At 71.6% G+C, this 56,049-nt stretch carries 49 protein-coding genes, 1 pseudogene and 1 riboswitch; of the genes and pseudogenes, 21 read left to right on the plus strand and 29 right to left on the minus strand.

The window, feature by feature from the left end:
- Positions 1 to 170 precede the first annotated feature (170 nt).
- The 3 genes from ACIA8D_RS36595 to phnA form a co-directional block, all read right to left on the minus strand.
- Positions 171 to 1,310 (minus strand): TIGR03364 family FAD-dependent oxidoreductase, encoded by a 1,140-nt coding sequence (locus ACIA8D_RS36595; RefSeq protein WP_399238857.1) that lies wholly within the window; start codon positions 1,308 to 1,310, stop codon positions 171 to 173.
- A 73-nt stretch (positions 1,311 to 1,383) separates the two neighbouring features.
- Complete coding sequence (locus ACIA8D_RS36600) at positions 1,384 to 2,685, minus strand: MFS transporter (protein ID WP_399238859.1); 1,302 nt, start codon at positions 2,683 to 2,685, stop codon at positions 1,384 to 1,386.
- A gap of 102 nt (positions 2,686 to 2,787) precedes the next feature.
- Positions 2,788 to 4,068 carry a phosphonoacetate hydrolase gene (gene phnA / locus ACIA8D_RS36605; RefSeq protein WP_399238861.1) on the minus strand — a complete coding sequence of 427 codons (1,281 nt, stop codon included), beginning with the start codon at positions 4,066 to 4,068 and terminating at the stop codon, positions 2,788 to 2,790.
- 186 nt (positions 4,069 to 4,254) lie between these two features.
- On the opposite strand from phnA, the gene ACIA8D_RS36610 reads away from it, so the two are divergent.
- Positions 4,255 to 5,190: a LysR substrate-binding domain-containing protein gene (locus tag ACIA8D_RS36610; protein WP_399238863.1), complete on the plus strand. Its 936-nt coding sequence runs from the start codon at positions 4,255 to 4,257 to the stop codon at positions 5,188 to 5,190.
- Between the two features lie 22 nt (positions 5,191 to 5,212).
- On the opposite strand, the gene ACIA8D_RS36615 is transcribed toward ACIA8D_RS36610, so the two are convergent.
- The 5 genes from ACIA8D_RS36615 to ACIA8D_RS36635 are packed head-to-tail and all read right to left on the minus strand — an operon-like array spanning position 5,213 to position 10,875.
- Positions 5,213 to 6,187 (minus strand): 2-hydroxyacid dehydrogenase, encoded by a 975-nt coding sequence (locus tag ACIA8D_RS36615; protein ID WP_399238865.1) that lies wholly within the window; start codon positions 6,185 to 6,187, stop codon positions 5,213 to 5,215.
- Positions 6,184 to 7,596 carry an enolase C-terminal domain-like protein gene (locus ACIA8D_RS36620; RefSeq protein ID WP_399238867.1) on the minus strand — a complete coding sequence of 471 codons (1,413 nt, stop codon included), beginning with the start codon at positions 7,594 to 7,596 and terminating at the stop codon, positions 6,184 to 6,186. The genes ACIA8D_RS36615 and ACIA8D_RS36620 overlap by 4 nt, the downstream gene beginning before the upstream one ends.
- A complete protein-coding gene (locus ACIA8D_RS36625; RefSeq protein WP_399238869.1) occupies positions 7,593 to 8,642 on the minus strand; it encodes a phosphotransferase family protein in 1,050 nt (349 codons plus the stop codon). The genes ACIA8D_RS36620 and ACIA8D_RS36625 overlap by 4 nt, the downstream gene beginning before the upstream one ends.
- Complete coding sequence (locus tag ACIA8D_RS36630) at positions 8,639 to 9,760, minus strand: MBL fold metallo-hydrolase (protein WP_399238871.1); 1,122 nt, start codon at positions 9,758 to 9,760, stop codon at positions 8,639 to 8,641. The genes ACIA8D_RS36625 and ACIA8D_RS36630 overlap by 4 nt, the downstream gene beginning before the upstream one ends.
- Positions 9,761 to 9,816: 56 nt before the next feature.
- Positions 9,817 to 10,875 (minus strand): LacI family DNA-binding transcriptional regulator, encoded by a 1,059-nt coding sequence (locus ACIA8D_RS36635; protein ID WP_399238873.1) that lies wholly within the window; start codon positions 10,873 to 10,875, stop codon positions 9,817 to 9,819.
- Positions 10,876 to 11,059: 184 nt separating this feature from the next.
- Here ACIA8D_RS36635 and ACIA8D_RS36640 point away from each other — a divergent pair, with 184 nt between their 5' ends.
- Both ACIA8D_RS36640 and ACIA8D_RS36645 read left to right on the plus strand, forming a co-directional pair.
- Positions 11,060 to 11,758, plus strand: a complete 699-nt coding sequence (locus ACIA8D_RS36640) for a ThuA domain-containing protein (RefSeq protein ID WP_399238875.1) — start codon at positions 11,060 to 11,062, stop codon at positions 11,756 to 11,758.
- A complete protein-coding gene (locus ACIA8D_RS36645; protein WP_399238877.1) occupies positions 11,743 to 12,846 on the plus strand; it encodes a Gfo/Idh/MocA family protein in 1,104 nt (367 codons plus the stop codon). The genes ACIA8D_RS36640 and ACIA8D_RS36645 overlap by 16 nt, the downstream gene beginning before the upstream one ends.
- Here the strand turns inward: ACIA8D_RS36645 and ACIA8D_RS36650 are convergent.
- Positions 12,818 to 13,893, minus strand: a pseudogene (locus tag ACIA8D_RS36650) (LLM class flavin-dependent oxidoreductase). The gene ACIA8D_RS36645 and the pseudogene ACIA8D_RS36650 sit on opposite strands and share 29 nt — an antisense overlap.
- Before the next feature lie 348 nt (positions 13,894 to 14,241).
- On the opposite strand from ACIA8D_RS36650, the gene ACIA8D_RS36655 reads away from it, so the two are divergent.
- Positions 14,242 to 15,465: an FAD-dependent monooxygenase gene (locus ACIA8D_RS36655; RefSeq protein ID WP_399238879.1), complete on the plus strand. Its 1,224-nt coding sequence runs from the start codon at positions 14,242 to 14,244 to the stop codon at positions 15,463 to 15,465.
- A 54-nt stretch (positions 15,466 to 15,519) separates the two neighbouring features.
- Here the strand turns inward: ACIA8D_RS36655 and ACIA8D_RS36660 are convergent, their stop codons facing one another.
- Entirely contained in the window at positions 15,520 to 16,089 is a 570-nt protein-coding gene (locus tag ACIA8D_RS36660; RefSeq protein ID WP_399238881.1) for a TetR/AcrR family transcriptional regulator, read from the minus strand.
- A 105-nt stretch (positions 16,090 to 16,194) separates the two neighbouring features.
- Here ACIA8D_RS36660 and ACIA8D_RS36665 point away from each other — a divergent pair, with 105 nt between their 5' ends.
- Entirely contained in the window at positions 16,195 to 17,589 is a 1,395-nt protein-coding gene (locus ACIA8D_RS36665) for an MFS transporter (RefSeq protein ID WP_399238883.1), read from the plus strand.
- A gap of 418 nt (positions 17,590 to 18,007) precedes the next feature.
- Here the strand turns inward: ACIA8D_RS36665 and ACIA8D_RS36670 are convergent, their stop codons facing one another.
- The gene (locus ACIA8D_RS36670; protein ID WP_399238885.1) at positions 18,008 to 19,993 is read right to left on the minus strand and encodes a glycoside hydrolase family 3 protein; all 1,986 of its coding nucleotides are present in this window, start codon (positions 19,991 to 19,993) and stop codon (positions 18,008 to 18,010) included.
- A gap of 278 nt (positions 19,994 to 20,271) precedes the next feature.
- Between ACIA8D_RS36670 and ACIA8D_RS36675 the strand changes: the two genes are divergently transcribed.
- A complete protein-coding gene (locus ACIA8D_RS36675) occupies positions 20,272 to 20,790 on the plus strand; it encodes a DUF4232 domain-containing protein (protein WP_399238887.1) in 519 nt (172 codons plus the stop codon).
- An 89-nt stretch (positions 20,791 to 20,879) separates the two neighbouring features.
- Here the strand turns inward: ACIA8D_RS36675 and ACIA8D_RS36680 are convergent, their stop codons facing one another.
- Both ACIA8D_RS36680 and ACIA8D_RS36685 read right to left on the minus strand, forming a co-directional pair.
- Complete coding sequence (locus ACIA8D_RS36680) at positions 20,880 to 21,560, minus strand: hypothetical protein (RefSeq protein ID WP_399238889.1); 681 nt, start codon at positions 21,558 to 21,560, stop codon at positions 20,880 to 20,882.
- Positions 21,561 to 21,628: 68 nt separating this feature from the next.
- Positions 21,629 to 21,859 carry a hypothetical protein gene (locus ACIA8D_RS36685; protein ID WP_399238891.1) on the minus strand — a complete coding sequence of 77 codons (231 nt, stop codon included), beginning with the start codon at positions 21,857 to 21,859 and terminating at the stop codon, positions 21,629 to 21,631.
- Positions 21,860 to 22,389: 530 nt separating this feature from the next.
- On the opposite strand from ACIA8D_RS36685, the gene ACIA8D_RS36690 reads away from it, so the two are divergent.
- The gene (locus ACIA8D_RS36690; RefSeq protein ID WP_399238893.1) at positions 22,390 to 23,934 is read left to right on the plus strand and encodes an FMN-binding glutamate synthase family protein; all 1,545 of its coding nucleotides are present in this window, start codon (positions 22,390 to 22,392) and stop codon (positions 23,932 to 23,934) included.
- Positions 23,935 to 23,995: 61 nt separating this feature from the next.
- Here the strand turns inward: ACIA8D_RS36690 and ACIA8D_RS36695 are convergent, their stop codons facing one another.
- From ACIA8D_RS36695 to ACIA8D_RS36705, 3 genes are all read right to left on the minus strand, one after another.
- Positions 23,996 to 25,213, minus strand: a complete 1,218-nt coding sequence (locus ACIA8D_RS36695; protein WP_399238895.1) for an alpha-hydroxy-acid oxidizing protein — start codon at positions 25,211 to 25,213, stop codon at positions 23,996 to 23,998.
- Between the two features lie 101 nt (positions 25,214 to 25,314).
- Complete coding sequence (locus ACIA8D_RS36700; protein WP_399238897.1) at positions 25,315 to 26,010, minus strand: GAF and ANTAR domain-containing protein; 696 nt, start codon at positions 26,008 to 26,010, stop codon at positions 25,315 to 25,317.
- Between the two features lie 76 nt (positions 26,011 to 26,086).
- Positions 26,087 to 26,845 (minus strand): GAF and ANTAR domain-containing protein, encoded by a 759-nt coding sequence (locus ACIA8D_RS36705; protein ID WP_399238899.1) that lies wholly within the window; start codon positions 26,843 to 26,845, stop codon positions 26,087 to 26,089.
- A gap of 247 nt (positions 26,846 to 27,092) precedes the next feature.
- On the opposite strand from ACIA8D_RS36705, the gene ACIA8D_RS36710 reads away from it, so the two are divergent.
- The 5 genes from ACIA8D_RS36710 to ACIA8D_RS36730 all read left to right on the plus strand — a co-directional run bounded on the left by ACIA8D_RS36710 (position 27,093) and on the right by ACIA8D_RS36730 (position 32,081).
- The gene (locus ACIA8D_RS36710) at positions 27,093 to 28,427 is read left to right on the plus strand and encodes an NAD-dependent succinate-semialdehyde dehydrogenase (protein WP_399238901.1); all 1,335 of its coding nucleotides are present in this window, start codon (positions 27,093 to 27,095) and stop codon (positions 28,425 to 28,427) included.
- A gap of 164 nt (positions 28,428 to 28,591) precedes the next feature.
- The gene (locus ACIA8D_RS36715; protein ID WP_399238903.1) at positions 28,592 to 29,209 is read left to right on the plus strand and encodes a TetR/AcrR family transcriptional regulator; all 618 of its coding nucleotides are present in this window, start codon (positions 28,592 to 28,594) and stop codon (positions 29,207 to 29,209) included.
- 146 nt (positions 29,210 to 29,355) lie between these two features.
- Positions 29,356 to 30,588, plus strand: a complete 1,233-nt coding sequence (locus ACIA8D_RS36720; RefSeq protein WP_399238905.1) for a cytochrome P450 — start codon at positions 29,356 to 29,358, stop codon at positions 30,586 to 30,588.
- Between the two features lie 60 nt (positions 30,589 to 30,648).
- On the plus strand, positions 30,649 to 30,843 hold the full coding sequence (locus ACIA8D_RS36725) for a ferredoxin (RefSeq protein WP_399238907.1): 195 nt from the start codon (positions 30,649 to 30,651) through the stop codon (positions 30,841 to 30,843).
- A complete protein-coding gene (locus tag ACIA8D_RS36730) occupies positions 30,840 to 32,081 on the plus strand; it encodes an NAD(P)/FAD-dependent oxidoreductase (protein WP_399238909.1) in 1,242 nt (413 codons plus the stop codon). The genes ACIA8D_RS36725 and ACIA8D_RS36730 overlap by 4 nt, the downstream gene beginning before the upstream one ends.
- Positions 32,082 to 32,091: 10 nt before the next feature.
- On the opposite strand, the gene ACIA8D_RS36735 is transcribed toward ACIA8D_RS36730, so the two are convergent.
- From ACIA8D_RS36735 to ACIA8D_RS36750, 4 genes are all read right to left on the minus strand, one after another.
- Positions 32,092 to 33,273: a putative T7SS-secreted protein gene (locus ACIA8D_RS36735; protein ID WP_399238911.1), complete on the minus strand. Its 1,182-nt coding sequence runs from the start codon at positions 33,271 to 33,273 to the stop codon at positions 32,092 to 32,094.
- Between the two features lie 9 nt (positions 33,274 to 33,282).
- Complete coding sequence (locus ACIA8D_RS36740) at positions 33,283 to 33,996, minus strand: hypothetical protein (RefSeq protein ID WP_399238913.1); 714 nt, start codon at positions 33,994 to 33,996, stop codon at positions 33,283 to 33,285.
- Entirely contained in the window at positions 33,983 to 34,273 is a 291-nt protein-coding gene (locus tag ACIA8D_RS36745) for a hypothetical protein (protein ID WP_399238915.1), read from the minus strand. Before ACIA8D_RS36745 ends, ACIA8D_RS36740 begins: the two co-directional genes overlap by 14 nt.
- 75 nt (positions 34,274 to 34,348) lie before the next feature.
- Positions 34,349 to 35,356: an asparaginase gene (locus ACIA8D_RS36750; protein ID WP_399238917.1), complete on the minus strand. Its 1,008-nt coding sequence runs from the start codon at positions 35,354 to 35,356 to the stop codon at positions 34,349 to 34,351.
- 232 nt (positions 35,357 to 35,588) lie between these two features.
- On the opposite strand from ACIA8D_RS36750, the gene ACIA8D_RS36755 reads away from it, so the two are divergent.
- From ACIA8D_RS36755 to nhaC, 3 genes are all read left to right on the plus strand, one after another.
- A complete protein-coding gene (locus ACIA8D_RS36755; RefSeq protein WP_399238919.1) occupies positions 35,589 to 36,305 on the plus strand; it encodes a GntR family transcriptional regulator in 717 nt (238 codons plus the stop codon).
- Complete coding sequence (locus ACIA8D_RS36760; RefSeq protein WP_399238921.1) at positions 36,302 to 37,426, plus strand: P1 family peptidase; 1,125 nt, start codon at positions 36,302 to 36,304, stop codon at positions 37,424 to 37,426. Before ACIA8D_RS36755 ends, ACIA8D_RS36760 begins: the two co-directional genes overlap by 4 nt.
- A 123-nt stretch (positions 37,427 to 37,549) precedes the next feature.
- The gene (nhaC, locus tag ACIA8D_RS36765) at positions 37,550 to 39,043 is read left to right on the plus strand and encodes a Na+/H+ antiporter NhaC (RefSeq protein WP_399238923.1); all 1,494 of its coding nucleotides are present in this window, start codon (positions 37,550 to 37,552) and stop codon (positions 39,041 to 39,043) included.
- Between the two features lie 73 nt (positions 39,044 to 39,116).
- Here the strand turns inward: nhaC and ACIA8D_RS36770 are convergent, their stop codons facing one another.
- On the minus strand, positions 39,117 to 39,560 hold the full coding sequence (locus ACIA8D_RS36770; RefSeq protein ID WP_399238925.1) for an anthrone oxygenase family protein: 444 nt from the start codon (positions 39,558 to 39,560) through the stop codon (positions 39,117 to 39,119).
- Positions 39,561 to 39,655: 95 nt separating this feature from the next.
- Between ACIA8D_RS36770 and ACIA8D_RS36775 the strand changes: the two genes are divergently transcribed.
- Positions 39,656 to 40,234 carry a TetR/AcrR family transcriptional regulator gene (locus ACIA8D_RS36775; RefSeq protein ID WP_399238927.1) on the plus strand — a complete coding sequence of 193 codons (579 nt, stop codon included), beginning with the start codon at positions 39,656 to 39,658 and terminating at the stop codon, positions 40,232 to 40,234.
- A gap of 138 nt (positions 40,235 to 40,372) precedes the next feature.
- On the plus strand, positions 40,373 to 41,176 hold the full coding sequence (locus ACIA8D_RS36780; RefSeq protein WP_399238929.1) for an IclR family transcriptional regulator: 804 nt from the start codon (positions 40,373 to 40,375) through the stop codon (positions 41,174 to 41,176).
- A gap of 4 nt (positions 41,177 to 41,180) precedes the next feature.
- On the opposite strand, the gene ACIA8D_RS36785 is transcribed toward ACIA8D_RS36780, so the two are convergent.
- Positions 41,181 to 42,386: a cytochrome P450 gene (locus ACIA8D_RS36785; protein WP_399238931.1), complete on the minus strand. Its 1,206-nt coding sequence runs from the start codon at positions 42,384 to 42,386 to the stop codon at positions 41,181 to 41,183.
- Between the two features lie 162 nt (positions 42,387 to 42,548).
- On the opposite strand from ACIA8D_RS36785, the gene ACIA8D_RS36790 reads away from it, so the two are divergent.
- Positions 42,549 to 43,502, plus strand: a complete 954-nt coding sequence (locus ACIA8D_RS36790; protein ID WP_399238933.1) for a PDR/VanB family oxidoreductase — start codon at positions 42,549 to 42,551, stop codon at positions 43,500 to 43,502.
- Between the two features lie 51 nt (positions 43,503 to 43,553).
- Here ACIA8D_RS36790 and hutH read toward each other — a convergent pair whose 3' ends face one another.
- The 4 genes from hutH to ACIA8D_RS36810 form a co-directional block, all read right to left on the minus strand.
- A complete protein-coding gene (gene hutH, locus ACIA8D_RS36795; protein WP_399238935.1) occupies positions 43,554 to 45,209 on the minus strand; it encodes a histidine ammonia-lyase in 1,656 nt (551 codons plus the stop codon).
- Complete coding sequence (locus ACIA8D_RS36800; protein WP_399238937.1) at positions 45,206 to 46,699, minus strand: sodium:solute symporter; 1,494 nt, start codon at positions 46,697 to 46,699, stop codon at positions 45,206 to 45,208. The genes hutH and ACIA8D_RS36800 overlap by 4 nt, the downstream gene beginning before the upstream one ends.
- Positions 46,696 to 46,950: a DUF3311 domain-containing protein gene (locus tag ACIA8D_RS36805; RefSeq protein ID WP_399238939.1), complete on the minus strand. Its 255-nt coding sequence runs from the start codon at positions 46,948 to 46,950 to the stop codon at positions 46,696 to 46,698. The genes ACIA8D_RS36800 and ACIA8D_RS36805 overlap by 4 nt, the downstream gene beginning before the upstream one ends.
- 616 nt (positions 46,951 to 47,566) lie before the next feature.
- Complete coding sequence (locus ACIA8D_RS36810; RefSeq protein WP_399238941.1) at positions 47,567 to 51,226, minus strand: S8 family serine peptidase; 3,660 nt, start codon at positions 51,224 to 51,226, stop codon at positions 47,567 to 47,569.
- A gap of 288 nt (positions 51,227 to 51,514) precedes the next feature.
- Here ACIA8D_RS36810 and ACIA8D_RS36815 point away from each other — a divergent pair, with 288 nt between their 5' ends.
- From ACIA8D_RS36815 to ACIA8D_RS36825, 3 genes are all read left to right on the plus strand, one after another.
- Positions 51,515 to 51,913, plus strand: coding sequence for a PPOX class F420-dependent oxidoreductase (locus tag ACIA8D_RS36815; protein ID WP_399238943.1), 399 nt, complete (start codon positions 51,515 to 51,517; stop codon positions 51,911 to 51,913).
- Between the two features lie 170 nt (positions 51,914 to 52,083).
- Positions 52,084 to 52,761, plus strand: a complete 678-nt coding sequence (locus ACIA8D_RS36820; RefSeq protein WP_399238945.1) for a TIGR00266 family protein — start codon at positions 52,084 to 52,086, stop codon at positions 52,759 to 52,761.
- Positions 52,762 to 52,849: 88 nt separating this feature from the next.
- A riboswitch (SAM riboswitch) is annotated at positions 52,850 to 52,936 on the plus strand.
- A 10-nt stretch (positions 52,937 to 52,946) separates the two neighbouring features.
- A complete protein-coding gene (locus ACIA8D_RS36825) occupies positions 52,947 to 53,645 on the plus strand; it encodes a GNAT family N-acetyltransferase (RefSeq protein WP_399238947.1) in 699 nt (232 codons plus the stop codon).
- Between the two features lie 8 nt (positions 53,646 to 53,653).
- Here the strand turns inward: ACIA8D_RS36825 and ACIA8D_RS36830 are convergent, their stop codons facing one another.
- From ACIA8D_RS36830 to ACIA8D_RS36840, 3 genes are all read right to left on the minus strand, one after another.
- The gene (locus ACIA8D_RS36830) at positions 53,654 to 54,472 is read right to left on the minus strand and encodes an alpha/beta fold hydrolase (protein WP_399238949.1); all 819 of its coding nucleotides are present in this window, start codon (positions 54,470 to 54,472) and stop codon (positions 53,654 to 53,656) included.
- A gap of 91 nt (positions 54,473 to 54,563) precedes the next feature.
- On the minus strand, positions 54,564 to 55,463 hold the full coding sequence (locus ACIA8D_RS36835) for an NADP-dependent oxidoreductase (protein ID WP_399238951.1): 900 nt from the start codon (positions 55,461 to 55,463) through the stop codon (positions 54,564 to 54,566).
- Positions 55,460 to 55,927: a hypothetical protein gene (locus ACIA8D_RS36840; protein ID WP_399238953.1), complete on the minus strand. Its 468-nt coding sequence runs from the start codon at positions 55,925 to 55,927 to the stop codon at positions 55,460 to 55,462. Before ACIA8D_RS36840 ends, ACIA8D_RS36835 begins: the two co-directional genes overlap by 4 nt.
- Between the last annotated feature and the right edge of the window lie 122 nt (positions 55,928 to 56,049).

Raw genomic sequence — 56,049 nt, forward strand, 5'->3', positions numbered from 1 at the left:
GAGGCGACGCGGAGCGTCGTCGACCGACGACAACGCCGCGAGCGTGCGTGCCAGGCCCCGCGAGCCCGGCCTGATCCAAACGACAAGCCCTAGCACCCCGCCCATGCACTGTCGAAAGGGCCGGCCCCTCCGGGTGGAGGGACCGGCCCATTCGGCGGGTGCGGGCGGCCTCAGCGCGTGGCCAGGGTCTCCTCGGCCAGGCCGAAGGAGAGTGTCATGCCGGCTCCGCTGACCCCGTTGACCACGGTGACACCGGGCTCGGGGTCGACCACCAGCTCGGTGCGGCCGTCGCGCAGCGAGGGGTAGTGGCCGACCCAGCGCTCGGTGACCTCGGCCTCCGGCGGCAGGGCGGCGAACGTGTCCAGGTACTCCAGGACCGCGTCGTCCACCGCGCCGTCCGCGAACGGGCCGAGCGTGGAGCCGTAGGCGTGCGAGTCGCCGAGCGTGATGCGCCCGTCGGCGGTCTGCGAGACGAGCACGTGGATGCCGTGCTCGCGGTGGAACGCCCGTTCCGTGCCCATCCGTTGGGCGAGCGCGGCCTGCGAGGCGCAGCCGTCGAACGCCGCGTAGTGGAGCAGGGTGAGTCCGCCGCAGAGCATCGGGCCGAGCGTCCGGCCACCGGCGAGCGGCGCGGTGCGCATCATCTGGAGCTTGCAGCGCGTCAGACCGCTGTCGGCGAACACCTCCGGGTACAGCGAGGCGAAGTCGTTGCCGGAACAGACGAAGACCTGATCGCAGTCCCAGTCCCCCGAGGTAGTGGAGACGGTGGGCATCGATATGCCCTGGACGTGGGTGCCCCAGCGGAACTCGACGCCGTACTCGGCGGCCAGGTACTCGGCGACGGCGGGGATCGCCCGGCGCGGGTCGACATTGACCTCCGTAGGACTCCACATGGCGGCGCGCAGGCCGTCGCGGCGCACGAACCCGGAGCGCTCCGCCGCCTCGTCGGCGGTGATCATCCGGGTGCCCCGTTCCCGGGCCGCATCGCTGAGGTGCAGGAACTCCTCCAGGACCGCGACCTCGTCGGGGTGCGTGGCCAGATGGAGCGAGCCGGTCTCGGGTGCCCACAGGCCGGTCTTCGCGGCGACCTCCAGCCACACCTCACGGCTGCGCAGCGCCCGCTCGTACACCTTTCCGCGCTGCTGTCCGACGGACCAGATCATCCCGAAGTTGCGGATCGAGGCGCCCACCGCGAAGTCGTCGCGCTCGAAGACGACGACCCTGCGGCCCTTGCGGGCGGCGGCGAGCGCGTGGGCGAGCCCGACGATTCCGGCACCGACGACGACGGTGTCCGCGTGCTGACGGTTCATGTGTGTCTGCCTTCCGATACGGGGCGGTAAAAGGGACGTCTACCGGGGGGTGGGGACGGTTACGGGGACGGTGTCACTGCGCGTCGGCCGTGCGCGGACGGCGGTTCCAGTGGGGGATCATGACTGCTCCGGCCAGCGCGGCGGCGACGGAGAAGATGAGGAACAGTGCGGAGCCCGAGAGGAATCCGGGCAGCAGTCCGCCGAGGATCGCGCCGACCGAGCCGCAGCCGTTGACCAGGCCCGCTGCGGTGCCTGCCCCCTCCTCGGCCCCGAAGTCCACGGCCGCGACACACGAGATCATCGAGTCGGCGGCGTACACGGACAGTCCGATCACGGCGAGCAGGGCGACCATGACACCCACGCTGCCGGTCCCGGTGAGCGGGATGAACAGGCCGAGGACGACGGTCAGCACGGCGAGGGACAGCGCACAGGCGGGCACCCTGCGGGACTGGAAGAGCTTGTCGGACACCCAGCCCACGGCGATCGGCGCGACCACACCCGCGGCGCCGAACGCGACCGGGATGACCGTCGCCGCCACCTTGTCGACGTGCGGCAGCCGCTGGCTGACCAGGACCGGGCCCCACAGCAGGATCGCGTAGCGGGCCGGTTTGAGCAGGAAGTAGGAGGCGCCCAGGGTGAGCACCATGGGGTCGCGCAAGGTCTTGCGGTACAGGGCGAGGCCACCGCCGCGCCGCTTCGTGCCGGCTACCTCGCCCGAACTCCCCTTCTCCTCGGGCGCGTTGCGCTGGAACAGGACGAAGAGCACCAGGACGACCGCGAGGGTCGCGGACCCGCAGAAGAACGCCGCGTGCCAGCTGTCGAAGACGGAGTACGCGAGCCAGCCGAGGAACGGGGGCGCCGCGAGGCCGCCGAACGCGTAGTTCGTCGACCAGAACCCGAGCACCCTGCCCCGTTCGGCGACGGGGAAGAACGAGCCCATGTTCTTGCACAGCGGCGCCCAGCCGGCCGACTGCGCCAGGCCCTGGATCACCATGGCCCCGCCGAAGACGAGCAGCGCGCTGGAGGCGCCCATCAGCAGGCCCGCGCCGATCGCGCCGACCATGCCGGTGATGACGACGACGCGCGGGCCGAACCGGTCGGACCACGCTCCCCACACGAACTGCCCCACGGCGTACGCCGCGAGATAGATCGAGTCGATGACACCGAGGACGCGTTCGGAGAGGGTGTGGGAGAGGACGGGATCGTCCAGGATGCCCAGCTTGGCGACGGAGAACGCCTGCCGGACGAAGTAGAAGCCCGCGTACGCGATCCAGGTGACCGCGAAGATCTGCCAGCGCAGCCGGGGGTTCACCAGGTGCGGATGGACGGTGCGTTGGGCCTCGCGGGTGGTGACTGGTGGATCGGTTTCGGCCATGGGGAGTCCCATCCTCGGCGGATCCGGATATGGCACGGCCCCGGCGCGCACCTCGGCGGCGCGCCGGGGCCGGAGTTGATGTACCGACTACCCCTCGTGACGTCAGGCGGTGAGCGGCTCCCCCGCCGCCGCGTGGCAGCCGATCCAGTAGGCGTCGAAATTGCGCAGCCGATGCCCGGCCGGAAGCTCGACGGGCCGGTTGACCAGGACCGGCACACGCTGCTCGGTCAGGCCGCCGTGCGAGCGCAGCGGCTCCTTGAAGCCGGAGATGTCGTGGCGGGCCCCGGTCGTGCCGAGCACGGTGTTGCGCTCGGCGATGACGACGAGGTCGCCGATCCGGTCGCCGGGCAACTCGAAGCGCGCGCAGGCCTGTTCGCGGGTGAGTACGTCATCGACCCCGTCGACGGCGGCGAGTTGGTCGCGCAGGGTGTGACGGTCCGCGCCGTCCGGCAGGTGCACCGTCGCGTACGAGCCGAGCGCGCCGTGGTGGACGGTGTACGGGTCGGTGATCGGCAGGATCACCCGGCTGGCGCCCTCGCCGGTCACCGCGTCGAACCAGTCGGAAAGGAAGACGACTTGAGCCTCGCCGCCGTCGTCGGACTTGGCGTTCATGCCGTGGTCGGCGGTGACGACGAGGACGGCGCCGAGCGCGTCGATGCGCTCGAAGTAGCGGTCCAGCATGGCGTAGAAGCGGTTGGCGACCGGGGAGCCGGGGGCGTGCTTGTGCTGGATGTAGTCGGTGAGGGACAGGTACATGAGGTCGGGCCGGTCGCGCTCCAGGACGTCGCAGCCCGCGGCCATCACCAGCTCGCTCAACTCCGCGCTGTACACGGAGGGCAGGTCGAAGCCGGTGGACTCCAGGACCTTCTCGATGCCGTTGTCGTCGAGGGTGACCTGGTCGGCCTTCTCGGCGGAGAAGCAGATCCCGCCCTCGGCGAGCCCACTGCCGAGCAGGCGGCGCAGCTTGTCCTTCGCGGTGATGACGGCAACCTTGGCACCGGCCCGCGAGAAAGTGGCGAAGAGGGTGGGCGCCCGCAGCAGTTCGGGCGCGTTCATCATGACTTCCTCGCCGGCCTCGGCGTCGTAGAAGTAGTTGCCGCAGATGCCGTGGACGGCGGGCGGCACACCGGTGGCGATGGAGAGGTTGTTGGGGTTGGTGAAGGAGGGCATCGTGCAGGCGCCGCGCAGATCGCTGCCGCGCGCCAGCATGGACTCCGTGAACGGCATCAGGCCGTCCGCGATCGCGCGTTCGTGGTAGGCGTCCTCGCTGCCGTCGATGCAGACGACCACGACCGGACGGCCGGGGCGCGGGTAGTCTCGCCCGTTCACGGTGAGCCGGCCGTCGGCGTCGGTCCGCGATGTGGTGCCGGCGACAGGATTCATGTACGTCCACCCCTGTTGGTCGTAGGTGCGGGAGCCGTGGTGCGTCCCTCGGATCCATGGGTACCACCGGGGTTCGAGGGTGCAGAACCACGAAGTTCGCTATGGCCGCCATAGCCCTCCGGGCCCGGCGGGTGGTGTGCCGCGGGCCTGTCCGGCCGATCAGTAGTGGGCTACGCTCGGGGCCCTATGGAGCTCAATCTGCACCGATTGTGGATCTTCCTGAAGGTCGTGGAGCACCAGGGGTTCTCCGCCGCCGCGCACGAGCTGTACATGAGCCAGCCCTCGGTCTCCAACCAGGTGCGCCGCCTTGAGCAGACGCTGAAGGTGACCCTGGTGGACCGCTCGGGTGCGCGGGCCCGGCCGACGGCGGAGGGCGAGGTGCTCGCCGCGTACGCGAAGCGTGTCTTCCTGCTGGCGGACGAGGCGGTGGCGGCAGTGCAGCAGGTGTCGTCGCTGGAGCACGGCCGGCTGATGGTGGGTGGCTCGACGACGGTCGGTACATACCTGTTGCCGGCGCTGCTCGCCCGGTTCCGGGAGCGGTACCCCGGTGTGGAGTGCGATGTGTTCGTGGGCAACAACAAGGCCGTGGCGGAGCGGCTGCTGGCGGGTGACATCGGGATCGCCGTGGTGGCGGGCGGCCCGTCGGCGACGGCCCAGCTCCTGGTGGAGCCGGTGCTCGAGGAACGCCTCGTCCTGGTCGCGCGCGGCGGGCACCCGCTCGCCGGGCACACCGGGACGCTGGAACCGGAGCTGCTGTCCGGCGAGTGCTTCCTGATGCGCGAACCCGGCTCGCACACCCGCACCGAGCAGGAACGGGTCCTGGAGTCGTGGGGCATCTCGGAGTCGGTGTCCCGATCGGACGTGTGGGGTCCGGAGGCGGTGAAGCAGTGTGTCGGGGCCGGGCTCGGCGTCGCCCTCATCTCGGAGCACGCGATCGTGGACGACGTGGAACGCTCCGGCGCCCTCGCCATCCTGCCCGTGCACCCCGAGCCGAGCCCCCGGCCCGTCTCCCTGGCCCGCCGCCGCGACCGGCTCCTGTCCCCGGCGGAGCGCGCCTTCGTGCAGTTGCTCCGCTCCCCGGACGGGAGTTGGCCGCGCGAACTCGGACACCTGGAGCAGTAGCCGGGCCACGGGCCGTGGCGGGTCACCCGACCCGGTGCACGATCCCCGCTCCCGAGGCCAGCCGCCGGGCGTTGTCCGCCGCGATGGCCACGCAGCGCTCCAGTGTCTCCGCGGTCAGCCAGGCCAGATGGGGTGTCACGACCACGTTCGGCAGGGCGAGCAGCGGGTTGTCGGGATCGACCGGTTCCTGTGCGAACACATCGAGCCCGGCCGCGCCGAGTCGCCCGCCCCGCAGGGCGTCGACGAGCGCCGGCTCGTCGACGAGGCCGCCGCGGGCCGTGTTGACGAGGACGGCGCCCGGTCTCATCAGGCCGATGCGGCGGGCGTCGAGCAGGCCTTCGGTGTGTTCGGTGAGCGGCAGATGCAGCGATACGACATCGGACTCGGCGAGCAGCTCGTCCAGAGGCCGCCACGGTGTCTCGGTGTCCGTGCCACCGCCGGACCGGTCGTGGCGCAGGACGCGGGCGCCGAGCGCAGTGAGCACCGGGGCGAGACGCCGGGCGACCTGGCCGTAGCCGATCAACCCGACCGTACGGCCCCCGAGTTCGCCCAGGTGCTCGGCCTGTCCGGTCTCCAGTGGCCAGCCGCGGCCGGCCCGGGTGGCCGCGTCGAGCGGCACCACGCGGCGCAGCGCGGCGAGCATCAGCGCGAGGGTGGCCTCGGTGACCGCCCGGGCGTTGGCGCCCGGCATATTGGCCACGGCCACGTTCCGCGCGCGGGCTCCCTCCAGGTCGATCGTGTTGACCCCGGAGCCGAGCTTCTGGATCAGCCGCAGCCGGGGCGCGCGCTCCAGGTCGGCGGCGGTGACGGGACGCAGAACGTGCCAGAGCACCTCGGTGCCGGGCAGCAGTTCGGCGAGCCGGATCTCGTCGTCCTCTGCACACCAGCGCACATCGAGCCCGCCGAGGTGCCGCTCGAGTCGGGCACGCAGGGCGGGCGGCGGGTCCAGGTGGGCGAGGATCCGGACGGGGGTGTCGATGGGACGGGAGGTGGTCATGCGGGGCCTCCGGCCGGTGCGGTGCGGGTCGGGGCGGGGTCTCGCGGTTCGGTGGTGGTCCGGGCGAGGGCGGCCGTTTCGGCACCAGCCCGGCTGGAGCCCTCCGCATCACGACGAGCCACCCCGAGCCCCTGCCACCCCACGAAGCGCCCGTCCGCTCCCAACTCCTCCTCGATCCGCAGCAGTTCGTTCCACTTCGCGGTGCGTTCGCCGCGGGTCACGGAGCCGACCTTGACTCCGCCGCTGCCCCAGCCGACGGCGAGGTGGGCGACGGCGACGTCCTCGGTCTCGCCCGAGCGGGCCGACACGACGGCGGTAAGGCCGCGTGCGTGGGCGGCGTCGAGGGCGGCGCGGGCCCGGGTGAGGGTGCCGGCCTGGTTGGGTTTGACCAGTACGGCGGTGCAGGCGCCCGCGTCGGCCGCGGCGTGCACACGGGCGGCGTCGGTGACCAGGAAGTCGTCGCCGATGACCTGGACGCGGCCCGCCGCCGCGGCGGTGAGGGCGGCCAGGCCCACGGGGTCGTCCTCCGCGAAGGGGTCCTCGATGGAGACGACCGGGTACCGGTCCAGCCAGGCAAGCAGCAGCTCGCACCAGCCGTCGCGGTCGAACCGCCGGTCCTCGCGGCGCAGCACGTATCCGCCCGCGCCGTCGGCGAGTTGGGTGGCGGCGATGTCGAGGGAGATGCCGATCTCGGTGCCCGGGGTGCGGCCCGCGTCCTCGATGGCCCGGGTGAGCGCGGACAGCGCCGCCTCGTTGGAGTCGAAGGCCGGCCACCAGCCGCCCTCGTCGGCGACGCCCGCGCGGGCGCCCTGCCGATCCAGTAGTTCCCCGGCGGCGCGGTAGACGTCGTTGCACCACTCGTAGGCCTGCGCGAAGGATTCCGCGCCGTGCGGGACGACCATGAGGTCCTGTACGTCGAGGCGGCCGTGCGCGTGCGCTCCGCCGCCGAAGATCTGCACCTCGGGGAGCGGCAGGCGGCGGGCGGCGGGGTTCAGCGCGCGCCACAGCGGCAGCCCGGACGCGGCCGCGGCGGCCTGGGCGACGGCCAGCGAGGTGGCGACGGCCGCGTTGCCGCCGAGGACGGAGAAGTCCGCGGTGCCGTCGGCCGCTTCGAGCGCGGCGTCGGCCTCCGCCTGGTCCGCGGCGTCACGCCCCTTGAGGCAGGCGGCGATCGGCCCGTTGACCTGCGCGACTGCCCGGTCCACCCCGTATCCGCCGTGCGCGGCCCCACCGTCTCGCAGGTCGACCGCCTCTCCGGAGCCCGTGGAGGCACCCGCGGGCGCGAGGGCATGCCCCGTCGAGCCGTCGCCCGTGCGGACGACGACTTCGACGGTGGGCCGGCCGCGCGAGTCCCACCGGCGGTGTCCCGTCACGGCGGAGATGCTGGTCAACGGCGGGGGGTGGATCACGCGGGGTGCTCCTCTGGTTCGGTCGACATCAGCCAGCGGTCGACGAGTTCGGTGGTGTCGGCGGGCGGGAGCCGCAGGAGCGGGATCGCGGCGCGGCGCACCTGCGGACGCCCGTGGTCCTCGGTGAGGTACTCGACCGGGGACAGGCCGTCCACCCGGGCGAGCGCGAGGGCGGGCTGCAGGGCGGCGGCGCGGCGGTCGAGGTCCGCCGGGTCCTCCCAGTCGACGCCGCCCAGGTAGCCGCCGCGGAGCGCCGCCGCCGCGCGGGCGAGGGCCTCGCGGTGCGCCGGGTGCCGTACGGCCTTCAGCAGCAGGTGATTCAGGCAGAACGCGAGATCGAACGCGGGGTCTCCGGGCGCGGCACACTCCGCGTCGAGCAGGATCGGTCCGCAGGGGCCCACCACGATGTTCTTCGGGCTGACGTCGCCGTGCACCACGGTGTCCGCGGCCCGCTCCAGGCCGGCCGCCAGATCCGCGAACCGGCGTTCCAGGTCCGGGTGGTGACGGGCCGTCGCCCGCAAGTACGGGTCCACGCGCAGCGCGGTGAACAGCGTCCGGGCGTGTTCCCAGGCGCCGAGGTCGTACGTCGGCGCGGCGGCGGTCGCGTGCACGGCGACCAGCCGGCGGCCGACCTCGGCCGCGGTCGGCACGCTGATGTCTCCTTGCATCAACTGCTGCTTCCACAGCGCGTGTTGATGTGGGTCGAGCCAGTCGAGCACCAGGACGGGGCCCGGCTCGTCGAAGCCGCGCACCGGGCAGGCCGCGCCGTCCGGCAGCACCTCGGCCGCGAGCCGCAGCCAGCGTGCCTCCCAGCGGGCACGCGCCGTGGAGACCCGCCACTCCCCCGGGACGCGCAGCCGTTCCAGCGGATGCTTCACGCAGACGGGACCGCTGCCGTCAGGGAGGTCGATGCGCCACACCTCGCAGGAGACACCGCCGGTCAGCGCCCTGCCGGTGACCGTCTCCCCGGCGCCGACGAGCCCCAGGCGCACGAGCCCGTCCAACATGGCCCCCGGTGGGGTACCGGGCGGGATGCCGTCCGTCATCCGCGCCGCCCCTCCAGACGTACCACATCCAGATCGTTGCCGACGACCACCGGACCGCCGTACCGCCGCGTGGCACCCTCGCGCCAGACGCGATCGGGAACCATCCCGGGGCGTGCGGGCCCGAGGTGGCTGAGCACGAGTTTGCGGGCCCCGGCACGGCGGGCGACGTCGCCGGTGTTCACGACGTCGGTGTGCGCCGTCTTGAGGTGCTCGATGAACCCGTCGGCCGGATCCCGGTCCGCGTAGTAGTCGACACTCACCGCCTCATGTACCAACACATCGGCCTCGTGGGCCAGTTCGACGACGTTGTCGTCGTATGCGGTGTCCCCGGAGAAGGCGATGACCCCATCGGGGGTCTCGACCCGGTAGCCGAAGGCGGGGAACACGAGCCCGTGCGGCACGAGCGTGGCGCTCACACGGATCCGGTCGTCCTCGAACACCGTGAACGGCCGCATGCGCGGCGCCCTGGACCGCAGCGGATCCGCGCCGGTCGGCGCGACATCGATCTCGTGCAGCGCCATGATCCGGTCCGGGTGCTCGGGCATCGTGGCCTCGCGCCCCAGCTCGTTGAACTGGTAGGCCCACCCGTTGAGGGCGTCGGCGAAGAGGTCCTTCAGTCCGGGCGTGGGGTTGGCCGGGTTCACCAGCGGCGCGGGCCGCGGCTTCCCCCACTGCGGCGGGAGCTCCCCGGCCCGCCCCGGCCCGTACACCGGCACCGGCGGCACGAGCTGGTCGCCGTCCGGACTGATCAGCCCGAGCAGCAGATACTGGAACAGGTCCGCGGTGTGGTCGGCGTGATGGTGGGTGACGAAGATCCCCCGAAGCGACTTCAGCGTCAGGCCGGCCCGGACGTACTGGCTGACGGAGCCCCGCCCGGCGTCGAACAGGTAGTTCCGGTCCCCGACCGCGAGCACGCTGGACATCCCGAACCGCTCGGCGACCGGCACCGGTCCCCCGGCGGTCCCGAGCAGGATCAGCCGGGTGCCGCCCTTGCCGTCCGCCCCGGAGTGGGCGGCGGCCTGCGCCGGGGCGGCCCCGATCACGGGCGCCGCAAGACCGGTCCCCACCGCCACGGCCGATCCGAGCAGGGCCCGTCTCGAGGTCGACAGTTCGCACATCCCTGAACTCCTCATGACGAGCCGCCAGTTCAGCATTTCTGAAACTGACGTTATATTCAGAAACGAGGGGAGGGCAATACCGCGGCAGGCGCGGCCGTCGACTCCCGTACGACCAGTTGCGTCGCCAGCTCCACGCGATGCGTGTCGGGCTGCTCACCCCGCGCCTGGCACAGCACGGCGCGCAGGGCCGCGCGACCCATCTCCTGCAAGGGCTGGGCGACGGAGGTGAGGGCGGGGACGGAGTCGCGGGCGAGGGCCGTGCCGTCGAAGCCGACGAGGCTGAGGTCGTCCGGCACCCGGATGCCGCGCCTGTGGGCCTCGCGCAGAACACCGACGGCGATGACGTCGTTGCCCGCGAAGATCGCGGTCGGCGGGTGCGCCCGGGACAGCAGCGCCGCGAGACCCTCGGTGCCGTACTCGGCACGGAAGCGGCCGTGCAGGACGAGGCCCGGGTCGGCCTCGATGCCGCGCGAGGCGAGCGCGGACAGGTGGCCGTGCAGGCGTGCCTGGTTGCACTCGATCGCCTCCGGGCCGCCGAGGTGGGCGATGCGGCGGTGGCCGAGGTCCAGGAGGTGTTCCGTGGCGGCCTTGCCTCCGGCCCAGTTGGCGGCGCCGACGCTGACGACGTCAGCGGGCGGCGGGTTGTAGGAGTCGATGACGACGACGGGGATGTGCCGACGCAGGAAGGCGGAGAGGCCGGACTCGCCGTAGGCGGAGGTCACGACGATGACCCCGGCCCGGCCCTCGTTGATGAGGTGCTGCGCCTTGCGGCCGAGGCCGGGTTCGGTGGCGCGCTGCCGTCCGGTGGTGCTGACGACGACCTCGACGCCGGTGCTCGCGGCATGGTCCAGGATGCCGTTCAGGAGCGCCGAGGGGTACGCGGAATCGATCGACTCGAAGGCGACCTCGACGACGTCGGGCCCTGAGGGCCCCCGGCGCTGGGACGGCGAGCGGTAGCCGGCCTCCTCCAGCGCGGCCAGCACCTTCGCACGGGTCTCGTCGGACACGTCCGTCCGGCCGTTGACGACCTTGGACACCGTGGCCGTGGAGACTCCGGTGCCGCGCGCGATGGCGGCCAGGGTCGGCTTGGCCGAGGAGGAGGACGGGACCGGCACGGGGCCTCCTGAGTATCGAAATATTTTCGGTGACGGCAGCTTGAGTTGCGGCGGAAGCGGCATCAACCCCAACGCCAAATCTTTGTATTGCGGGGCCTCTTGACCGTCATTGATGCCACTTCTACGGTTCCGGAGTCCCGAACATTCTTCGAAACATTTCGGTCCCCTCAGTTGAAGGAGATCAGTGACCAGCACCAAGAAGGCGCTCGTCGTGCGCGGCGGCTGGCACGGGCACCAACCCGTCGAAGCCACCGGCCTGTTCATCCCGCACCTCAAGACGAACGGCTACGAGGTACGCGTCGAGGACTCGCCCAAGGTCTACGCCGACGCCGCGTACATGGCGGGCGTAGACCTCGTGATGCAGTGCATGACGATGTCCACGATCGAACGCGAGGAGTTCGCGGGGCTGCGCGCGGCCGTCGAGAACGGGACCGGGCTCGCCGGATGGCACGGCGGGATCGCCGACTCCTACCGGAACACCGCGGCCTATCTGCACCTCATCGGCGGCCAGTTCGCCTGCCACCCGGGCAAGCACCCCGACGAGCGCAAGGGCGAGCAGGCCGACAACTACGTCCCGTACACGGTGAACATGCTCCCGGCCGCCGCCGAACACCCCGTCACCGAGGGCATCGAGGACTTCGACCTCGTCACCGAGCAGTACTGGGTCCTCGCGGACGACTACATCGACGTGCTCGCCACCACCACGCAGAAGATCCGCGCCTGGGACCCGTGGCACCGGGAGGTCACCTCGCCGGCCATCTGGACCCGTCAGTGGGGCAAGGGCCGCATCTTCGTGTGCACGCCGGGCCACCACGTCGAGGACCTGGAGCACCCGAGCGTACGCACCATCGTCGAAAGGGGCCTGCTGTGGGCGAGCCGTTGAACGTCGGTATCGTCGGGTGCGGGACGATCGTGGGCCAGTACCTGTCCAGTCTGCGCAGGCTGGAGGGCGTCGCGTTGGTCGCGGTGGCCGACCTGGACGCCGAGCGGGCGCGCGCGGTGGCCAAGGAGTGGGACGGGGACGTGCGCGCGGTCGGTGTCGACGAACTGCTCGCCGCCGAGGACGTGGACCTCGTTCTCAACCTCACCGTCCCCGCCGCGCACGCCGACATCGCCCTCAAGGCGATCGCGGCCGGCAAGCACGTGTACGGCGAGAAGCCGCTGGCGGCGACAACTGGTGAGGCGCATACGGTACTTGAGTCCGCCCGTCAGGCAGGTGTCGTCGTCGGCTGCGCGCCGGACACGGTGCTCGGAACCGGTATCCAGACCGCACGCAAGGCCATCGACGACGGCCTCGTCGGCCGCCCCGTCGCGGCCACGGCCACCATGGTCACCCCCGGCCACGAACGCTGGCACCCCAACCCGGACTTCTACTACGCACCGGGCGGCGGCCCGCTCCTCGACATGGGCCCGTACTACGTCACGGCCCTGGTCACCCTCCTCGGCCCGGTGGCCTCGGTGATCGGCGCCGCGAGCCGCCCACGGCCCGAGCGGGAGATCGGCAGCGGGTCGCGGGCCGGTGAGCGGGTGCCGGTCTCGGTCGACACCCATGTCACGGGAGTCCTCGTGCACGAGTCCGGCGCCCTGTCGACACTCCTGGTGAGCTTCGACGCGGTCGCGACGCACGCCGCGAACATCGAGGTGCACGGCCCGCGCGGAACGCTCGCCGTGCCCGACCCGAACCACTTCGCGGGCGACACGCGGCTGTTCCGCCTCGGCGCCGACGCGTGGGAGACCCTCCCGGTCTCCGCCGGCTATGTCGACTCCGGCCGCGGCTACGGCATCGCCGACCTGGCCGCCGCGCTCCCGGCGCGCGAGCCGCGCGCGTCGGGCACGCTGGCGTACCACGTCCTGGACGTCATGGAGTCCCTACTCGCCTCGGCGGCGAGTGGCACCTCCGTCACGGTCTCCAGTCGAGCGGCGCGTCCGGAGTCGGTCCCGCTCACGGACCTGTCCCGGCCGGGGGTGTGACGTCAGGCCCTGCGTGTCGGACCCGCGCGGGCTCCTCGACGACCGGTGAGGCCGGTAGCACCGGCTCCCACGCGAACGGTGGGTCGGGGAGCTCGCGTCGCAGCACCGAGGCGGCCTCTGACTGGAACAGTTCTAGCGACGACCGGTGCTGATCGGCCGTCAGCCCGCCCGCGTCCGCGTGCAGATGCAGCACGGAGTGACCGAACTGCTCGTGGTAGCGGTGCACCTTCTCGACGACCTGTTGCGGACTGCCGATCAGGGCCGAGCCGCGTTCGACGAAGTCCTCGACCGTCTCGAAGACCACCGGCAGGCCGAACTGCCGCTGGAACGCCGGCGTCGACTCGAAGATCCACGGTACGCGATCGCCGCCGGGTCGTGGCCGTAGTGCTCCCAGCGCTCGCGGTAGTGGCGGATCAACTCGGCGTACGGCTCGATGGGGTTGGTGACGTTCGCCGAGAACAGCGGGTCGCCGTAACGGGCCGCGAGGTCGACCGATTCCTTGCTGGTGGCGCTGCCGTGCCAGACCCGGACCGGTCGCTGGTACGGCCTGGGCCACACCTCGGTGTCCGTCAGCGGCGGCCGGAACCGGGTCGTCGCGGTGACCTTGTCCTGCCGCCAGAGTTTGCGGAACACCTCGTAGCTCTCGGCGTTGCGGTCCCACTGGTCCTCTGGCGTGACGTGGAACAACTCGCGCTGGGCGGACCCGTTGCCCTTGCCGATGATCACGTCGGGGCGTCCGTCGGAGAGATGGTCGGGCGTGGCGTAGTCCTCGTAGGCGCACACGGGGTCCAGGAGGCTGAGCGTCGTGTCCGCCGTGAAGAGGCGGATGCGCCTGGTCAGCGCCGCGATGTGGCTGAGCACGACGGTCGGCAACGAGGAGATGAACGGCCATTCGTGCCGCTCCCCCACACCGAACCCGTCGAACCCCAACTCCTCGGCCAGCACCGCCTGGTCGAGCACCCCGCGGAACCGCTCGTGGGTCGACTTCCGCACGCCGGTGACGGGGTCGGGGCGGTGCGTGATCAGGGTGATGGCGAGGAACCTCACGGGGTCACCTGCTCATCGCGAACGTCTGCGGCGGCGTGGGCCGCGCGCGGTGCGGAGTGGGTTGGCGGCGAGACGGAATCGGTCCTGGCGGACGAAGACATGACGGATGAACGCATGGCGGGTCCTCGTGATGAGCGGGACAAGCGGGTGGGGACGCGGACGAGGTCCACGGTGCGGCGACGCGTCAGAGGCTCCAGCGGTGACATGGCGCGTTGCAAGCATGCGGGGCGCGAGGGTGTCAACGGTGCCTGAACGGACCCCGGCTGTCGGCGCGCCCCGGCCCCCACAGTCGTCGCGCTGGCATCATGGCGGCGGTACGGCGGAACACGAACCACGGGGGGGCATGGAATGCGTGGCGGCAAGGTCGCGATCGTCGGTGGAAGCATCGCGGGGTGCGCTGCGGCGCTCGCGCTGCGGCGGGGCGGGGCCGAGTCGGTCACCGTGTACGAGCGCGCGTCGGGCCGGCTGGCCGACCGCGGTGTCGGCCTCGCCATGCACAACGCCCGTTACACGGAACTGGAGTCGGCCGGTCTCGTCGATACGTCGATGCCGTGGCACCAGGTCACCCGCCGTCGCTGGTACGTGCGCGACGACGCGGCGGCGGACGGTGAGCTGGGCCGCGAACTGGCGGTGATGCCGTTCCCGTTCCGCACCTACAACTGGGGCCCGCTCTGGCACGAGTTGCGCGGCCGGGTGCCGGAGGCGGCCGACTTCCGGCACGGGTCGGCCGTCGAGGTGGTCGAGGTGACACCGGAGGGCGCCGAGGTGCACGCGGCCGGGCGCACCGACCGCTACGACGTGGTGGTCGGCGCGGACGGCTACCGTTCGGCGGTCCGCGCGGCCGTGCACCCCACCGTCCGGCCCGGGTACGCCGGATACCTCGCCTGGCGCGGCGCCTACCCGTCGGAGCGGCTGCGCGACCCCGAACTGTGGCCCGAGGACGAGTGCGTGTACGTCGTCTTCCCGGGCGGCCACATGGTCGTGTACCGCATCCCGGACGCCGTCACCGGCGGCCACCGGGTCAACTGGGTCCTCTACACGGCTCCGCCGCCCGGCCTCGATCAGGTCCTGGAGACGCCCACCACCCTGCACCCCGGCACGGCGGGCGCCGGCCTGTGCGACCATCTCGCCTACGTGGCCGCCGAGTTGCTGCCCACCTACTGGGGCGACCTCGTTCGGGCGACGACACACGACGAGCTGTTCCTTCAGCCCCTCTACGACTTCACGGCGCCGCGATACGCGGTGGACAGGGCGCTCCTCGTGGGCGACGCCGCCACGGTCGCCCGTCCACACACGGGCGCCGGTGCCGTCAAGGCACTGCAGGACGCGACAGCCCTCCAGGCGGCGCTGACCTCCGCGTCCACCTGGGCCGAAGCCCTGTCCTCGTACGACAGCGACCGCGCGCCCACCGGCCGGGTCATGGTCGACCTGGGGCGACAGCTCGGCCGCGGGCTGGTCCAGCGGACCCCGGACTGGCGGGCTCTCGACCAGGCGGGCCTGGAGGCGTGGTGGCAACAGGCGGACGGGACGGGGGCGTTCGGCGGGCGCCGAATCGGCCGCTCGACGGCCTGATCGCGTCACCGCCTCACCGCCTCACCACCTCACCACCTCACCGCCTGACCGATCTCAGTCGAGCAGGCGGTCGACCAACCCGTCGACGTACTCCGGCGTGAGCGGGCCCGCGCCGAACAGGACGCGGATGTACATCGGCGACATGACGTGGTCGAGGATGTCCAACGCGTCGAGGGACCGCTCCCCGCGCTCACGCGCCCGGTCGAGCATGGTCTGCAACTGCCGGGCCCGGTCGGCGAGGAAGTCGTCGCGCAGGCGCAGCCCTTCGGGCCCGGAACCGGACAGGGCGACTGCCAGACGGAGCACGGCCAGGCCCTCGGGTCCGGAGATCTCGCGGGCCACGGCGGCCGCGTAGGTGTGCAGGTCGGCGGCCAGGTCGCCGGTGTCGGGCATCGGTGAGCGCGCGTTGAGGCGGGTCAACGTCACGTCGGTGAGCAGCTCTTCGAGGCTGCCCCAGCGGCGGTAGACGGTGGTGTCGGCGACTCCCGCGCGGGCCGCCACCTCGCTGACGGTGAAGCCGCCGTATCCGCGTTCTCCCACCAGGTCGGTGACGGCCTGATGTACCGCCGCGCCGACGCGGGCGCTGCGTCCGCCGGGGCGCCGGGTGCGCTGTTGCTCGTCCATACCCATCACATTAACGCAGTCAGCACTTGCGTTTGCGCGCCCGGCTGCCCTATGGTCCCGCTTAACGCAGTCGTTGGCTGCGTTAAGCGAGGGTGAGGGGACCAGATGCTCGTAGTGACCTGCCTGGGGCAGTTCATGGTGCTGCTCGACAACACGATCGTCGGCGCGGCACTGCCCGACATGCAGCACCGGCTGGGCGCGGGAATGACCGGCCTGCAGTGGATCGTCGACGCGTACGTGCTGCTGGTCGCCATGCTCCTGCTCTCCGGCGGGGTCTTCGCCGACCGCTTCGGCCGCAAGCGCGTGTACTTGAGCGGTGTCGCGGTGTTCACCGCCGCCTCCGTCCTGTGCAGCGTCGCCCCGTCGGTCGGCTGGCTGGTGGCCGGACGGGTACTGCAGGGCGTCGGGGCCGCTGCCCTGAGCCCCGCTTCGCTCGCCCTTCTGGTGGCCGCGTATCCCGCCCCGCAGGAGCGGGTCAGGGCGATCGGGCTGTGGGCAGGGCTCAGCGGCATCGGTCTTGCGGTCGGGCCCGTGGCCGGTGGCGCGCTGACCCAGGCGTTCGGCTGGCCCGCGATCTTCCTGGTCAATGTGCCCATCGGCGCGATCCTGCTGGCGGCCGGCCGGCGCGTCCTCAAGGAGTCCCGCAACCCGGGCGCCCCCGCCCTCGACATCCCGGGTACGGTCCTGTCCGTCCTCGGGGTCGGCACGCTGGCCTACGCCCTGATCGAAGGGGGCGCGCGCGGCTGGGCCTCACCGGTGATCCTGGGCGGCTTCGCCGCGGCGGCCGTACTGCTCGGCGCGTTCGTGGCCGTGGAACGCCGCCACCCGGCACCGATGCTGCCGCTGGGCCTGTTCCGTCAGCGGCTGTTCACCGTCTCCAACTCCGCCATGGTCGTGGTCGGTTTCGCGCTCATGGGCTCGACGTTCTTCTTCTCGCAGTTCTTCGTGTACGTCCAGGGCAGCTCGATCCTGCGGGCCGGACTGCAGACCCTGCCCGCCACCCTCGCGATGGTCGTCGTGAGCCCCTTCGCGGGACGCCTCGCCGCCAAGTACGGCTACCGCTCCGTCGTCACCGGCGGCTTGGCGGTGGCCGGGCTCGGACTCCTCACGCTGGGCGGGGTGCACGCCGACACCGCTTACGCCAACGTGTGGTGGCGGCTCGCCACGGTCGGCGTCGGCTTCGCCCTGACCATGTCCCCGCTGACCGGCGCCGCGATTCAGGCGGTCGATCCGCAGGAGGGCGGTCTCGCCTCGGGCATCAGCAGCACCACGCGGCAGATCGGCGCGGTGCTCGGAGTGGCGGTGCTCGGGGCCGTGGTCCGCGCCCGGCAGTCCGGCGGCGCCTCCTTCGAGGCCGGCCTCCACAGCGCGTTCGTCGTCGCCGGAGCCGTCACCCTGGCCGCCGCGGTGTGCACCTGCCTGTGGCTGGTCCGGTCCCGGCCGACGCCCGCGCCCGCGCCTCGGGAGCAGTCCGACCTCAGCGCGTCGGGGACTCCGTGAACCGCCACCAGGCGCATGCGTGAACACATTTCGGGCATCCACGTAGCAGCGACACCCGCCGGACGAAACGCTCCGGCGGGCCGCTGCCGTGCGTCGGGAGGGAAGCTCCCCTTCCCTCCCCACGCATTGCCCTGCACGGGGCGGAGGGTGCGGGAGGTCGCTCCGCTCAGCACGTGACAGGGCATGAGCTGGAGCCGCCCATGGTCGGCGACGCGGCCCCAGCGGCCTGTCGGTCTGCACAGAGGAGGCCCAGGGGCAGGGGCGATGGCGGCACATCGGCAACCGCTGCTACCGAACGTACAACCATTACCCAGAGTTCGTCAGTCCGTCCGCGAGACAACTTGGCGGTCGGGTTTGCCTGTTCGGCGGCCGAATCTCACCCGGCGCTCAAGAGCATCCGGCCCCGCACCCCGCCCGGTCAGCGGTAGTTGAGGCCGAACCCCCGCTCGTACAGCGGACGCGCCGTGTCGTCCGGTACGTCGCCCCGCTGCGCCGCCACCTCCTTCACCGAGGACGGCAGTTCGAAGGGCAGCCTGCCGCCCGGGTGCCGCTCGCCGAAGAGCGTGGCGAGGAGGACGGTGTCGGAGACGCCGAAGTTGGCCAGTACCGCGTCGGCGGTGCGGGCGACGTTCGTCAGGATCAGGGGGCGGTCCAGCTTGGGGACGGCGACGGTCGGGGTGCCGCTCGCCGCGGCCTCGCGGAGGGCGCGGTACGCGGGGTCCGAGTCGGGGAAGTCCAGGCCCGTGAGGTCGGCGCCGGCCCTGGGGTCCGCGAGCCGGACCACCGCCAGGTCGGCGTCGGCCGGGTCGTCCACGACACGTAGGCCGCGTGCCTTGGCCGCGTCGGCGGAGACGCCGTGCAGGTAGACGCTGCGGACCCGGTCGCTGCGTGCGGGCAGGGTGCGGTGGTTGTTCCTCAGCAGGGTGAGCGCATCGGACTGCGCCTTGTCGCCCACGGCCTGGAATCCGGTGTTGCCGACGAGGCGTCCGGCCGTCTCCTCGTCCACGTACGGGTTCTCGAACAGGCCGAGGCGGAACTTCTGCTCCAGGACGCGCCGGGCCGCCTCGTTCACCCGCCGCTCGCCGACCAGCTTCTGCCGTACGGCCTGGACGACGTACGCGGGTTGGTCGCTGCCGCCGATCTGGTCGACGCCCGCGTTCAGGGTGAGCGCCGTGCGCTGGAGGACGGAGCGGTCCTCGACGCCCCAGGGCATGCCGACACCCCACGGTCCGATGAAGGACGCCGGGGGCCGGGTGTCGCGGCACTGCTGCGGGCAGTCGCCGGTGATGCCCCAGTCCGAGACGATGACACCGTCGAACTTGTAGGTGCCTCGCAGGAGGCCCTTCAGGAGGTACGCGTTGAAGCCCGCGCCCACCTGGTCCAGCTTGTGGCCCTTGTACGTGAGGTCCTTGAGGATGGAGTACGTGGGCATGATCCCGGAGGTGCGCGCGGCGAACGCGCCCTTGAACGGGGTGATGTGGTCGGCGAAGTTCTTGCCGGGGAACGTGGCGTAGCGGCCGTAGTAGTAGTGGCTGTCGTAGCCGTTCGCCTGGGCGCCGTAGCCCACCCAGTGCTTGGTGACGGTCGCCGTGCTGTCCGGGCCGAGGCCGTCGGCGCCGTGCTGCATTCCCTTGACGTAGGCATTCACTTGGCGGCCGGCGGCGTCCGGGTCCGAGCCGAAGGTGCCGTTGATGCGGGTCCAGCGGGGCTCGGTGGCGATGTCGGCCTGCGGTGAGAGGCCTTCGGTGATGCCTACGGCGCGGTACTCGCGGCGGACGATGTCGCCCAGCTTCTCGGTGAGCCGCGGGTCGTGGGCGGCGGCCATGCCGATGGCGTCGGGCATGGCGGTCGTGCCCGCGCCCGCGACGGTCTGGCCCTCGACCACGGCGAACCCGTTGCGCGGGTCGGTGGAGATCACGGCCGGGATGCCGAGGCGCTCCTTCTCCGCGATCGTCTGCACGTCGTTGTTGGCCGCGGCCACCTTCCGCGGCGACGTGGACAGCCGGGTGATGGCGGTCGTGACGTGGCGCTCGCCGACGAGTTGGGCCGCGGCCTTGGTGTCGTAGCCGTCGCCCGAGACGGGGAGCGTGCCATGGACGAGGAGTCCGGCCTTCTCCTCCAGGGTCATCCGGGAGAGCAGGTCGCGGGCGCGGGCATCTGCGCTGAGGCGCCAGTCCTCGTAGGGGGTGAGGCGGCCGTCGCGGTCCAGGTCGCGGAAGCGGATGCCGTCCCGGTGGAGGATCGGCGCGTCGCGGGAGGACAGCGTGGGCGCGGTGGCGGGTCTTCCGTGTGCGCCGGCCGGTGCGGTGAGCATGCCCGGCTGGGCGACGAGGGCGACGACGGTGACGGCGGCCCCGACGGCCAGTCTTCGCCGGCCGCCCGTGAGGTGATTACGTGAACGCATGCGTTCCTCTCCATCGAGGTCCACTTGAGCGCTTACAAGGCCTCCTGCAGTCGCGTCGCCGTACGGCGGGTGGGTAGCGCGGAGGGTCACGCCTTCATGCTGTGAAGCGATAGATCACCTGAGCGCCTTCAAAGTAGGTTGCGGGTTCAAGCAATACAAGTGCTGTGACAGCGAAAGCACTCCGCGGCCGACCGGTACAACCGGTCGCGCCGGTGGGAGGAATGGGAGGAACCCGGCACACCAGACACCGGGCAGACACAGAAACGGAGCACCCCCGCGTGCGTACGACCTATGGGAAGATCGCCGTCACCGCCACCGCCACCGTCCTTGCCGCAGCGCTGGGAGGCGGCCTCGCGCAGACCTCGGTGGCCGCGGCCGGGTCGCCGGAGGGCCCGATGCCCTCCTCCTGCCGCCCCGCCAACCACACCGCCCGCATCACCCAGGACGCCTCGTCCTCCGGTCACAGCCACTACCGCGTCACGCTGACCGCGGCGCCGGGTTACGAGCCGTGCACGCTGGCCGGTTCACCCGTCGACGTGCAGTTCTCCCACCGCGGCGTGCCGATCGCCTTCCCCGCCGCCGGGTACGGGCCGCAGGACGTGCCGGTGCGGTTCGGGCCCGGCCACCCGGTCCACTTCGACATCCAGGTGCCCAACGCCCTCCCCGGCGTCCGCGCGGACGAGGCCACCTTCACGCTCTCCACCCCGCGCGGCCGGATCCCCGGCGAGTCCACCGCCTCGGGCCCCCTCCGCGTCACCGAGGGAACCGTCGTCGGACCGGTGCGACCGGGCGCCTGACGCGACCGCCGGACAGCCGCCGCCGGAGCGCACGAGCAAGCCCCCTGCCTTGTGGCGGGGGGGCTCCCTGTGGTCCCTGTCCGGATGCGCTAGGCGACTCCTTGGGTGTCGACGTCGAAGAGGTGCTTCTCGCTGTCGTCCGCGAAGTGCAGCTTCCCGGGCTGGGTGGCGTGGATGACCACCACGGTGCCGCCCTGCACGTGCTCGCCCGGCTGAAGGCTGTCGGTCGACGTCAGATCCTCGGGCACGTACGTCTCGTCCAGGTAGCCGGTCATGACGCTGGCGACTTGGCCGTCCTTGCCGGTCCACGTGATGTTGGAGCTGTACGGCAGCATGCTGATCTCGCCGCTGCCGGTGTTCTCGACCTTGAGCGTGACGACGACCAGTTCCTCCCCCTGGGACAGGTCGTTCGCGAACGAATCCTCGGGCAGGTCGGCGGCGCTGTACTCCTTCACCGATACCAAGGTGACGTCCGCGGTCCCGCTTGAGCTACCGAGGTCGTCGTCGCTGTACTCGGTCGTCTTCACGTGCACCGTCGCGCCGGCCTTGAGGGTCGGTGCGCCCTCCATGGCGGACTGCGACTCCGGCTCTGCGGGCGCCTCCTTTTTCGGCTCCGCGGGGTTGTCTTCCTCGGGCTCCGGAGGGGCCTCCTTCTTCGTTTCGGTCGAAACGGTGTCCCCACTGGTGTCGTTGCCGACGCTGGAGCCGCAGGCCTCGACCCCACCGAAGATGACGAGGGCTGCGCCGGCCGCCGCTATGACTCTCTTCATCGCCACGCACCTCCTGGTACGCGTGATCATGGCGGCAACTCGGCCGCCGTTCCTGGCTTGCCTGCTCGCTACGGGCGCCGCGCCAGTCGGATCACGGCGTAGGTGATGCCGAGGATGATGTCGGCGACGGCCCAGAGCAGGATGACGAGTCCGACGCCGATGGCCGTGCCCGCGCTCTCGGCGTCATTGCATGTCTGGGCGTCCAGTGAGCCGCAGTCGTCCGGAGTTCCTGCGCCGGAGCGCGCCCCGACGATGATCCAGAGCAGGAAGATCGCCTGCACCGCGAGAAAGAACCACATGAACCATCGGGGGTGCCGTCGGCCGCCGGCTCGCTGAGGCGGCAGCTGCGTCGGTGTCGGGGCTGCCTTTGGGGGCGCAGGGTGTGCGGCGGTCGGGCTGCCGCCTGTGCCCCACTGAGAGGTCTCCCACTGTCCAGGGGGTCGGGTGCTGTGCTTCATGGTGCTGAGCCTTTGAAAGGATCCGTCAACTTCCCCCAGATCGCGGACCGGGCCGTGACCGTCCCCTGAACGTTCTGCGTGCAAGTGCCGCAAGCTCGCCACCAACCTTACGTCCGCTTTATTACCGTTTCCACCCTCTCGTGATTCGTGATCTCGATGTCGTGCACTCAGGTGCACAACCGCACGGCGCCACTGTCGGGGACATCGGCGCCCTCCCCCGGGCCTGACCTCTCCACCCCCCGACCTCTACGATCAGGTGGCGTTTCGCCGTCGAACGCCCCGGGTGTCCGGCCCTGTTCGGCGGTGGGCGTTCGCGTCCGCCGCCGGCGAGCGGGGGCGTCGGGTATCGGGCAGTCGAGGAGAGGAACGTCATGCGTGCTCGGAACATCGGTGCGGCGGCCGCCACCGCGTTGGCGGTGGTTGCCGCCCGCGACCTCGTGCAGAAGAAGCACGCGCTGCTGCGCAACTTCCCCGTGGTCGGGCACGCCCGGTATCTGCTGGAGACGATCGGCCCCGAGCTGCGCCAGTACATCGTGACGTCCAACGACGAGGAGCGGCCGTTCAGCCGCGACCAACGCAGCTGGATCTACGCGTCGTCGAAGGAGGAGAACAACTACTTCGGGTTCGGCACCGACAACGACGTCGAGCACGTGCAGGGCCACGCGTACGTCAAGCAGCGCACGTTCGCCGGTGTGCTCCCCGATCTGCACGACCCGCAGACCCCGTTGCCCTCGGCGAAGGTGCTCGGCGGGCCGCGCGGGCGCGCCAAGGCGTTCCGGCCCGCGAGCATCGTGAACATCTCGGCGATGAGCTTCGGTTCGCTGTCCGGCGCGGCGATCGAGGCGCTCAACAAGGGTGCGGCGCTGGCCGGCACGATGCACAACACCGGTGAGGGCGGCCTGTCCTCGTACCACCGCAGTGGCGGCGACCTCGTCCTCCAGATCGGCACGTCGTACTTCGGCTGCCGCAACGAGGACGGCACGTTCAACCTCGACAAGCTGAAGGCCGTCGTCGACAGCGCCCCCGTCAAGGCCCTTGAGATCAAGCTCTCGCAGGGCGCCAAGCCGGGGCTCGGCGGGATGCTGCCGGGCGCGAAGGTCACCCCGGAGATCGCCGAGATCCGCGGCATCCCCGCCGGCAAGGACTGCGCCTCGCCCTCGCGGCACACCGCGTTCCACGACGTCGACTCGATGCTCGACTTCGTGGAGCTGCTCGCCGGCGAGACCGGGCTGCCGGTCGGCATCAAGAGCGCCGTCGGCGACATGAGCTTCTGGGAGGAGCTGGCCACGCTGATGGCGCGCGGCGACCGCGGCGTCGACTTCGTGACCATCGACGGCGGCGAGGGTGGCACCGGCGCCGCTCCCCTGATCTTCAGCGACTCGGTGTCGGTGCCGTTCCGGATGGGCTTCTCGCGTGTCTACAGCACGTTCGCGGAGCGTGGGCTGACCGACCAGCTCACGTTCATCGGCTCGGGCAAGCTCGGCCTGCCCGAGAACGCCGCGGTCGCCTTCGCCCTCGGCGTCGACATGATCAACGTGGCCCGCGAGGCGATGCTGTCCATAGGGTGCATCCAGGCGCAGAAGTGCCACACCGACAAGTGCCCCACCGGCATCGCCACCCAGGACCCGTGGCTGGTGCGCGGCGTGGACGCGCCCTCGAAGGCCACCCGCGCCGCCATGTATCTGCGCACGCTGCGCAAGGAGTTGCTGAAGGTGTCGGGGGCGGTCGGCGTCGCCCACCCCTCGCTCATCGCGCCCCATGACATCGACATCATGAACGGCGACTACGAGGCCCGCACCCTGGCGAGCGTCTACGGCTACAAGGACGGCTGGGGCGAGCTCGGCAAGGACCTCGCCGACGAGATCACCGAACTCCTCACCGCTCAGCCGGAGTCGGAGCCCAAGCCCGCCGTCTGAGGGCGGCCCGTTCCGAGGGTGAGCGGCGGACCGCGCCGGTCACCCTCGGCGGCCACCCGCGTCAGCCCGTGTGCCGCGTGCGCAGGAGATGCGGGCCGAGGTCGGCGATCGTCGCCGCCCCGATCAGCTGCATGGTCACCTCGATCTCCCTCGCGAGCAGTTCGACGGCCCGCGACACACCTTCGCGGCCGCCGGCCATCAGCCCGTACAGATAGGCCCGCCCGATGAGGGTGAAGTCGGCTCCCGCGCACAGCGCGGCGACAATGTCGGCGCCGGACATGATGCCGGAGTCGAGGATGATCTCCACGTCCTCGCCGGCCTCGGCCCGCACCTCGGGCAGGGCGTGGAACGAGACGGGCGCACGGTCGAGTTGGCGTCCACCGTGGTTGGACACGACGAGCCCGTCGGCGCCGGCGTCGAGCGCGCGGCGGGTGTCCTCCGCGGTGAGGACGCCCTTGACGAACAGCTTCCCCGGCCACTGGGACCTGATCCACTCCAGGTCCTCGATGGACAGGGTCGGGTCGAACATCTCGTTGATGAGGCTGGGAAGGTCCTGGCTGGTGCCGGACAGCGAGGCGAAGCTGAGCGGGTCGGTGGTGAGGAAGTTGAACCACCACTCGGGCCGGTACGAGGCGTCGAGCACGGTCTTGAGGGTGAGCCTCGGCGGGATGACCATGCCGTTGCGGTTGTCGCGCAGCCGCTGCCCCGCCACCGGTGTGTCCACGGTGACCAGCAGCGTGTCGAAGCCGCTCGCCGTGGCCCGCTTCAGGAGGTCGAGCGACTTCTCGCGGTCCTTCCAGAGGTAGAGCTGGAACCAGCGGCGCCCCTCCGGTGCCGCGGCGGCGACCTGTTCGAGCGAGCGGGTGCCCATCGTGGACAGCGAGAACGGGATGCCCGCCGCGGCGGCCGCGGTCGCTCCGGCGTCCTCCCCCTCGGCGTGCATGAAGCGGGTGAATCCGGTGGGCGCGATCCCGAAGGGCAGCTCGGACGACGCGCCCGCGATCTCCGTGCTCAGGTCCACCTTCTCGGTCCCGTGCAGGATCCGCGGCAGCAGCACGACCTCGTCGAACGCCCTGCGCGCCCGACGCACCGTCAACTCGCGCTGCGCCGCGCCGTCCACGTAGTCGAACGCCGGGCGGGGTGTGCGGCGCCTGGCTATCGACCTGAGGTCCCATACGTCGGCGGCCTTCCCGAGCCGGGCGGCACGCCTGTCGGGGTTGAACCCGTCGAACTTCAGCAGGGGGCGCAGCTCGGAGATCTGGGGCAGTCGGTGTTTCACGGGGGCTCCCGGGATGCGTGACGGATGCGGCCAGGTGGGGCCGTGACGACGGGCGACGCGCCGTCGACGGCAACGTACGGGTCCATGATCCGGCACCGGCGTCAGGGAGACGGCATGTCCAGGTCGACCCGATGGTGGACGACGTCGTGTGCGACCTCGTGGAGCGGGCGGTTGCTCATGAAGGCGTACGCGCGCAGCCGGATGAGGGCCTGGTCGAGGGGGACGCCGAGGTGGACGGTGAGCGCGCCGGTCGCCTGGTGGACGACGGCTCGGTGCAGGGGCAGCGGTTGGCCGGACCGCATGTCGTTGATGCCCTCGGGATGGGTGAGGATCGACACGGCGCCTTCGGCGAGGGCGAGGAACTGGCCCATCTGTGTGCGGGTGAGCGGCCCAGGGGCGGCGCGGTGACCGGTCAGCGCGCCGAGCCGGGTGGCTCCCAGGTTGAGCGCCACGGCGTGGACGGCACGCGGCGGGCCGACGCGGGCGGCGGGCAGCAGGGCGGGCCAGCGTTCCTCGGGCACGGTGTGCAGGTCCGGGACGAGCACGGGTTCACCGGTGCGCACGGTGTCATGGGTGGGTCCCTCGCCGAGGGTGAACTCGAGGTCCTCGAAGGCCACTGCGGCGGTGTGGGACGGGTCGTACCAGACGAGTTCGAGGCCGGACTTGTTGAGCAGGCACAGGGTGAGGCCGTCGAGGCCGAGCGCGTGCGCGCAGGCTGCGGGGGCGAGCGCGCTCAGGCCCTGACCCGTGTGGGCGGCGGCCAGCAGGGCAGGGATGTCGGGAGAGGCTGCGGACACCGGGTGGGCACTCCTTGGCTGTGGGCGGTGGGACGCCGGTGGCGTGGGCCGCAGGACGCGTCGGCGGCGGAACTGTTCAAAGGCGCTGCTGCCTGTTCGGGGGCGGTGTGAACTCCTCGGCGGGGATGTGGCCCTCGACCACGCGCTGACACAGCTGGGTCAGCGAGGTCCGTCGGCTGCGGGCGCGGGCCCGCAGCCGCTCGAAGGCGGTGTCGGGAGTGACACCGAGCCGTGCCCCGAGGGCGCCCTTGGCCTGTTCGATGACGATGCGGCTGTTGAGCGCGGTCTGCAGTTGACCGACCCGTTCGACCTGGTCCTGGGAGAGGCGGTGGTGCAGGATGCCGATGGTCGCGGCGTCCGCCAGGGACTGGCCCAGGCGCAGGGCCGCCGGGTGGAGGGCGTCGGACCGGTCGTGGAACATGTTGACCGCGCCGATCACCTCCTCGCGCAGCCGCAGCGGCACCGCGGCCACGGTCTCGAAGTCGACCGCGCGGGCGGCCTTGGTGAACCGGGGCCAGCGTTCGGCGGCGGCGGGAAGCGTCAGGTCCACGGGGCCGACCGGCTCATGTCCCTGGCAGCATTCCTTGCACGGGCCCTCGTCGAACTCGACCTGCTTCTCTTCGAGTTGGTGGGCCGCGTGGGTGGACGCGGTCACGTCCACCAGGCGGTCCTGGGCGTCGACCATGACGACCCCGATCGCCGTCACGTCCAGCAACGCGCGCATGTGGTCGGTCAGTACGTGCAGGAAGTCCATCAGGTAGAAGCCGTCCCTGAGGGTGTCGGCCAGCTCCAGGAACGCCCGCGCGAGCCGTTCGTCCCGCTCCCACTGCGCCATCACGCAGCCTCCTTCCGCCCCGAATGTCGGTCGGCCCGGCCACCGTCGCGGCAGTGCCAGTGTCCCGTACGGCCCCGCTGACCGGAACCGGATCGGCGCATGTCGGCCAACGGCCGCGAAGAAGTCCGGTCGGCCGCCGCGATCCGCCACGTCCCGGAGCCGTAGGGTTCTTCTCGTCGGCCTCGCGGCACGTGAGGACCGCTCGGCCGACTGGTTCCTTGCCCCCTCGCACTCTTCTGGAGATTCGATGTACGCAGTCACCGACCCGGCCACCGGCGAGATCGTCGAGACCTACCCCACCGCCACCGACGCCGAGGTGACCGCGGCCGTGGACGCCGCGCACCAGGCCGCCGCGTGGGGGCGCACCAGCACCGTCGCGGACCGCGCCGCGCTCCTGCGCCGCCTCGGCGACCTGCACGCCGAGCACCGCACCGAGCTGGCCGACAGCATCGTGCGGGAGATGGGCAAGCCGCGCGAGGAGGCCGAGGGGGAGGTCGACTTCTGCGTGGACATCTACCACTACTACGCCGACCACGCCGAGGAATTCCTCGCCGACGAGGCGCTGAACGTCACCTCCGGTCCCGGCCGGGCCGTACTGCGCCGCAGCCCGGTCGGCGCGCTCCTCGGCATCATGCCGTGGAACTTCCCCGCCTACCAGATCGCCCGGTTCGCCGCCCCGAACCTCGCCATCGGCAACACCATCGTCCTCAAGCACGCCCCGCAGTGCCCCGGCACGGCGGCGCTCCTGCAGAAGCTGTTCCTCGAGGCGGGCTTCCCGACGGGTGCGTACGTCAATGTCTACGCCACCAACGAGCAGATCGCCGACGTCATCGCCGACCCGCGCATCCAGGGCGTCTCGCTCACGGGCTCGGAGCGCGCGGGCGCGGCGGTCGCCGAGATCGCCGGGCGGAACCTGAAGAAGGTCGTCCTCGAGCTCGGCGGCTCCGACCCGTTCGTCGTGCTGTCCACCGACGACCTCGACGCGGTCGTGGACTCCGCGGTCGCCGCCCGCCTCGACAACACCGGTCAGGCCTGCAACGCGGCCAAGCGCTTCATCGTCGTCGACGGTCTCTACGACGCGTTCGTGGAGAAGTTCACCGCGAAGCTGCTCGCCGACCAGACCGGCGCCCCGCTGTCCTCCGTGACCGCGGCCGACACCCTGGAGCGCCAGGTCGCCGCGGCCGTCGCCGAGGGCGCCACGCTGCACTCCGAGGGCAAGCGCGACGGCGCCCACTACCCGGCCGGCGTCCTCACCGGTCTGACCACCGAGAACGCCACGGCCCGACAGGAACTTTTCGGCCCCGTCGCCATGGTCTTCAAGGCCGCCGACGAGAACGACGCCCTGCGGATCGCCAACGACACCCCGTACGGTCTCGGTTCCTACGTCTTCACGAACGACGCCGCCCAGGCCGAGCGGGTGGCGCACGGCATCGAGGCCGGCATGGTCTTCGTCAACGGCGTCGGCGCCGAGGGGGCCGAGCTCTCCTTCGGAGGCGTCAAGCGCTCCGGCTTCGGCCGCGAGCTGGGCCGCCCTGGCATCGAGGAGTTCGTGAACAAGAAGCTCATCCGCACCGTCGCGTAGGTGTCGGGACAGGCGTAGGGCCTGTCGGAGTGCGGTGGGGGGGGGGGGGGGGGGGGGGGGGGGGGGGCCCCCCCGGGGGGGGGGGGGGGGGGGGGGGGGGGGGGGGGGGGGGGCGGGGCGGCCCGGCCCCCCCCCCCCCCCCCCCACCGGTGGAGGGGCGCGGGATGAGTGACGGGTTCAAGCGGCGCGAGCAGAGCCAATGGGGCGAGGGGGCGGCTCTCAAGGACGAGATCCTGAGAACCGCGGCGCGGCTGCTGATGGAGTCGAGCAGGGAAGGGGATCTGTCGCTGCGGGCGGTGGCCCGTGAGGTGGGCATCTCCGCGCCCAGCATCTATCTGCACTTCAAGAATCGGGCGGAGCTGGTGGCCGCGCTCACCGGGCGCGCCTGCCGGCGGCTGGTCGCGGAGTTGTGCGCTGCCAGGGACGCCGCCGCGGACGAGGACCCGCGTGCCGCACTGCGGACGATGGCGCGGCACTACTGCGCCTACGCGTTGGACAACCCGCGCGTGTACCACCTGATGTTCGGCATCGAGCGGATCCAGGTGCCCCGCGAGGACGCCGCTCCGCACCCGATGCGCGAGGTGCTCCAGGTGTGGCTCGACGCGGTGTCCGCGCTGGGGCACGGCGAAGCGGGCCCGGGCGACGAGCGGTTGGCCGTGCTGCTGTGGGTCTCGCTGCACGGCATCGTGTCCATGGCCGTGGCGCTGCCGTTCCCCACCGACCGGCAGTCGGTGCTCACGCGGGTGGACGACCTGCTGGAGCTGCTGCCCTCCCGGGTGTGAAGTCCGTACCGCCGGAACGCTCTTGGCGGGAGACGGCCGAATAACGACGTTTCGACGGGGCGAACCCGATCACATGATTGCCCTAGGCACCTAACGCTGTTAGGTGTGTGGGGGAAGCAACTCCTTTCCCCCACGGAGGCACCCCCATGATCGAGGCCCCCACCGACACGACGGTCGCCCTTCTCCACCACCCGAGCCCGCGCGCGGCCGGCTGCCCCTTCGACCCGCCGCCGGCCCTGCACGCCACGCAGTCCGAGCCGACGCTGTCCCGCGTACGCATCTGGGACGGCAGCAGCCCGTGGCTGGTCACCCGCTACGACCAGCTGCGCATGCTGCTCGGCGACCCTCGTGTGAGCGCGGACGTCAACGGGCCCGGCTACCCCCATCGTTCGGCCGGCCAGAAGGCCGGCTCCCAGGCCCGCCGCACGTTCCTGAACATGGACGACCCCGAGCACGCGCGGATCCGGCGCATGGTGACCGCGCCCTTCGCCGTCAAGAAGGTGGAGGCGCTGCGGCCCTCGGTCCAGAAGATCGTCGACGGCCTGATCGACGAGATGCTCGCCGGGCCGAAGCCGGTCGACCTGGTGCAGGCGTTCGCCCTGCCGGTGCCCAGCCTCGTGATCTGCGAACTGCTCGGCGTGCCCTACGAGGACCACGACCTGTTCCAGCGCAACACCAAGGTCATCGTCAAGCGCGACTCCGTGCCCGAGGAGACCGTCGCCGCCACCACGGCCCTCGCGGACTACCTGGAGGACCTGCTCGCGGCCAAGGAGGCCCGGCCGCAGGACGATCTGCTCTCCGAGCTCGCGACCAAGCGGGTGGCCACCGGGGAGATGACACGGCGCGAGGCCGCGCACATGGGTGTCCTGCTCCTCGCCGCAGGGCACGAGACCACCGCCAACATGATCGCCCTGGGCACCCTCGCCCTGCTCGAACACCCCGACCAACTGGCCGCGCTGCGCGGCACGGAGGACCCCAAGGCGGTCTCCGGGGCGGTCGAGGAGCTGCTGCGCTACCTCAACATCACGCACTCCGGCCGCCGCCGGGTGGCGCTGGCGGACATCGAGATCGACGGCCAGGTCATCCGCGCCGGCGAGGGAATCGTCCTCGCCAACGAGGTCGCCAACCGCGACCCGCGGGCCTTCGCCGGGAACCCGGACGAGCTCGACCTCACCCGCGACTCCCGCCGGCACGTCGCCTTCGGCTACGGCGTGCACCAGTGCCTGGGACAGCCGCTGGCCCGCGTCGAACTCCAGGTCGTCTACAGCACCCTGTACCGGCGCATCCCCACCCTGGCCCTCGCCACCGGCTTCGACCAGTTGGAGTTCAAGCACGACGGCCTGGTGTACGGGGTCTACGAACTCCCGGTCACCTGGTAGCCCTTCGCCGCCCCTGCGCACCACGTACCTCCACCCCCTCTCAGAGAAGCGAGAAGCACCATGCACGTCACCGTGGACCAGCCCAAATGCGTCGCCTCCGGCCAGTGCGTCATGCTCGCCCCCGAGGTCTTCGACCAGGACGACGACGGCGTCGTCGAGCTGCTGACCGCCACCCCCGGCGCCGAACACCACGAGGACGTCAGGGAGTCGGCCGCCGTCTGCCCCGCCGCCGCCATCCACCTGGCCGACCAGTGACGACCGCTCGTCCGCCGCGCCGGATCGTGATCGCCGGCGCCTCGGCGGCCGGCCTCGCCGCCGCGGAGACGCTGCGCCGCGAGGGCTACGACGGTGCGATCAGCCTCGTCGGCCGCGAGCCGCACCATCCCTACGACCGGCCCCCGCTGTCCAAGCAGGTCCTCTCCGGCGACTGGGACGCCGAACGGGCCACGCTGCGGCCCGCGGCCGACCTGGCCGCCCTCGACCTGGACCTGCGCCTGGGCACCACCGCCACGGCCCTCTCCACCGAGCGCCGTGTCGTCACCCTGTCCGACGGCACCGAGCTCGACTACGACGGCCTCGTCGTCGCCACCGGCGTACGCCCACGAAGACTGCCGCAGTGCGGACTGCCCGGCGTGCACGTACTGCGCGACCTGGAGGACGCGCTCGCCCTGCGGGACCGGCTGGGCCCGGGCCGCCGACTCGTCGTGGTCGGCGCCGGGTTCCTCGGCGCCGAAGTCGCCTCTTCCGCGCGCGCGTTGGGGACACGGGTGACACTCGTCGAGCCCGCCCCGCTCCCCCTCGCCCACGCGGTCGGCCACGACGTGGGCGCCCACCTGGCGCGGGTGCACCGCGACCACGGCGTGGACCTGCGCACCGGCATCAAGGTCGACGAGTTCGTGACCGAAGCGGCCCGCGTGACCGGCGTCCGGCTGTCCGACGGGACAGTGGTCCCGGCCGACGACGTACTGGTGGCCATCGGCTCCGAACCCAACACCGAATGGCTCGCCGACAGCGGACTGCACTTGGCAGACGGTGTGGTGTGCGACCAGTACTCGGCCGCCGCTCCCGGTGTGTACGCGGCCGGGGACGTCGCCCGCTGGCACAACCCGCTGTTCGGCACGAGCATGCGCGTCGAACACCGCACCAACGCCGCCGAGCAGGGCATGGCCGCCGCCCGCAACCTGCTCCGCCCGGATGCGCCCGGGCCGTTCGCGCCGGTCCCCTACTTCTGGTCCGACCAGCACGGTCTCAAGATCCAGGCGTACGGGCACCTGCGGGGCCACGACGAGGCGCGCGTCGTGGCGGGGGCCCTGCCGGAGGGACGCTTCCTCGTCGCCTACCGCACCGGCACGGCCCTGACCGGAGCGCTGGCCATCGGCATGCCGCCCAAGGAGCTGCGACGGTGGCGCACGGCCATCGCCGCGCGCGCCGACTGGCACGCCGAGGTGACGCCGTCCGCATCCGCCGCCGACTCCCTCGCCGAACGGAGCTGATGCCCCGCCCTCAAGCCTGCACGATTCCCCCGTCCACCTTCCCCGAGAGGCCGAGCCCCCAGATCAGACCGCCGATTCCGGTGGCGAGGCCGAGGCCGTCCAGGATGCCTTCCATGACGCTCAGCGCGGGCGCGGGGGCGGCAGGCCTCGTCGCGGTGTTGACGACCCTGGCCGCTCCCGCGAGGACGTCCAACTCGAGCTGCGGCGCGGTCACGAAGACCTGGGTCGGCTTCCAGGTGAAGAAGTTCTTGACCCAGTCCCCGATGCCGACCGAGGCCTTTCCGAGGCTGCCGACGCCCACGTACCCCTTGAGGATGGAGAAGCCGCCCGCGGCGAGCCCCACCGTTCCCATGACGAGGCTCGGGATGTCCCATTTCCCCGTGTCGAAGCCCTTCCCGATCGTCAGGCCGAGCGAGGCCGCCCCGAAGACGACCGAGCCGATGGCCAGGGCGATGCCGATCGGGCCGCTGATGAACATGGCGATGACACCGAGGACGGTCCCGATCACGGAGAAGATCGAGTTCAGGAGGTCGCCGATCCGGTCCCAGAAATTCTTGCCCTCGACCGCCTCGCCCTCCGCGTCCTCCAACGCCCGCTTGGCGACGCCCGCGTCGGACGTGCGCAGCTCCTCGGCGTCGACGGCGAGCATCCGGGCCGCCTCCAGGTCCGACTCCGCGGACTCGACGGAACGCTGGGCCTCGCTCTCCGCCTCCCGCGCGTCGGCGAGGGCGGTGCGGGCGCTGCTGCGGGCCTGCTGGTCGTCCGGCGGCGGCTGCTCGGCGCTGTCGAGGCGCTTCACGTGGGCGCTCGCGGCGGACGCGACGTCGGTGGCCGAGTCCAGGCGGTCCTTGGCCTCGCGGCCCTTTTCAAGCGCCCGATCCGCCTGGTCCTGCGTCTCCTTGAGCTGCCCGGCGTACGTGGCGACCGCGGCGGCCGCCGCCTCGTAGGACGAGTGCAACTTGCCCACCTGCTTGGGCAGTTCGCCGAGCTGGGTCCGCAGCTTCTCCATGGACTCGCCCTCACCGAGCTCGTCGGAGTCCAGGCGGCTGACGACGGAGTGGGCGGAGTGGGCGTCGTGGGAGATGGAGCGGTACTCCGCGGCGAGGTTCTCCAGGATCTCCGGGTCGCCGGGTGTCGGGTCCTGCGAGAAGCCGAACACCGATTCCCATTCGGCCAGCGGTGGCCGTGTCATGACGGAACCTCACTTCCCGTTCTCGGCGCCGACGTCTGCCGGCTCCTCGTCGTCGTGGAACCGGAACGTCTCGGCGATGGCGTCGAAGACCTCGAAGAACTTCGCCGCCAGAGCGATGTTGGGCGTCGTACCGGCGAGGATCATCAGCTCCCGGCTCGACGGCACCGGGATCACGACCTGGTGCACGGCGGTACGGACGGTGGCCCGGCCGAAGTAGTCGAAGTCCTCGACCGAGGTCATCCGCCCCACGCTGCCCACCTCGGGCAGCTCCATGATCTCGACGCGGTTCAGCTCGGAGTGCCGGCCCACCGAGGTCCGACTGTTGCGCATGCCCGCGGCGAGCATCATCTGCGTGAGCTCGGTGGCCTCGCCGTCGGGGATCCGGGCGCGCAGCACCATCGCCGTGGCGTTCAGCGTGCTGCCGTCGCGCAGGAAGCCGAGCATGTAGCCGACCTGGAGGGCGCCTTGGCCGTATGCCTCGCGGGCGCTCCTGCGGGTGTCCCGGATCAGGCTGTCCACCTGCTCGCGGTCGACGTCGAGGCCCTTCGCCTGCTCCTCGATACGGCGCCGGATCGCCGTGTCCCTGATGTTCGGGTCGAGATCGAGATGGGTCCAGCTGGACGGGTAGTTCAGCGTGTAGCGCGCGGGTGCGCCCTGCGGCCGCTCGCCCACGGGCAGCAGCCCCGGCTGCCCGCCCCCGTCCTGCGTCTCAAGCGGTGTCATCCAGTGCCTTCGTAGCGTCGTTGTCGGTGTCGGTGAAGTTGTCGACGATGCCCTGCGCGGCCTCCTTGAACGTGTCCACGTTGTCCTGGACCCGCTCGTGTCCGGCCGTCCACGCCGTGTCGAAGCCGTTGACGGCCCCGGTGAGGCCGGAGTCGCCCACGTCCTCGTCCGATCCCACATTGCCCAACTTCGCGGTCTTGCCGATCCGTTCGCGGATGTCCCGCAGGGCGTCCATGGTGTCGGCGAGATCGTCCACCGGAATGTGGATGCGCGACATGGGGCTCCCTTCTCTCGTCTCCCGCGGACGGTGATCCGCGCACACCGGGCTCTACGAGCTACCTGGCCAGGCGGTTCACGCCCGCTGCGCGGCGGTGCTCAGGACGGTCGACGGGCGCACCGCTCCCACGGGTTCGCCGTGCCCGAGGACGGGTGCCTCGCTCAGCTCCGCGAGGCGCGGGTCGGCGTCCACGTCGACCCCGAGGTGGCGCAGCGCGGCGGTCATCACCACGGGGCGCGGCCGCTGGGCGCCGTCCGCGATCTTGAGGGCGACGGCGGAACCGTCCGGGCGGGCGAGGGCGTAGACGCCTTCCGCCCCGTCCTTGGCGACGACGCCGGGGAGCGCCCGCATGAGGGTGGTGACGTCGCGGCCCGTGCCGCCCACGTACTCGGGGTGGGTGTTCATCGCGGTGGCCACGCGGTGTTCGTGGCTGCCTTCGGCGGCGGTCGCGATCCTCGCGAAGGCGCGGGCCAGCCCGGTGAGGGTGAGTGCGAACAGCGGGGCGCCGCAGCCGTCGACCCCGACCGCCGTCGCCTTCTCCCCCGCGAGGTCCTCCAGTGCGTCGCGCAGCGCGAGTTGCAGGGGGTGGGCGGGGGCGAGGTAGTCGTCGACGGACCAGCCCGCAGCGACGCAGGTGGCGAGCATCGCCGCGTGCTTGCCGGAGCAGTTCATGGTGATGCGGCTTGGGCCGAGCCCGGCGGCGAGGTGCGCGGGCTGCGCGTCCGCGCCGATGGGCAGGGCCGCGGTGCACCGCAGGGCGTCCTCGGTCAGTCCTGCTCCGGCGAGGATCCGGCGGACGCCGTCGAGGTGGAAGGCCTCGCCGGAGTGGCTGGCGCAGGCGAGGGCGAGGAGTTCGCCGTCGAGGTCGAGGCCGGCGCGGAGCATGCCGACGGCCTGGAGCGGCTTGTTGGACGACCGCGGGTACATGGGGCTGTCGACGGGGCCGGCCGACAGCACGGCGGCGCCGTCCGCGTCGAGCGCCACGACCGAGCCGTGGTGCACGGATTCGAGGAAGTCACCACGCCACACCTCCGCGAGCACGGGCCAGTCGGGCGTGGAGTTGCTGGGGGCTGCGGCGGTCATGAGCGTCCTTCGGTGTCGAGGTCGGTGGTGCGGGGCCGTGGCGGTGAACACGACGGTTCTCACGACTCCCACGGCCCTACAAGTGTCGACAGTTATCAGCTTCAGCGAGAAGTGTCGACAGTTGTCCGCCATGAAAGACGGCCACCAGGAAGCCTTGACACGGAGTTCGGGACGCCTGTCCACTGACCACTGTCGACACTTCAGCAGCGCTCTTCGTCCCTCGGAGGTTCCCGTGACCGGACTGGTTCACCGTCGCCTGGCGGGTCAGGTGGCAGAGATGCTGCGCGAGCAGATCCTCACCGGCGTCCTGCCCTCCGGCTCCCGCCTCAACGAGGTGGAGATCGCCCGCGATCTGGGCATCAGCCGCAGTCCGCTGCGCGAGGCCATCGGTCAGCTGGTGAGCGACGGGCTCCTGGTGCACGTGCCCAACAAGGGCGCGGCCGTCTTCACGGCGGGCCCCGAGGACGTGGCGGCCCTGTTCGAGCTGCGCTCGGCGCTGGAGTGCCGGGCGGCGCGGCTTGCCGCGCTCCGCAGGCAGCCCAAGGAGGTGGTCCGGCTGCGCAAGGTGTGCGAACGCTCCCGCAAGGCACGCGAGACGGGGCGCAAACTCCCCTACAACCTGGACCTCGAATTCCACCGTTCGCTGATGGAGGCCGCGCACAGCCCCCGCATCGCGGAGCAGGTCTGGCTGGTGCAGCAGCAGGTGATCGTGCTGCGCAGCGGACTGATGTCGCGGCCCGCGCACACGGAGGCCTCGCTGAGCGACCACGAGGCGATGGCCGAGGCGGTCGCGGACGGCGACGCCGAGCTGGCCGCGAGCCTGATGGAGGCCCATCTCGCCCTGGTGGAGACCGAGTTGCTGCACTCCACGCAGCCGGACCCGCGGCACACGGACGACGCCGAGGGGGCCACGCCCGCGCGCCGCGCCGGCCGGGCGGAGGCGAAGTGACCCCCCGGCCCCGCCCCCGCGACCTGGGCATCGCCCCGGGCACACTGCCGTCAGGACCGGCGAACTCCCTGACCGACGTACGGGGCGTCCGCGTGGGACACCTCACCCTCCACCACGACGACGGGGCGGGTCCCGCGCGCACGGGTGTGACCGTCGTCGTCCCCGCCACCGGCTCCGTGTTCCGCCACAAACCGGCGGCGGGCCTGGAGGTCGTCAACGGATTCGGCAAGGCCGCCGGACTCAGCCAGGTCGACGAACTCGGCGTCCTGGAAACGCCGTTGGCGCTGACGAACACGCTCGGCGTCGGCGCGGCCTTCGAGGGTCTGGCCCGCCACGCGCTCCAGGGCCACCCGGAGATCGGCGTCTCCACCGGCACCGTCAACCCGGTGGCCTTCGAGTGCAACGACGGCTGGCTCAACGACATACGGGGCCTTCTCGTCCGCCCAGGCCATGTTCTGGACGCTCTGGCCGAGGCGTCCGATGGGCCAGTACCGGAGGGAGCCGTCGGCGCGGGTACCGGCATGGTGTCCTTCGGCTGGAAGGCGGGCATCGGCTCCAGCTCCCGGACCGTCGAAGCCGACGACGGCAGCCGCTTCACCGTGGGCGTCCTCGTGCTCGCCAACTTCGGCCGGGCGGCGGACCTGACGGTGCTCGGCACCCCGGTCGGCCGCCACCTCACACCTGAAAGGGCGTCGGAGCAGGGCGAGTTCGCCCGTGGCGCCGGGTCCTGCATCGTCCTCATCGCCACGGACGCCCCGGCGGACGCCCGTCAGCTGCGGCGCATCGCCAAGCGCGGCTCCGTCGGCCTGGCGCGGACCGGCGGCATCATCCAGCACGGCAGCGGCGAGTACGCCCTGGCCTGGTCCACGGCGAACCGCACACCGCACGTACCGTCCGGGCCGGTTCGCGCCTCCCAGGCACTGGCCGAGGACGGGCCCCTCATGGACCTGATGTTCCGGGCCGCCGCCGAGGCCACGGAGGAAGCCGTCCTCGACTCCCTCTTCGCCGCCCACGCCGTGACCGGCATCCGGGGCCACCACGCCCCCGCGCTGCCCACGGACCGCGTGGCCCAACTCGTCCGCGCGGCCCGGCCGTCGGCGCCGCCGGAGCCCTCGGCGTAGCCCGTCCCTCCCCGAACCTCGCACAGCACACACCACACACCGCACACGGCACCCACCGACCGTCGGCATGCCCGACGGTCCGGTTCGACCTGCCCTCGCCCACCACCCCGGAAAGAGCGAACCATGCCCGAAACCGCTCCGGTCGCGGCTCCGCGCCGGACACCCACGTTCCTCCAGTCCCTCGCCCCGATCGCCGTGATGATCGCGCTGCTGGTGGTCGGCACGGTCTGGCTCGGCCTCGATCCCGTGATCCTGCTGATCGTCGCCTCCAGCTTCGCCGGGGCGTACGCCCTGTGGTTCGGACTGTCCTGGGAGCAGATGCTCGCCGGCATCCGCCGCAAGATCGACTCGACGATGCCCGCGCTCCTGATCCTGATCTCGATCGGCATGCTCACCGGCACCTGGATGATCAGCGGAACGATCCCCATGGTCGTGGACTTCGGCCTCCGGGCGATCGAACCCCACTGGATACTTCCGGTGTCGTTCCTGGTCACCGTGGTCGTCTCCACGCTCACCGGAACGTCATGGGGTTCGGTCGGCACCGTCGGTGTCGCGCTCATCAGCGTGGCGGGCGGCCTCGGTGCCTCGCTGCCCATGACGGCCGGGGCGATCGTCGCGGGCGCCTACTTCGGCGACAAGATGTCACCGCTGTCGGACACCACCAACCTCGCGCCGGTCGTCGCGGGCGCCAACCTCTTCGAGCACATCCGCCATCTCCTGTACACCACGGTGCCCGCCGCGGTCGTGTCACTGGTCGCCTACTTCTTCCTCGGCCTGACCATGCACACGGGTTCGTCGCAGGGCACGGGCCGGCGGACGGAGGAGCTGCTCGGCTTCCTGGGCAAGGCCTTCACGTTCAGCCCGCTCCTGCTGCTGCCGCCCCTGGTGGTCCTGGTGGGTGCGGTGCTGCGCAAGCCGCCGCTGCCGACGATCATCCTGTCGTCGGCGGTGGCCGCGGTCCTCGGCGGTGTGGTGCAGGGCTTCTCCCTGTCCGAGCTGAGCACCGCCGCGTCCGAGGGCTTCAGCACCGACATGCTCACCGCGCACGGCTGGGACCCGCAGGTCATCCCGGAGACCGCCAAGACCCTCCTGGACCGCGGCGGGCTCTCCTCCATGACGAGCGTCGTCCTCATCGGTCTCGCCGGCTTCGCGTTCGCCGGCATCATCACCGAGGCGGGCTTCATGGACGTCCTCATCGCGCGCCTGCTGCACCGTGTGCGGCGCACCGGAGGCATCGTCCTGGCGACCGTCGGTTCCTCGATCGGCGTGGCCCTCGCCACCGGTACCTCGTACCTGACGATCCTGATCCCAGGCGAGGGCTTCAAGCAGGTCTACGCCGACAAGGGGCTCGCGCCCAAGAACCTGTCCCGCACCCTGGAGGACTCCGGCACGGTGATGGTGCCGCTGGTCCCCTGGAGCGAGGCGGCGATGTACATGTCGACGACGCTGGGCGTGGCGACCATCTCGTACGCGCCCTACGCCTTCCTGTGCTACCTGGGCGCCGTGTTCGCGGTGATCTGCGGGTACACCGGCATCGGCATCGCGCGCAGTGGCACGGGGCCGACGTCCCGACCCACGCCCGCGGAACCGGCCACCATCACCGCCGCCGTCTCCTGATTCCCCCTGCGGCGGCGAACAACCGCCGGGGCCGGCCGCCCCTGCGGTCGGATCGTGGATGGCGCCCATGGCCTCAGGCGAGGGCGGCGACCAGCAGGGCGAACGCGGCGATGATGACGGCGACGCGAACGTAGTGCCAGCGGTCCCAACGGTTGAGCTGTTCCTTCCAGTCGGAGGGCCGGTCGCCGGTGGTCCATGCCTTGACCCGGTTGTTGATCGGGACGAGCACCACGAGCGACATGATCACGCTGACGATCAGCAGGCCGGCGGCCGCGACGACGAGGCCGGCGCCCCGATGCCATCCGGCGACGGCCCAGACCCCGACGAGGACGAGCGAACCGATGTACCAGAACGGCATCACGGCGCCGCCCAGCCGGGCCCCGTGAACACGAGCGCGCAGGCCGCTGTCGCCGGGGAGTGCGTTGAGGATCGGGTTGCTGAAGGCGGGGACGGAGAACTCCACCCCCACCATCACGCCGACGATCACGGTGGTGACGATCTCAAGTGCGTTGAGCATGGTGCCCCCTCTTGAGAGATATCTAGCAGCGCTAGATGATGGGGCAATGCTAGCTCTACTGCCGCTCGGTTGTCTAGCGGTGCTAGCATCGGGTCATGTCGGTACAGGAACGCAAGGAGCGTGAACGCGCGAGCCGCGAGCGGCTCATCGTGGCGACGGCCCGCGAACTCGCCGAGCGGCAGGGCTGGGACGCGGTCACCACCCGAAAGCTGGCCGAGCGCATCGAATACAGCCAGCCCGTCCTCTACAGCCACTTCCGGGGCAAGCGCGAGATCATCGGCGCCGTCGCCCTCGACGGCGCCGCCGAACTTGCGGCCGCCGTGCGGTCAGCAGCCGCCGACGCGAACGGACCGCGTCAGCGAGTCGCCGCCCTCGCCCGCGCCTATCTGGACTTCGCCGCGAGCAACCCGGCGGTCTACGACGCCATGTTCCAGCTCGACGGCGGCCTGACGTTCGCGCAGGAGGACACCCCGGCGCCGTTGAAGGACGCTTTCGCCGCCCTGCTGGAGACCCTCGCCGAGGTCGCCGGCGGCGACGTCCACCCGGCGGTCTTCACGGAGGTGTTCTGGGCGTCCCTCCACGGTCTCGCGACTCTGACCAGGGCGGGCCGACTGCCGTCGGCGTACGCCGAACAACGCCTGGAACTGCTGGTGGACCGGCTCGCCGTGCTCTGAGCCGTCATCCCGACGGATCCGCAGATCAGCGGCCGTCTCTCGCACCGGACAGGTCTCGTACCACCGCGATGGCTGTTCTAGTCTGGCCGCGCCGCCGACCGGCCCGCTGGTCGCCGTACCGGGCCGAGAAGAGAAGACATGTCCAGGGCTGTTCCGCACGATTCCGACGAGACACCGCCGACCGCGCGCGCCGCGGCCTCCGGCGCCGGTGTGTCGTTCCAGCGCGGGCTGAGCGTGCTCATCAGTGTCGCCGAGTCCGGGGAGACACGTGTCGAGCAGATCGCGGCGGACGCGGGGATCCCGGTGAGCACGGTGTACCGGTACCTGCGCACACTGCGGGCGTTCGACCTCGTGGAGGAGCGGTCGGGTACCTACGTTCCCGGGTGGCGGCTCCTGGAGCTGTCGGGCCAGCATCTGACGCACACCCGGCTCGTGGAGCTCGGGCACCCGCTGCTTCAGGAGCTGACGGACGCCACCGGGGAGACGGCCGTGCTGACCGTGCGGGTCGGCTCGCAGGCGATGTGTCTGCGCCAGACGCAGTCGCCGCACGCGATCCGTATGGCGTTCCGGATCAACCAGCTGCTGCCGCTCTACGCGGGGGCGGGGCAGCGCATCCTGCTGGCGCACGCGCCCCGTCCGGTGATCGAGCGGGTGCTCGGCCGGCCGATGCGTACGATCACCGCGCACACCCCCGACCGCGGCCGGCTGGCCCGGGAGATGGAGCGCATCCGCGGCAGCGGCTTCCTCATCTCGCAGGGCGAGTTGAACGAGGGCGCTGTCGCCGTCGCGGTGCCGGTGACCGCGACGGGCGAGGTGGTGTGCGCGCTGACGGTGGCCGGGCCCGACGCACGGTGCGGCCCCGCCTGGCGGCGGCAGGCCCGCGACCGGCTTCAGGCCGCGAGCACCCGCCTGTCGGAGATCCTGGAATACGGGTCCGAATGAGCCCTCACGCCGGGGTGATCCGCACCGGCAGGTGCTTCCAGCCGCGCAGCGTGTTGTGCAGGAACGGCACCGGGTCGCCCGCCGGTTCCACCGTCCGTACCCGGCGGGCCAGTTCACCGATCAGGACCTCCGCCTCCAGGCGCGAGATCGGCTGGCCCACGCACTGGTGGATGCCGAAGCCGAACGCCAGGTGCCCGGAGGCGTCCCGCTCGATCCGGTAGCTGTCGGCGTCGTCGCCGAAGCGGCGCGGGTCGCGGTTGGCGGCCCCGGTGAACAGTGCGATCTTGCTGTCCTCGGGGATGCGGACGCCGTGGAAGTCGACCTCGCGCGCGGTGGTGCGGAAGAAGGACTGGAACGGCGACTCGTGGCGCAGCGCCTCGTCCACGGCGAACCGGGTCAGCTTCGGGTTGGCGTGCAGCAGCTCCCACTGCCCGGGATTGGCGGACAGACACCTCATGGTGTTGCCGAGGGTGAGCACTGTGGTGTCGAGCCCCGCCGACAGCAGCGCGCGCACCAGGCGGGTCGCCTCGTCGCCGGTGATGACACCCTGGTCGGCGTACTCCCAGAGCTTCGCGCCGAGCCCGTCGGGGGTCAGGTTCTCGCGCGCGCAGTTCTCCATGACCCAGTCGACGGTGTGCTCGCCCGCGGCGAAGTACGCGGCGTAGCGGGCATCTTCGGGGCCGAAGGCCGAGAAGTTCATGGCCCCGTGCGGGAGCAGGTTCTCCGCGCGGCCCGCACGAGGGATGCCGACCGCGTTGCCGAAGACCTCGATGGGGAACAGTTCCGCCATCCCGGTCACCGCGTCGAACTCGCGCTTGTCGAGGAGTTCGTCGACGAGTTGGCCGGCGTAGGTCTGGAAGGCGGTGCGCAGCGCGCGCACGTTGCGCGGGGAGATGACGCCGGACATGGCGGTGCGCAGCGGGGTGTGCGTCGGCGGGTCGGAGTCGAGGATGCCGGCCGGCTTCCACGGGGGCTCCTGGTGGTAGTTGCGCGGTCCGACCCCGGCGCCCGAGAGGAACGTGCCGTGGTCGGTGAGGATCTCCCGGCACTGCTCGTACCTGGTGAAGGCGTGCACGCCGTAGCGCTCCAGCCACACGGCGGGGCCCGCGTCGCGCATCCGTGCGAAGAGCGGGTACGGGTCGGTGAGGCTGGCGTCGTCGTAGGGGTCGTCGGCGAGGTGTGCGACGGGGGTGTCGGCCGGGGCGGACATCTGGCCTCCTGATGCGGCTCGGTGGTGGCAGGCACCGTAGAACGGCGGGCACGGCCCCGGACACAGCGGTTATCAGCTGCTGAGAACGGCCGTTGCCGTCGTGCGTCCCGATTTTCGACGATGCGGCTGACACGCGACGGAGGACGACATGGAGGGTGCAGCATGCCGACGCAGGACTACCTGACGGTGACCGTGAAGGAGACACGCTCCGAGGCCGCAGGGGTGCGCTCCCTGGTGCTGGCCGCGCGCGAGGGCGGGTCGCTGCCGGCCTGGACGCCCGGCGCGCACATCGACGTGGTCCTGTCCCGGGATCTGGTTCGGCAGTACTCGCTGTCCTCGGGGGCCGAGGAGGCCGGGTGGCGCATCGCCGTGCTGCGGGAGCCCGAGGGGCGGGGCGGTTCCGCGTATCTGCACGACCGGGTCGAGGCGGGCGACACCCTGCTGGTGAGCGCGCCCCGCAACAACTTCGCCCTGGCCCCGGCCGCGCCACGGCTGGTGTTCGTCGCGGGCGGCATCGGCATCACGCCGATCCTGCCGATGCTCGCGGCGGCCGAACAGGCGGGCCTGGAGTGGCAGTTGCTGTATCTCGGGCGCAGCGCCGGGAGCATGGCGTTCGCCGGGGAACTCGACCGGTACGGCGATCGGGTGCGGCTGCACCGCGATGATGTGTCGGGGGTCGCGGACCTCGCCGCGGAGCTGGACGGCATGGGTGCGGCGCAGGCCCATGTGTACGCGTGCGGACCGGCCGGGCTGCTCGCGGCGGTGCGGGAGTACGCCGACGGGCACCCGCAGGCGCGACTCACACTCGAACGGTTCACCGCGGATCCTGACGGCCACGGTCACGTCGACGACCGGCCGTTCACGGTGGAGACCGCCGACGGGCAGGAGATCCCGGTGGCTGCCGGGCAGTCGATCGTCGACGCCCTGACGCAGGCGGGGGTGCGCACGCTCACCTCGTGCCGGGAGGGTGTGTGCGGGACGTGCGAGACACCCGTTCTGGAAGGCACTCCCGACCACCGCGACCAACTCCTGAGCGAGGAGGAGCGGGCCGCGGGCGACGTCATGATGATCTGCGTGTCGCGGTGTCTGGGGGATCGTCTGGTCCTCGACGTGTGAGGGCTGGGGTCGCCGGGGCGGACGCGCACCGACCGACAACTCCCTTATGAGTCACCCCACTTGCGCGACCGCGTCCACGACCGCCCCGGACCGGACGAGGTCCAGCGCAGCGTGCACCCTCGGGTACAGCACCACGTCACGGGTCAGGTGGTCGATCGGCCGCCCGTCGGTGGCCGGTGTGGCGCGCAGCCGGTCGAGGGCGGCGCGGGTGGCCGGGGCGAGGGCGTCCGGGCCCCTGCCCTGCTCGGCGAGGCGCAGCTCCAGGGCCTGACCGGCCATCAGCAGCTCGGTGGCGACGACCGCTTCGATGTTCGCGACGACCTGGCGGGCGTGCCGGCCCGCGTTGGACGCCATCGAGACATGGTCCTCCTGGTTGGAGCAGGTCGGGATGGAGTCGACACTGTCGGGGTGCGCGAGTGTCTTGCAGTCGGACACCAGGGCGGCGGCGAGGTACTGCGGCAGCATGTAACCGCAGTCCATGCCGACCTTCTCGCCGTCGACGAGCATGTCGGGCAGCCCGCGGTTGAGTGTGCCGTCGTTGAGGCGGAACAGGCGCCGTTCGGCGATCGAACCGATCTCGGTGACGGCGATGGACAGGAAGTCCGAGGCGAACGCCAGGTACTGGGCGTGGAAGTTGCCGCCGGAGACGGCCTTGAGGTCGCGCGGCAGGGAGGGCACGACGAGCGGGTTGTCGGTGACGGCGTTGAGTTCGGTCTCGACGATGCCGTGGACGAAGCCGAGAGTGTCGCGCACGGGACCTAGCACCTGCGGCACGCACCGCAACGAGTAGGCGTCCTGCGGAGGTTGGCGCACGGGATCGGTGTCGGCGGCGCCGTCGACGAACGCGCTGCCGTCGAGGAGTTCCCGCAGCCGGGCCGCCGTCGCGATCTGCCCGGGGTGGCCGCGGGCCTCGTGCAGCTGCGGCAGGAAGGCGTCGCCGAAGCCGAGCAGTGCCTCGATGCTCATCGCGGCGGTCACCTCGGCGGTGGCGAGGAGGTTCTCGGCGTCGGCGAGGGCGAGGGCGCACAGCGCGGTGGAGTAGGAGGTGCCGTTGGTGAGGGCGAGGCCCTCCTTGGCGCCGAGGGCGAGTCGCTCGATGCCGGCGGCGGCCATCGCGGCGCGGCCGCTCGTCAACTCGCCCTCGTGGTGGACGAGTCCGCTGTCCTCCTCCGGGTCGGTGTCACCGGCCGGGCGGCTGAGGGCGAGCGCGAGGTGGGCGAGCGGGATGAGGTCGCCGCTGGCGCCGAGGGAGCCGTACTCGGGGATCGCCGGGTGGACACCGGAGTTGAGCATGGCGAGCAGGGTGTGCACGACGTCGGGGCGCACGCCCGAGTAGCCGCGGGCCAGGCTGGAGGCGCGGATGAGCATGGTGGCGCGCACGACGTCCTCGCCGCAGTGCCGGCCGACGCCGCAGGCGTTGGAGACGATGAGCCGGCGGGACAGTTCGACGGCGTCCTCGGGGGTCTCGAAGGCCTGCCGTCCCGCGAGCGAGCCGAATCCGGTGTTGACGCTGTAGACGGGCCGCGCGGCGTCGCCCTCGGACATGTCGTCGGTGAGCCGGGAGATCCAGGCGGCGCTCGGTCCCATGGCCTTCTCGGCCCCCGCGCCGAGTGCGACGGGACGGTGGTGGCGGGCGACGGCGACGAGGTCGTCGAGGGTGAGCGGCCGCTCACCGATGACGAGGGGTTCGGTGGCTGTGGTGGTCACAGGGCGGCTCCTTCCGGGACGGTGGCGGGGGTGGCGGGGCGGGTGTCGCCCTGGTGTCCGGCGCGGTGCCGGGTGGCGGCGCTGACGACGGTGAGTACGAGGATGTTGGCGACCATGGCGACGACCCCCACGTCGAGGTCCTGCACCGGCCGCGGAGCCCACGGCAGCAGGCTCGCGGTGGTGGCATCGGTGAGGGTGGTCCAGCCGACGAGGGCGACGCCGGTGCACACCCCGGCCCAGGCGCCCGCGGTGGTGACGGGGTTGCGCCGCCACATCGAGGCCACGAGGACCGGGAAGAGCTGGACCACGAACCCGTACGCCATGATCAGCAGCATCGCGATGGCCTCGCCGCCGCGGAAGGTGAGCACGGCGGCGACCAGGGCGAGGACCGGCACGAGGAGCCGGCTGAGCCGTCCCACGGCCTGCTCGCTCGTGGCGGGGCGGGCCGTCTGGTAGATGTTCTTCGCGACCAGCATCGCGGCGGACTGCAGCAGCATCGCCCCGGGGACGAGCGCGGCGAGCATGCCCGCGACGCCGACGAGCCCGACCAGCCACGGCGGCAGCGCGTCCTTGGCGAGCGAGAGCAGCGCGAGGTCCCCGTCCTTCAGGCCGGGCACCTTGAGCACGGCGGTGAACCCGATGACGAGGACCATCACCAGGACGATCTGGTACGCGGGGGTGATCACGGCGTTGCGGCGCAGCGCCTTGGCGCTGCGGGCGGCGAGGATGCCGGGCATCATGTGCGGCCACGTACAGATGCCGAGGGCGAACAGCAGGCTGGTGGAGATGTACCACCACACGCTGTACCCGTGGTCCGGCAGAGTCAGGAAGTGCGGGTGGGCGGCGGACAGCGCGTGGAACATGTCACCGAGCCCGCCGTAGTAGTGGATCGGCAGGTACAGGCCGAGCCCCACGACGAGGACCAGCATCAGCGTGTCCTTGATGATCGCGTTCCAGGCGGTGCCGCGCAGGCCGGAGACGGTGACGTACACGGCGATGACGGCGACACCGATCCACACGGCCGCGCCCTGCGGGATCCGGCCGTACGAGCACTCGTACACGATGATGCCGAGCCCCTTGAGCTGGAGCACCAGGTACGGCACGAGGGACACCACGCCGACGAAGGCGGTCAGCACGCCGAACGCCTTCGAGCGGTACTTGTGGGCGTACAGGTCCGGGGCGGTGAGCAGTTTGTGGCGGCGGGCGTACGCCCAGATCGGCGGGGCCAGCCAGTAGAAGACGACGTAGCAGATCGACGAGAACATGTAGATCATCGGCCCGCCCATCGAGTAGGCGCCGCCACTGCCACCGAGGAAGGTGTACGTGGTGAAGTTCTCGCCGGCGGCGAGGAGGAAGACGAGCAGGCTGCCGAGCCCGCGCCCGCCGACGGACCACTGTTCGAGGTCCATGGTGCGGCCGCGCCGGGCGAGCAGCCCGAGGACGAGCACGAGGACGAATGCGCTGCCGAGGATGGCGAGGGCGACGTTCATCGGGCGGCTCCTTCGGCGGTGGTGCCGCCAGAGAACTCGCCGCGTTCGCCGACCGGTTCATCGGGTTCGCGATTCGCGGGATCGAGGAAGTAGACGACGGCCATCACGACGGTGGTGAGCACCACCCACAGGGCGGCCCAGAACACCACCATCGGCAGGCCCAGTACGTAGGGCCGCTCGGTGTTGACGACGATCAACGACCCGGCGACCGGGACGGCGCTGAGCGAATAGAGGATCCAGCGGCGTGACACGAGACGTGCTCCCTCCGGGCGTGCGGCCATGTGCGCGGGGAATGCTTGCCCGGTGAACGGATCTTGGCAATGGCCGATTCTCACGGTGCAGGAACGGCGTCGCGCCCCGGCCGGAAGGCGCCGCGTCGTGGCATGGCGAACGGGCGGTGGTGGAGGACTGCAGCGGTGGCCCCCGCCGGAAATCATCCGGAACGTCGGCGGGGGCCACCCTGGAGGCGCGCGGCTCCCCTTCGCACGCGCCTCGCGAACTCCGCCGGGCATGCCGTGGCCCAGGAGCGTGCGGAAAGACCCGCCCCGGGGACCGCGACAAACGGCGGAGGGCCGGAGCCGCGCTGTCGGCGTTGCGGCTCTGACCGGCTCGGTCATTGGTCACATGGCCCGGGGGCTTGGGGCCGCTCGGCGCGCTGGGGCGCCTCGCATCAAAAATGGTACGGCATATGCAACTTTTCCCTCAAGTGGATACCTGCCGCGCGATCATGACGCACCGTCACGAGAGGCGGGCTCCCGTCCGGTGCGCCACCCATGAACAACGGTGGCCCGGCGCGCACTCGCCGCGCGCCGGGCCTCCGCTCCTCTTCCGCCTCACCCGGAGGCCTGGTTCACGGTTGTTCCGCTGTTACTTGACGGCCGCCGCCCGGACGATCTCCTGCGACACGGATCCGCCCTTGTCGTCCTTCGCGCTCGCCCGCAGCGACAGCGAGGCGGCGTCCTTCGGCACGTTCAGGGTGCCCTTCCAGTGGGCGCCGGATCCGGAGAGGGACACGGACTTCCAGGTCTTGCCGTCGTCGTAGGACACCTTCAGGGCGCCGCCGCCGATGGCGCCGGTGCCGGCCGCGTCCTTGACGTACTCGGCGGACAGGCCGATCGGCAGCCGCTTGCCCGCCTGGATCTTCCCGGCGAGGTCGGTGCCGATGTCGTAGTTGAGGTTGATCAGCGGCAGGAACGTGTACGCGTCCTCCGGCGTGCTGCCCGAGCGGAACGTCCACTCGCTGTGCGAGGTGGTGCCGATGCCCCACACCGTCGGGTCGAGCGCCGTGTCGGTGACGACCTTGAACGGCAGCACGGAACCGTCGCTGACACCGAACTGGGCGGTACTGCCCGTGCGTCGGCCCGCGCTCTCGCCGTCCACGAACGCCTCGGTGGTCTGCGTCATGCCCGACTCGGAGCTGTACGGGTCGCCGAAGCCGGTGTGGTCCGGGCCGGAGTCGCCCCAGCCGGGGATGTTGAAGCGGAGTTGGTCGCCGCGCCGCTCCTGGCCCCAGCCGAGACCGCTGCCGCCGTAGGGATGCCAGACCGGCTTGAACCAGTTCAACTGGGTGCGCTTGCCCGGTCGGTAGGCCACCAGACCGCTGCGCTCCTCCAGGGGGCCGAGGTTGACGGACTCGTGCCACTTCTGGCCCGGTTCGACGGAGACGTAGTCGGTGCGGTGCCCCGGGAAGTGGTACCGCTCCTGGAAGCCGCCCGCGACCGGGAAGGACGGGTCGACGGAGTGGCGGAACTCGCTGCCCTCGGCCTTCTTCGCACCGTAGAAGGTGGTGTCGACGGTGGCGAGGTCCTTTGCGTCCGGCGCGAACAGCAGCCCCTTGTCCGGGATCGCGCCCTTGTAGCCCTTCGACAGGTCGTAGGAGTACGTGGGGTCGGCGACGCCCGTCATCCTGATGCGCTCACCGCGCTTCTGCTTGGCGAGCAGCCGGGCGAAGTCGGCGTTGGTGACGCTCGCGATCTGCAGCGGTCGCTCGCTGTTGTCGTCGTTGTAGAACAGGGTGTTCAGGCGGCCGGGGGCGTCGTCCGTGAGGAACAGCGCCTCGGCGCCCGCCTCCTGGGCGGCCTGGGCGATCTGCGCCGGGGTCCGGGTGCCGTCGATGTGCACGAGGACGCCCTTGCCGGCCGCGTCCTTGCCCGCGTAGTCGCCGGGGGCGCCCGCACCCGCGTTCACCAGGGCGAGCCTGTTCTGTCCCTTGAGGAGGGTGGAGCCGGGCTGCTCCCACACCTCGTCGACCCCGTCGACGGTGATGTGCGGCTGGGCCTCGCGCCAGGTGGTGCGGTAGGCGTAACTGCCCTCGCTCACCGGCCGGGTGGGCAGGGCGTACAGCGTGTCGTACTTGATGGGCAGCAGGGCCATGCCGAACACGTCGGCGCCGCCCGCCCTGCGGTCGTACTGCACGAGCGTCTGGTGCGGGTCGGTGTCCTTCGCGACGCGTGTGGCGACCTCGCGCAGCGCGGTGCCGTCGAGCGTGATCTCGCGGTCCCTGTCGACCTTCACCTCGGGGTCGGCCAGATAGGCCGTACCGAGGGAGTCCTTGCCGTGGGCGCCGCGCACATCGAGGAACGAGTCCACGTAGTACGTCCCGGGCTTCAGGCGGAGCTCGACCGTGCCGGACGTGTCGACCGTGGCCGGCTGCGGCATGGTGTCCTTGGCGAGCTGCTGGTACATGAGGTCGGCCGCGGCCGGCTTGCCGTCCCGGTCCTTCACATGGACGGTGAGCGTGTACCGCTCCTCCTCCTTGACCAGGCCGAAGGCGGTGTGCGCGACGGCCGCACCGCCCGAACTCGCCACGATCTGACCGCTGTTGGTGCCCACAGCGGCCCTGGCGCCGTCGCCGGTGACGGTGGTGGAGGCGGTGCCGTGCGCGGGGACGGTCACCTTGGAGTCGGCGAGCGTCGCGACGCCGTCCGGCACCCCCTGCGCCGCGAGGTCCAACTCAACAGCCCTGTCACCGGAGTTGGAGTAGGTGACGGTCCTGGTGACCGGCTTGTTGGCGTCGTACGGCCAGCGGTAGGAGCCGAGGTCGGCGCTGCCCGTCGCGGTGACCTTCGCGGCGATCGCGTCGGGCACGGAGACCCGGCCGGAGCCGAGGGCGTACCCGGAGTCGTCGAGCCGCTTCGACGACGACATCAGCGCGTTCTTGAGCTGCACGGCCGTCCAGTCGGGGTGGGCCTGCGCGAGCAGGGCGGCGACGCCGGCGACGTGCGGTGTCGCCATCGACGTACCGCTCATGGTGGTGTAGCTGCCGGATCCCTCGACCAGCGAGGAGCGGGCCGCGAGGATGTCCACGCCGGGGGCGGAGAGGTCGGGCTTGAGTGCGTCGTCGCCGAGGCGCGGACCCTGGCTGGAGAACGAGGCCCGCTCGTCGCCCGCGTCGACCGCGCCGACGGTGAGCGCCGAGTCGGCGGCGCCGGGCGAGCCGATGGTGCCGGGGCCGTAGGCGTTGCCTGCGGCGACGACGAAGAGCGCGCCGGTCTCCGCGCTGAGGGTGTTGACGGCCTGGGCCATCGGATCGGTGCCGTCGCTGCCCGTGTCGGAGCCGAGGCTCATGGAGACGACCTTGGCCTTGATGTCCTTGGCCGCCCACTCCATGCCGGCGATGATCTCGGACTCGGTGCCGTAGCCCTCGTCGGAGAGGACCTTGCCGACGGCGAGCGTGGCGTCGGGCGCGACCCCCTTCTCCTTGCCGTCGGACGCGGCGCCGGAGCCGCCGACGGTGGAACTGACGTGGGTGCCGTGGCCGTTGCGGTCAGCAACCTCCTGCCCGGCGATGAAGGACTTCGACTCGCTCACGCGGGAGGCGAGGTCGGGGTGGGTGGTGTCATAGCCGGTGTCGAGGACGGCGACCTTCACGCCCTTGCCGGTGAGTCCGGCCTCCCAGGCCTTCGGGGTGCCGATCTGGGCGTTGGAGTCCGCCATGTCGCCTTCGACACGGCCGTCGAGCCAGACCTTGCCGATGCCGTCGGTGTAACCGCCCTTGCTGGTCAGGTCGTTCCAGAAGGCGCGCCCCTTGCCGGCGTCGAGCGCGGCGCCGCCGATGCTGCCGAGCTTGCGGGTGCGGTCGGCGCCCTTGGGGGTGGCGGCTGCGCTGCGCGCGCTCTTCCCCCCGTAGGTGACGATGAGCGGGGTGGCGTCGGCCTTGGTGTCGGTGAGGCCCTGCTCGATGAGGCCGCTCACGTCGAACAGCCGGGCGTCGAGCTTGCCCGAGGCGAGGTAGGGGGCGGCCTCGTCCGGCACAACGCGTATCGCGCGGTCGGTGACCTGGGTGCGGACCAGCCCTGTGGCGCCCTTGGGCCGCTCGACGTCGACGATGCGCTGCCCGCCGCCGATGTCGGTGACGGTCACCTTGTCCCCGGTCACGAGTGTCACGGTGTGGGTGGCGCGCGCGGTCTTCGTGGACTGCGGTCTCGCCTTGTCCGCGGCGGCGTGCGCCCCGCCGCCGGGCAGCAGCGCGAACGCGAGACCGGCCGACAGCAGGGCCGCGCCGCGTCGCGCGGTGCGTCTGGTCATCGTTGCCTCTTCTCCTGGAACCATCGGGTGCGGACGTGCGGACGTGCGGACGTGCGGAGGTGCGGAGGTGCGGAGGCGCGGACGCGCTTGGGCGCTGGGTGCGCTCCGGGAGCTGGGAAGAGTGTCAACTACCGTGCAGGGTGTGGCGCTTGTCTTGCGGTGGCGGATTGGCGCCACGGCGCCTATCCGCCAACCGGGCCGACGGTAAGACCCACGCGCCGGCGCGGCCGTCGCCAGGATCGGGTGGGGGACGCCCCCCCCGGCCCGGCCTCCCGGTACCGTCCCCCTGTGACCTCACTCGACCCCGCCACGCTCGCCGCGTTCGAGCGTGCCCGCTATGTCAGCCTCACCACGTACCGCAAGGACGGCACGGCCAGAGCCACCGCGGTCTGGCACGCCATGGACGGTGACCGGCTCTATGTGCGCAGCGCCGCCGACGCCTGGAAGGTCAAGCGGCTGCGTCGCGACTCCCGGGCCGAGGTCGCCGTCTGCGATGTGCGCGGGCGCGTCGCCCCGAACGCCGTACGGGCCACGGGGACCGGGCGCGTACTGGACGAGGCGGGGACGAAGAAGGCGGGGGCGTTGCTGCGCCGCAAGTACGTGATGGCGCGCATCGGCGACTGGTACTCCGCGATCTCGGGACGCCACCGCAGGCATCCCGTCATCGGGCTCGAGGTCACCTTCTAGGTCCGTCGAGCGCGAGGCCGTCATCCGTCAGGAGGATCGGCCCACCAGGTGGCTCCTCCCCCGGTCGCAGGCGAGTCGGGAGCCCGGGTTGACCTGCGGCGACGATCCGCGCGCGACGATGGAGAAGGACGGCGGTCCGTCGTCCTCCCCCACGCGAGAAGAGGCCAGACATGCACATCGAGGTCCGCCACAGCCCGTCCTTCGCCGTCGCCCGCGTCCTGCTGGCCGCCGGCGAGAGCGTCCGGGCCGAGTCCGGCGCGATGATGGCCATGTCCGGCGGAATCGACGTCGAGGCGAAGACCGAGGGCGGGCTGTTCAAGGGCCTCAAGCGGAGCGTACTGGGCGGCGAGTCGCTGTTCGTCACCCGGCTGACCGCCGGCCCCGAGGGCGGCTGGGTCGACCTCGCCGCGAACCTGCCCGGCGACGTCACCGACATCGAGGTGGACGGCGGCCTCAACCTGGCCCGCGGCGCCTGGCTGTGCTCGTCCGACGGGGTCGAACTCGACACCAAGTGGGGCGGCTTCAAGAACCTGGCCGGCGGCGAGGGCGGCTTCCTCGTCCGCGCCGAGGGCCGGGGCACCGTGCTCGCCTCCTGCTACGGGGCGCTGGACGTGCTCGACCTCCGCGCGGGCGAGAAGATCGTCCTCGACTCCGGCCACATGGTCGCGTTCGACGACGGCGTCTCGTACACGACCCGGAAGGTCAGCCGCGGCCTGATGCAGACCCTGACGTCCGGCGAGGGCCTGGTCTTCGAGATGACCGGCCCCGGCCGGGTGTGGACCCAGAGCCGCAACCCGAGCGCCCTGATCACCTGGCTGACCGCAAAGCTCCCCTTCACCCGAAGCTGACCCCTCCGCCCCGCCGCCCGCTCGTCGCCCAGGGCGGCGGCCCCGTATTGCCGTTGACGGCGGCGCCCCGGGACGGTCATGCTCACCTGGTTCATCCAGAGGACTTGAGGGACCTGGCCCTGCGACGGTCCGGCAACCTGCTACAGCAAGGTGCCAACGCCAGGAACGATGACGAGTGGCATGCCATGCGTCCTTGGTTCGACGTCCCCACGCTCGACGGCTCCCTGGTCAGCCTCGAAGCGCTCTCTCTTGACCACGCCGCGGATCTGGCGCGATCCGCGGAGGAGAACCGCAGCAGTTTCGACTTCACGCTCGTGCCTCGCGCCGAGGAGGTTCCCGGATACCTGGAGGCCCAATTCGGCCGGATGGCCAAGGGACTTGTTCCCTTCGCGCAGATCCGCCGGAGCGATGGCCGCGCCGTCGGCTGCACGGCGTACTGGGATCCGCGTCGCTGGCCCGAGAGCGGTTCTCTGCGAGCCGTGGAGATCGGCTTCACCTGGCTTGGCGCCTCCGCTCAGGGGTGCGGCATCAACACCGAGGCCAAGATGCTGCTCATGCGGTATGCCTTCGAATGCCTCGATGTGGCCCGGGTCGACCTCAAGACCGATGCCCGCAACAAACAGTCCCGCAAGGCGATCGAGAACCTCGGCGCCACCTACGAAGGTGTGCTGCGCAACTGGTCCATGTCCTGGGCCTCGGGCGAGAACGGTCGACTCAGGGATTCCGCCATGTACTCCGTCATCAAAGCCGAGTGGAGCCAGGTGCACGCCCACCTGCTCCACCAGGTGGCCCTCCGCCGCAGCGCCCGACGGCGCTCATGCCCGACGTTCCATGGTCGTGGCGTGCGCCAGGACGAGGCGAATACCGTGGCTCCACAAACGTAGGCCAGGCCTCAGCCCTTCAGTACCTCCCTCAGCCGCTCCGCGAACTCCTTGGGCTGGTCCGTGAATCCGCCGTGGTCGCCGGGGAATTCGACCGGCGGGGTTCCGATGCGTTCGGAGAGGGCCCGGGAGGTGCGGGCCGTGATCAGGCCTGCCGACGTGGCGCCGATGCCGATCACGACGCGGGTCGGGCCGGCCGTCAGGGCCGCGAGGTCGGGGATGTACAGGCTGGTGTGCAGCAGTTCGTGGGCGAAGAAGCGGGCGCTGTTGGCGAGGTCCTGCTCGGAGGGCTCACCGGGCGGCGGGCCGGGGGCGTCCTCGGCTGCGCCGGGCCCGGTGTCGAAGCCCGCGTTGCCCATGAACCTGCCCCACGCCGCCGCCACCCCTTCGCGGTGGAACGTCGCGACGATGTCCTCGGCCGCGGCGCGCTGCTCCGCGGCGTCGGGGAGCAGTTCGAGGAGCGGGGGCTCGTGCGCGACGAGCGTGCGCACCCGTCCGGGATGGCGCGCGATCAGTGCGAGCCCCGTGACCGCGCCGCCGCTGCTGCCGAGCACGTCGGCGGAGTCCGCTTCGAGGGCGTCGAGCAGCGCGGAGACGTCGTCCGCCCGCAGCTCGGGAGTGGAGTCCTGCTCGGGGTCGTCGAGGACGCTGCCCGAGATGCCCCGCGGGTCGTGGGTGACGACCGTATGGTCGCCCGCGAGCGCTTCGGCCAGCGGCGCGAAGGCCGCCGCGTCCATCGGCGATCCCATGAGCAGCAGCAACGGTCCTGAGCCTCGGACCTCGTAGCGCAGCCGTGCACCGGGGACATCGAGGGTACGGGTGGTGGTCACGGGTCGTCCTTCCCCTGGGCGGTCGTCCGCGGTCGCGGTGACGTAGGTGGGGACCCCGGCCGGGAGGAAAACTCATCGCCCCAGGAGGGCGTCAGACCAGGAGGACCAGCTTTCCGCGGACCGTGCCGGACTCGCCGACCCGGTGCGCCTCCGCGACCTCGGCCAAGGGGAACGTCCGGCCGACAGGGAGCGTGAACCGGCCCGACGCGACCAGGTAGGCCACCTGATCGAGCGCGTAAAGAGCACGACCCGCATCCCCACGGCTGAAGCGCACCCCGTGCTCCTGCGCCCCGGCGAAGTCCGCGACGGTGAGGACCTGGTCCGCACCGCCGGCGAGGTCGATCAGCTCGGGCAGGATCCCGCTGCCGGCGACGTCCAACGCACGGTCGATACCGTGCGGCGCGACGGTACGTACCCGGTCAGGCATGCCGTCCCCGTAGTCGACGGGTACCGCGCCGAGTTCGCGGAGCCGGTCGTGCGTGGCCGGGCTGCCGGTGCCGATCACCTGCGCACCGCGTGCGACGGCGAGTTGGACGGCGGCGCTCCCGATGCTGCCGGAGGCCCCACTGACGAGGAGTGTGCCGCCGTCGTGAACACCGAGCTGGTCGAGGGCCCTGGCCGCCGTCTCGACCGCGGAGGGCAGCGCCGCCGCCTCGGCGAAGTCGAGCGACGCGGGCACGGCCGCCCATGCGGACAGCACGGCCCGCTCCGCCTGCGCGGCGCCGTCCCCACCGAGGCCGAACACCCGGTCGCCGACGGCGACACCCTCGACCCCGTCCCCGATCTCGTCGACGACCCCGGCCGCCTCGTACCCCATCGTCTGGGGCAGCTCCTGGCCCATCACCCCCTGCCGCTTCTTCCAGTCACTGGCGTTCACACCGGCGGCGCGCACCGCGATCCGGATCTCTCCGGCTCCCGCATGCGGATCGGGGAGCTCGACGATTTCCAGGACCTCGGGGCCACCGAACCGGCTGAACTGTGCCGCCTTCATGGGGTGTTCCGATCTCGAACGCCGCGCGCGAGCCAGGGGGTGAGCGCGCTCGGCAGGATCAGCTCTTTGTACGTGTCGTCGCCGGGCAGCGGAACGATCAGCCACAGGGCGGGCGGGAACATCCTTCGCTTCACGTAGGCCAGTCCGCCGTAGACGGACCGCAGGAACGACGGGACGGCGTCCCTGGGGACGTCCTCGAAGTCGACGTTCTCGACGGTGATCCGCGCGTCGTCGTCCGGGAAGATCCGGACGGACACGGCGGGCGTCCCGCCGAGTTCAATGTGTGCCTCGTGCGGCAGCGCGCCGTCCGGGTCGAGCACCACGAAGGCCCCGGCCGAAGTGCGGCGCGACGTCTGGTCGGCGCCGATGTCGTCGCTGACCGACACCTCGACGTCGTACTCCCGGGCCACTTCACGCACCGCCACCACAGCTGCCTCGGTACTCGCCAGATGTGGATGTCTCATGCACCGATCATGCCTCACGGGTCGAGGTCCCTAGGGCTTGTCGTTTGGATCAGGCCGGATCAGGGAGCGGGGCCTGGTGCGTGCGATCGCAAGGCGGAGGAGGGAGGCGACGCGGAGCGTCG

The sequence above is a fragment of the Streptomyces sp. NPDC051684 genome (assembly GCF_044453445.1).
Classification (GTDB): Bacteria; Actinomycetota; Actinomycetes; order Streptomycetales; family Streptomycetaceae; genus Streptomyces.

Bases quoted from the DNA above. Each gene is read 5' to 3' on its own strand.
- nhaC (WP_399238923.1), top strand. From the start codon at position 37,550: ATGCCCGAAACCGCTCCGGTCGCGGCTCCGCGCCGGACACCCACGTTC.
- ACIA8D_RS36725 (WP_399238907.1), top strand. From the start codon at position 30,649: ATGCACGTCACCGTGGACCAGCCCAAATGCGTCGCCTCCGGCCAGTGC.
- ACIA8D_RS36780 (WP_399238929.1), top strand. From the start codon at position 40,373: ATGTCCAGGGCTGTTCCGCACGATTCCGACGAGACACCGCCGACCGCG.
- ACIA8D_RS36835 (WP_399238951.1), bottom strand. From the start codon at position 55,463: ATGAAGGCGGCACAGTTCAGCCGGTTCGGTGGCCCCGAGGTCCTGGAA.
- ACIA8D_RS36790 (WP_399238933.1), top strand. From the start codon at position 42,549: ATGCCGACGCAGGACTACCTGACGGTGACCGTGAAGGAGACACGCTCC.
- phnA (WP_399238861.1), bottom strand. From the start codon at position 4,068: ATGAATCCTGTCGCCGGCACCACATCGCGGACCGACGCCGACGGCCGG.
- ACIA8D_RS36595 (WP_399238857.1), bottom strand. From the start codon at position 1,310: ATGAACCGTCAGCACGCGGACACCGTCGTCGTCGGTGCCGGAATCGTC.
- ACIA8D_RS36600 (WP_399238859.1), bottom strand. From the start codon at position 2,685: ATGGCCGAAACCGATCCACCAGTCACCACCCGCGAGGCCCAACGCACC.
- ACIA8D_RS36685 (WP_399238891.1), bottom strand. From the start codon at position 21,859: ATGTGGTTCTTTCTCGCGGTGCAGGCGATCTTCCTGCTCTGGATCATC.
- ACIA8D_RS36735 (WP_399238911.1), bottom strand. From the start codon at position 33,273: ATGACACGGCCACCGCTGGCCGAATGGGAATCGGTGTTCGGCTTCTCG.
- ACIA8D_RS36625 (WP_399238869.1), bottom strand. From the start codon at position 8,642: ATGACGGACGGCATCCCGCCCGGTACCCCACCGGGGGCCATGTTGGAC.
- ACIA8D_RS36665 (WP_399238883.1), top strand. From the start codon at position 16,195: ATGCTCGTAGTGACCTGCCTGGGGCAGTTCATGGTGCTGCTCGACAAC.
- ACIA8D_RS36670 (WP_399238885.1), bottom strand. From the start codon at position 19,993: ATGCGTTCACGTAATCACCTCACGGGCGGCCGGCGAAGACTGGCCGTC.
- ACIA8D_RS36615 (WP_399238865.1), bottom strand. From the start codon at position 6,187: ATGACCACCTCCCGTCCCATCGACACCCCCGTCCGGATCCTCGCCCAC.
- ACIA8D_RS36770 (WP_399238925.1), bottom strand. From the start codon at position 39,560: ATGCTCAACGCACTTGAGATCGTCACCACCGTGATCGTCGGCGTGATG.
- ACIA8D_RS36825 (WP_399238947.1), top strand. From the start codon at position 52,947: ATGCGTCCTTGGTTCGACGTCCCCACGCTCGACGGCTCCCTGGTCAGC.
- ACIA8D_RS36745 (WP_399238915.1), bottom strand. From the start codon at position 34,273: ATGTCGCGCATCCACATTCCGGTGGACGATCTCGCCGACACCATGGAC.
- ACIA8D_RS36660 (WP_399238881.1), bottom strand. From the start codon at position 16,089: ATGGACGAGCAACAGCGCACCCGGCGCCCCGGCGGACGCAGCGCCCGC.
- ACIA8D_RS36715 (WP_399238903.1), top strand. From the start codon at position 28,592: ATGAGTGACGGGTTCAAGCGGCGCGAGCAGAGCCAATGGGGCGAGGGG.
- ACIA8D_RS36840 (WP_399238953.1), bottom strand. From the start codon at position 55,927: ATGAGACATCCACATCTGGCGAGTACCGAGGCAGCTGTGGTGGCGGTG.
- ACIA8D_RS36630 (WP_399238871.1), bottom strand. From the start codon at position 9,760: ATGTGCGAACTGTCGACCTCGAGACGGGCCCTGCTCGGATCGGCCGTG.
- ACIA8D_RS36820 (WP_399238945.1), top strand. From the start codon at position 52,084: ATGCACATCGAGGTCCGCCACAGCCCGTCCTTCGCCGTCGCCCGCGTC.
- ACIA8D_RS36785 (WP_399238931.1), bottom strand. From the start codon at position 42,386: ATGTCCGCCCCGGCCGACACCCCCGTCGCACACCTCGCCGACGACCCC.
- ACIA8D_RS36610 (WP_399238863.1), top strand. From the start codon at position 4,255: ATGGAGCTCAATCTGCACCGATTGTGGATCTTCCTGAAGGTCGTGGAG.
- ACIA8D_RS36680 (WP_399238889.1), bottom strand. From the start codon at position 21,560: ATGAAGAGAGTCATAGCGGCGGCCGGCGCAGCCCTCGTCATCTTCGGT.
- ACIA8D_RS36775 (WP_399238927.1), top strand. From the start codon at position 39,656: ATGTCGGTACAGGAACGCAAGGAGCGTGAACGCGCGAGCCGCGAGCGG.
- ACIA8D_RS36705 (WP_399238899.1), bottom strand. From the start codon at position 26,845: ATGGCGCAGTGGGAGCGGGACGAACGGCTCGCGCGGGCGTTCCTGGAG.
- ACIA8D_RS36710 (WP_399238901.1), top strand. From the start codon at position 27,093: ATGTACGCAGTCACCGACCCGGCCACCGGCGAGATCGTCGAGACCTAC.
- ACIA8D_RS36740 (WP_399238913.1), bottom strand. From the start codon at position 33,996: ATGACACCGCTTGAGACGCAGGACGGGGGCGGGCAGCCGGGGCTGCTG.
- ACIA8D_RS36720 (WP_399238905.1), top strand. From the start codon at position 29,356: ATGATCGAGGCCCCCACCGACACGACGGTCGCCCTTCTCCACCACCCG.
- ACIA8D_RS36690 (WP_399238893.1), top strand. From the start codon at position 22,390: ATGCGTGCTCGGAACATCGGTGCGGCGGCCGCCACCGCGTTGGCGGTG.
- ACIA8D_RS36655 (WP_399238879.1), top strand. From the start codon at position 14,242: ATGCGTGGCGGCAAGGTCGCGATCGTCGGTGGAAGCATCGCGGGGTGC.
- ACIA8D_RS36800 (WP_399238937.1), bottom strand. From the start codon at position 46,699: ATGAACGTCGCCCTCGCCATCCTCGGCAGCGCATTCGTCCTCGTGCTC.
- ACIA8D_RS36810 (WP_399238941.1), bottom strand. From the start codon at position 51,226: ATGACCAGACGCACCGCGCGACGCGGCGCGGCCCTGCTGTCGGCCGGT.
- ACIA8D_RS36750 (WP_399238917.1), bottom strand. From the start codon at position 35,356: ATGACCGCCGCAGCCCCCAGCAACTCCACGCCCGACTGGCCCGTGCTC.